The 53,970-nt window shown below is 59.7% G+C and carries 61 protein-coding genes and 1 tRNA gene (1 of these 62 only partly in view); 21 read left to right on the top strand and 41 right to left on the bottom strand.

The window, feature by feature from the left end; genetic code table 11:
- Together ACI77D_RS14440 and ACI77D_RS14435 are read right to left on the bottom strand one after the other, a co-directional pair.
- Window positions 1-882 carry the start of a hydantoinase/oxoprolinase family protein gene (locus tag ACI77D_RS14440; RefSeq protein ID WP_407016842.1) on the bottom strand. It extends 1,197 nt beyond the left edge of the window, so 882 of the gene's 2,079 nt are visible here — the first part of the coding sequence; it begins with the start codon at window positions 880-882; its stop codon lies beyond the left edge, outside the window.
- Between the two features lie 168 nt (window positions 883-1,050).
- Window positions 1,051-3,495 (bottom strand): LuxR C-terminal-related transcriptional regulator, encoded by a 2,445-nt coding sequence (locus tag ACI77D_RS14435; protein WP_407016841.1) that lies wholly within the window; start codon window positions 3,493-3,495, stop codon window positions 1,051-1,053.
- 500 nt (window positions 3,496-3,995) lie between these two features.
- On the opposite strand from ACI77D_RS14435, the gene ACI77D_RS14430 reads away from it, so the two are divergent.
- On the top strand, window positions 3,996-4,910 hold the full coding sequence (locus ACI77D_RS14430) for an ADP-ribosylglycohydrolase family protein (protein ID WP_407016840.1): 915 nt from the start codon (window positions 3,996-3,998) through the stop codon (window positions 4,908-4,910).
- On the opposite strand, the gene ACI77D_RS14425 is transcribed toward ACI77D_RS14430, so the two are convergent.
- Genes ACI77D_RS14425 through ACI77D_RS14405 form a run of 5 tightly spaced genes read right to left on the bottom strand, consistent with a single transcriptional unit; the run spans window position 4,907 to window position 11,371 of the window.
- Window positions 4,907-6,193 (bottom strand): NAD(P)/FAD-dependent oxidoreductase, encoded by a 1,287-nt coding sequence (locus ACI77D_RS14425; RefSeq protein ID WP_407016839.1) that lies wholly within the window; start codon window positions 6,191-6,193, stop codon window positions 4,907-4,909. The two genes, ACI77D_RS14430 and ACI77D_RS14425, sit on opposite strands and share 4 nt — an antisense overlap.
- A gap of 3 nt (window positions 6,194-6,196) precedes the next feature.
- Window positions 6,197-7,768 carry an aldehyde dehydrogenase (NADP(+)) gene (locus tag ACI77D_RS14420; protein ID WP_407016838.1) on the bottom strand — a complete coding sequence of 524 codons (1,572 nt, stop codon included), beginning with the start codon at window positions 7,766-7,768 and terminating at the stop codon, window positions 6,197-6,199.
- Window positions 7,769-7,826: 58 nt separating this feature from the next.
- On the bottom strand, window positions 7,827-8,774 hold the full coding sequence (locus ACI77D_RS14415) for a dihydrodipicolinate synthase family protein (protein WP_407016837.1): 948 nt from the start codon (window positions 8,772-8,774) through the stop codon (window positions 7,827-7,829).
- 32 nt (window positions 8,775-8,806) lie between these two features.
- Window positions 8,807-9,733 (bottom strand): 4-hydroxyproline epimerase, encoded by a 927-nt coding sequence (locus ACI77D_RS14410; protein WP_407016836.1) that lies wholly within the window; start codon window positions 9,731-9,733, stop codon window positions 8,807-8,809.
- Window positions 9,734-9,745: 12 nt separating this feature from the next.
- A complete protein-coding gene (locus ACI77D_RS14405) occupies window positions 9,746-11,371 on the bottom strand; it encodes an APC family permease (protein ID WP_407016835.1) in 1,626 nt (541 codons plus the stop codon).
- A 186-nt stretch (window positions 11,372-11,557) separates the two neighbouring features.
- Between ACI77D_RS14405 and ACI77D_RS14400 the strand changes: the two genes are divergently transcribed.
- Together ACI77D_RS14400 and treS are read left to right on the top strand one after the other, a co-directional pair.
- The gene (locus ACI77D_RS14400; RefSeq protein ID WP_407016834.1) at window positions 11,558-12,316 is read left to right on the top strand and encodes a helix-turn-helix domain-containing protein; all 759 of its coding nucleotides are present in this window, start codon (window positions 11,558-11,560) and stop codon (window positions 12,314-12,316) included.
- Between the two features lie 86 nt (window positions 12,317-12,402).
- Window positions 12,403-14,469, top strand: a complete 2,067-nt coding sequence (gene treS / locus ACI77D_RS14395) for a maltose alpha-D-glucosyltransferase (protein WP_064452565.1) — start codon at window positions 12,403-12,405, stop codon at window positions 14,467-14,469.
- A gap of 90 nt (window positions 14,470-14,559) precedes the next feature.
- Here the strand turns inward: treS and ACI77D_RS14390 are convergent, their stop codons facing one another.
- Window positions 14,560-15,171, bottom strand: coding sequence for a cysteine hydrolase family protein (locus ACI77D_RS14390; RefSeq protein ID WP_407016833.1), 612 nt, complete (start codon window positions 15,169-15,171; stop codon window positions 14,560-14,562).
- A 171-nt stretch (window positions 15,172-15,342) separates the two neighbouring features.
- Between ACI77D_RS14390 and ACI77D_RS14385 the strand changes: the two genes are divergently transcribed.
- Window positions 15,343-16,200: an alpha/beta hydrolase family protein gene (locus tag ACI77D_RS14385; RefSeq protein WP_407016832.1), complete on the top strand. Its 858-nt coding sequence runs from the start codon at window positions 15,343-15,345 to the stop codon at window positions 16,198-16,200.
- 588 nt (window positions 16,201-16,788) lie between these two features.
- Here the strand turns inward: ACI77D_RS14385 and ACI77D_RS14380 are convergent.
- Window positions 16,789-16,974, bottom strand: coding sequence for a hypothetical protein (locus tag ACI77D_RS14380; protein ID WP_221294857.1), 186 nt, complete (start codon window positions 16,972-16,974; stop codon window positions 16,789-16,791).
- 230 nt (window positions 16,975-17,204) lie between these two features.
- Window positions 17,205-18,137 (bottom strand): cation diffusion facilitator family transporter, encoded by a 933-nt coding sequence (locus ACI77D_RS14375; protein WP_407016831.1) that lies wholly within the window; start codon window positions 18,135-18,137, stop codon window positions 17,205-17,207.
- A 607-nt stretch (window positions 18,138-18,744) separates the two neighbouring features.
- On the opposite strand from ACI77D_RS14375, the gene ACI77D_RS14370 reads away from it, so the two are divergent.
- Both ACI77D_RS14370 and ACI77D_RS14365 read left to right on the top strand, forming a co-directional pair.
- A complete protein-coding gene (locus tag ACI77D_RS14370; protein ID WP_407016830.1) occupies window positions 18,745-19,089 on the top strand; it encodes a hypothetical protein in 345 nt (114 codons plus the stop codon).
- An 11-nt stretch (window positions 19,090-19,100) separates the two neighbouring features.
- Window positions 19,101-19,409 carry a hypothetical protein gene (locus ACI77D_RS14365; protein WP_407016829.1) on the top strand — a complete coding sequence of 103 codons (309 nt, stop codon included), beginning with the start codon at window positions 19,101-19,103 and terminating at the stop codon, window positions 19,407-19,409.
- A 39-nt stretch (window positions 19,410-19,448) separates the two neighbouring features.
- Here the strand turns inward: ACI77D_RS14365 and ACI77D_RS14360 are convergent, their stop codons facing one another.
- The 3 genes from ACI77D_RS14360 to ACI77D_RS14350 all read right to left on the bottom strand — a co-directional run bounded on the left by ACI77D_RS14360 (window position 19,449) and on the right by ACI77D_RS14350 (window position 21,160).
- Window positions 19,449-20,135 carry an SOS response-associated peptidase family protein gene (locus ACI77D_RS14360; protein WP_407016828.1) on the bottom strand — a complete coding sequence of 229 codons (687 nt, stop codon included), beginning with the start codon at window positions 20,133-20,135 and terminating at the stop codon, window positions 19,449-19,451.
- A 120-nt stretch (window positions 20,136-20,255) separates the two neighbouring features.
- A complete protein-coding gene (locus tag ACI77D_RS14355; protein WP_064452557.1) occupies window positions 20,256-20,732 on the bottom strand; it encodes a YkgB family protein in 477 nt (158 codons plus the stop codon).
- 341 nt (window positions 20,733-21,073) lie between these two features.
- A tRNA-Leu gene (locus ACI77D_RS14350) sits at window positions 21,074-21,160 on the bottom strand.
- Window positions 21,161-21,342: 182 nt separating this feature from the next.
- Here ACI77D_RS14350 and ACI77D_RS14345 point away from each other — a divergent pair.
- Window positions 21,343-21,555: a VOC family protein gene (locus ACI77D_RS14345; RefSeq protein WP_259746048.1), complete on the top strand. Its 213-nt coding sequence runs from the start codon at window positions 21,343-21,345 to the stop codon at window positions 21,553-21,555.
- A 9-nt stretch (window positions 21,556-21,564) separates the two neighbouring features.
- On the opposite strand, the gene ACI77D_RS14340 is transcribed toward ACI77D_RS14345, so the two are convergent.
- Window positions 21,565-21,846, bottom strand: a complete 282-nt coding sequence (locus tag ACI77D_RS14340; protein WP_064452556.1) for a hypothetical protein — start codon at window positions 21,844-21,846, stop codon at window positions 21,565-21,567.
- A gap of 183 nt (window positions 21,847-22,029) precedes the next feature.
- Between ACI77D_RS14340 and ACI77D_RS14335 the strand changes: the two genes are divergently transcribed.
- Window positions 22,030-22,488 (top strand): GFA family protein, encoded by a 459-nt coding sequence (locus tag ACI77D_RS14335; protein ID WP_221294850.1) that lies wholly within the window; start codon window positions 22,030-22,032, stop codon window positions 22,486-22,488.
- Between the two features lie 2 nt (window positions 22,489-22,490).
- On the opposite strand, the gene ACI77D_RS14330 is transcribed toward ACI77D_RS14335, so the two are convergent.
- Window positions 22,491-23,018, bottom strand: coding sequence for a DinB family protein (locus tag ACI77D_RS14330; protein ID WP_407016826.1), 528 nt, complete (start codon window positions 23,016-23,018; stop codon window positions 22,491-22,493).
- 122 nt (window positions 23,019-23,140) lie between these two features.
- Here ACI77D_RS14330 and ACI77D_RS14325 point away from each other — a divergent pair, with 122 nt between their 5' ends.
- The gene (locus ACI77D_RS14325; RefSeq protein ID WP_221294848.1) at window positions 23,141-23,833 is read left to right on the top strand and encodes a DUF533 domain-containing protein; all 693 of its coding nucleotides are present in this window, start codon (window positions 23,141-23,143) and stop codon (window positions 23,831-23,833) included.
- On the opposite strand, the gene ACI77D_RS14320 is transcribed toward ACI77D_RS14325, so the two are convergent.
- The 10 genes from ACI77D_RS14320 to ACI77D_RS14275 all read right to left on the bottom strand — a co-directional run bounded on the left by ACI77D_RS14320 (window position 23,830) and on the right by ACI77D_RS14275 (window position 33,026).
- Window positions 23,830-24,651 (bottom strand): hypothetical protein, encoded by an 822-nt coding sequence (locus ACI77D_RS14320; protein WP_064452552.1) that lies wholly within the window; start codon window positions 24,649-24,651, stop codon window positions 23,830-23,832. The genes ACI77D_RS14325 and ACI77D_RS14320 overlap by 4 nt on opposite strands.
- Before the next feature lie 18 nt (window positions 24,652-24,669).
- The gene (locus ACI77D_RS14315) at window positions 24,670-25,017 is read right to left on the bottom strand and encodes a DUF2493 domain-containing protein (protein WP_064452551.1); all 348 of its coding nucleotides are present in this window, start codon (window positions 25,015-25,017) and stop codon (window positions 24,670-24,672) included.
- Between the two features lie 65 nt (window positions 25,018-25,082).
- Window positions 25,083-27,797 (bottom strand): magnesium-translocating P-type ATPase, encoded by a 2,715-nt coding sequence (gene mgtA / locus ACI77D_RS14310; protein ID WP_262664795.1) that lies wholly within the window; start codon window positions 27,795-27,797, stop codon window positions 25,083-25,085.
- Window positions 27,798-28,032: 235 nt separating this feature from the next.
- A complete protein-coding gene (locus tag ACI77D_RS14305; RefSeq protein ID WP_259746045.1) occupies window positions 28,033-28,341 on the bottom strand; it encodes a hypothetical protein in 309 nt (102 codons plus the stop codon).
- A 317-nt stretch (window positions 28,342-28,658) separates the two neighbouring features.
- Window positions 28,659-29,270, bottom strand: coding sequence for a LysE family transporter (locus ACI77D_RS14300; protein WP_407016825.1), 612 nt, complete (start codon window positions 29,268-29,270; stop codon window positions 28,659-28,661).
- Window positions 29,271-29,343: 73 nt separating this feature from the next.
- Window positions 29,344-30,135 (bottom strand): helix-turn-helix domain-containing protein, encoded by a 792-nt coding sequence (locus ACI77D_RS14295; RefSeq protein WP_407016824.1) that lies wholly within the window; start codon window positions 30,133-30,135, stop codon window positions 29,344-29,346.
- 48 nt (window positions 30,136-30,183) lie between these two features.
- The gene (gene arsH, locus ACI77D_RS14290) at window positions 30,184-30,873 is read right to left on the bottom strand and encodes an arsenical resistance protein ArsH (RefSeq protein ID WP_407016917.1); all 690 of its coding nucleotides are present in this window, start codon (window positions 30,871-30,873) and stop codon (window positions 30,184-30,186) included.
- 9 nt (window positions 30,874-30,882) lie between these two features.
- Complete coding sequence (locus tag ACI77D_RS14285; protein ID WP_221294842.1) at window positions 30,883-31,353, bottom strand: arsenate reductase ArsC; 471 nt, start codon at window positions 31,351-31,353, stop codon at window positions 30,883-30,885.
- A 13-nt stretch (window positions 31,354-31,366) separates the two neighbouring features.
- Window positions 31,367-32,650, bottom strand: a complete 1,284-nt coding sequence (locus tag ACI77D_RS14280; RefSeq protein WP_407016823.1) for an arsenic transporter — start codon at window positions 32,648-32,650, stop codon at window positions 31,367-31,369.
- A 19-nt stretch (window positions 32,651-32,669) separates the two neighbouring features.
- Window positions 32,670-33,026, bottom strand: coding sequence for a metalloregulator ArsR/SmtB family transcription factor (locus ACI77D_RS14275; RefSeq protein WP_407016822.1), 357 nt, complete (start codon window positions 33,024-33,026; stop codon window positions 32,670-32,672).
- A gap of 177 nt (window positions 33,027-33,203) precedes the next feature.
- Between ACI77D_RS14275 and ACI77D_RS14270 the strand changes: the two genes are divergently transcribed.
- From ACI77D_RS14270 to ACI77D_RS14260, 3 genes are all read left to right on the top strand, one after another.
- Window positions 33,204-33,419: a hypothetical protein gene (locus ACI77D_RS14270; RefSeq protein WP_064452543.1), complete on the top strand. Its 216-nt coding sequence runs from the start codon at window positions 33,204-33,206 to the stop codon at window positions 33,417-33,419.
- Between the two features lie 71 nt (window positions 33,420-33,490).
- Complete coding sequence (locus tag ACI77D_RS14265; RefSeq protein ID WP_064452542.1) at window positions 33,491-34,186, top strand: AzlC family ABC transporter permease; 696 nt, start codon at window positions 33,491-33,493, stop codon at window positions 34,184-34,186.
- Entirely contained in the window at window positions 34,183-34,494 is a 312-nt protein-coding gene (locus tag ACI77D_RS14260; RefSeq protein WP_064452541.1) for an AzlD domain-containing protein, read from the top strand. Before ACI77D_RS14265 ends, ACI77D_RS14260 begins: the two co-directional genes overlap by 4 nt.
- Window positions 34,495-34,601: 107 nt before the next feature.
- Here ACI77D_RS14260 and ACI77D_RS14255 read toward each other — a convergent pair whose 3' ends face one another.
- Window positions 34,602-34,859 (bottom strand): hypothetical protein, encoded by a 258-nt coding sequence (locus ACI77D_RS14255; protein WP_064452540.1) that lies wholly within the window; start codon window positions 34,857-34,859, stop codon window positions 34,602-34,604.
- Between the two features lie 109 nt (window positions 34,860-34,968).
- Between ACI77D_RS14255 and ACI77D_RS14250 the strand changes: the two genes are divergently transcribed.
- Complete coding sequence (locus ACI77D_RS14250; RefSeq protein WP_128589283.1) at window positions 34,969-35,322, top strand: hypothetical protein; 354 nt, start codon at window positions 34,969-34,971, stop codon at window positions 35,320-35,322.
- 144 nt (window positions 35,323-35,466) lie between these two features.
- On the opposite strand, the gene ACI77D_RS14245 is transcribed toward ACI77D_RS14250, so the two are convergent.
- The 8 genes from ACI77D_RS14245 to ACI77D_RS14210 form a co-directional block, all read right to left on the bottom strand.
- Complete coding sequence (locus ACI77D_RS14245) at window positions 35,467-36,171, bottom strand: YoaK family protein (RefSeq protein WP_221294841.1); 705 nt, start codon at window positions 36,169-36,171, stop codon at window positions 35,467-35,469.
- A gap of 69 nt (window positions 36,172-36,240) precedes the next feature.
- A complete protein-coding gene (locus tag ACI77D_RS14240) occupies window positions 36,241-37,875 on the bottom strand; it encodes an ABC-F family ATP-binding cassette domain-containing protein (RefSeq protein WP_407016821.1) in 1,635 nt (544 codons plus the stop codon).
- A 124-nt stretch (window positions 37,876-37,999) separates the two neighbouring features.
- Window positions 38,000-39,049, bottom strand: coding sequence for a DNA topoisomerase IB (locus ACI77D_RS14235; protein ID WP_407016820.1), 1,050 nt, complete (start codon window positions 39,047-39,049; stop codon window positions 38,000-38,002).
- Window positions 39,050-39,123: 74 nt separating this feature from the next.
- Window positions 39,124-40,203: a molybdenum ABC transporter ATP-binding protein gene (gene modC, locus ACI77D_RS14230; RefSeq protein ID WP_221294840.1), complete on the bottom strand. Its 1,080-nt coding sequence runs from the start codon at window positions 40,201-40,203 to the stop codon at window positions 39,124-39,126.
- Window positions 40,204-40,206: 3 nt separating this feature from the next.
- A complete protein-coding gene (modB, locus tag ACI77D_RS14225) occupies window positions 40,207-40,887 on the bottom strand; it encodes a molybdate ABC transporter permease subunit (protein ID WP_259762452.1) in 681 nt (226 codons plus the stop codon).
- Window positions 40,888-41,661, bottom strand: coding sequence for a molybdate ABC transporter substrate-binding protein (gene modA / locus ACI77D_RS14220; RefSeq protein WP_221294839.1), 774 nt, complete (start codon window positions 41,659-41,661; stop codon window positions 40,888-40,890).
- 114 nt (window positions 41,662-41,775) lie between these two features.
- Entirely contained in the window at window positions 41,776-42,840 is a 1,065-nt protein-coding gene (locus tag ACI77D_RS14215) for a nitronate monooxygenase family protein (protein WP_221294838.1), read from the bottom strand.
- Window positions 42,841-42,949: 109 nt separating this feature from the next.
- Entirely contained in the window at window positions 42,950-43,828 is an 879-nt protein-coding gene (locus ACI77D_RS14210; RefSeq protein ID WP_064452532.1) for an alpha/beta fold hydrolase, read from the bottom strand.
- A 175-nt stretch (window positions 43,829-44,003) separates the two neighbouring features.
- Between ACI77D_RS14210 and ACI77D_RS14205 the strand changes: the two genes are divergently transcribed.
- Together ACI77D_RS14205 and ACI77D_RS14200 are read left to right on the top strand one after the other, a co-directional pair.
- Window positions 44,004-44,597 (top strand): CGNR zinc finger domain-containing protein, encoded by a 594-nt coding sequence (locus ACI77D_RS14205; protein WP_407016819.1) that lies wholly within the window; start codon window positions 44,004-44,006, stop codon window positions 44,595-44,597.
- A gap of 12 nt (window positions 44,598-44,609) precedes the next feature.
- A complete protein-coding gene (locus ACI77D_RS14200) occupies window positions 44,610-45,071 on the top strand; it encodes a GyrI-like domain-containing protein (protein ID WP_082895895.1) in 462 nt (153 codons plus the stop codon).
- Between the two features lie 4 nt (window positions 45,072-45,075).
- Here ACI77D_RS14200 and ada read toward each other — a convergent pair whose 3' ends face one another.
- The 4 genes from ada to ACI77D_RS14180 all read right to left on the bottom strand — a co-directional run bounded on the left by ada (window position 45,076) and on the right by ACI77D_RS14180 (window position 47,360).
- A complete protein-coding gene (ada, locus tag ACI77D_RS14195; RefSeq protein ID WP_221294836.1) occupies window positions 45,076-46,119 on the bottom strand; it encodes a bifunctional DNA-binding transcriptional regulator/O6-methylguanine-DNA methyltransferase Ada in 1,044 nt (347 codons plus the stop codon).
- A 75-nt stretch (window positions 46,120-46,194) separates the two neighbouring features.
- A complete protein-coding gene (gene alkB / locus ACI77D_RS14190) occupies window positions 46,195-46,860 on the bottom strand; it encodes a DNA oxidative demethylase AlkB (RefSeq protein WP_064452529.1) in 666 nt (221 codons plus the stop codon).
- Window positions 46,861-46,863: 3 nt separating this feature from the next.
- Window positions 46,864-47,031 (bottom strand): hypothetical protein, encoded by a 168-nt coding sequence (locus ACI77D_RS14185; RefSeq protein ID WP_167353701.1) that lies wholly within the window; start codon window positions 47,029-47,031, stop codon window positions 46,864-46,866.
- A 26-nt stretch (window positions 47,032-47,057) separates the two neighbouring features.
- Window positions 47,058-47,360 carry a DUF1883 domain-containing protein gene (locus ACI77D_RS14180; RefSeq protein ID WP_003173824.1) on the bottom strand — a complete coding sequence of 101 codons (303 nt, stop codon included), beginning with the start codon at window positions 47,358-47,360 and terminating at the stop codon, window positions 47,058-47,060.
- 212 nt (window positions 47,361-47,572) lie between these two features.
- Between ACI77D_RS14180 and ACI77D_RS14175 the strand changes: the two genes are divergently transcribed.
- Together ACI77D_RS14175 and ACI77D_RS14170 are read left to right on the top strand one after the other, a co-directional pair.
- The gene (locus tag ACI77D_RS14175) at window positions 47,573-47,923 is read left to right on the top strand and encodes a hypothetical protein (protein WP_064452527.1); all 351 of its coding nucleotides are present in this window, start codon (window positions 47,573-47,575) and stop codon (window positions 47,921-47,923) included.
- 211 nt (window positions 47,924-48,134) lie between these two features.
- A complete protein-coding gene (locus ACI77D_RS14170; RefSeq protein WP_064452526.1) occupies window positions 48,135-48,365 on the top strand; it encodes a hypothetical protein in 231 nt (76 codons plus the stop codon).
- 9 nt (window positions 48,366-48,374) lie between these two features.
- Here the strand turns inward: ACI77D_RS14170 and ACI77D_RS14165 are convergent, their stop codons facing one another.
- Window positions 48,375-48,659, bottom strand: a complete 285-nt coding sequence (locus tag ACI77D_RS14165; RefSeq protein WP_053255959.1) for a hypothetical protein — start codon at window positions 48,657-48,659, stop codon at window positions 48,375-48,377.
- Between the two features lie 143 nt (window positions 48,660-48,802).
- Window positions 48,803-48,988 (bottom strand): hypothetical protein, encoded by a 186-nt coding sequence (locus ACI77D_RS14160; RefSeq protein ID WP_017734216.1) that lies wholly within the window; start codon window positions 48,986-48,988, stop codon window positions 48,803-48,805.
- Window positions 48,989-49,295: 307 nt separating this feature from the next.
- Between ACI77D_RS14160 and galU the strand changes: the two genes are divergently transcribed.
- Entirely contained in the window at window positions 49,296-50,135 is an 840-nt protein-coding gene (galU, locus tag ACI77D_RS14155; protein WP_003212579.1) for a UTP--glucose-1-phosphate uridylyltransferase GalU, read from the top strand.
- A gap of 106 nt (window positions 50,136-50,241) precedes the next feature.
- On the top strand, window positions 50,242-51,600 hold the full coding sequence (gorA, locus tag ACI77D_RS14150) for a glutathione-disulfide reductase (RefSeq protein ID WP_064452525.1): 1,359 nt from the start codon (window positions 50,242-50,244) through the stop codon (window positions 51,598-51,600).
- Here gorA and ACI77D_RS14145 read toward each other — a convergent pair whose 3' ends face one another.
- Window positions 51,601-52,608, bottom strand: coding sequence for a DNA-binding protein (locus ACI77D_RS14145; protein WP_221294834.1), 1,008 nt, complete (start codon window positions 52,606-52,608; stop codon window positions 51,601-51,603).
- A gap of 170 nt (window positions 52,609-52,778) precedes the next feature.
- On the opposite strand from ACI77D_RS14145, the gene ACI77D_RS14140 reads away from it, so the two are divergent.
- Both ACI77D_RS14140 and ACI77D_RS14135 read left to right on the top strand, forming a co-directional pair.
- Entirely contained in the window at window positions 52,779-53,726 is a 948-nt protein-coding gene (locus ACI77D_RS14140; RefSeq protein ID WP_407016818.1) for a site-specific integrase, read from the top strand.
- Window positions 53,727-53,826: 100 nt separating this feature from the next.
- A partial coding sequence (locus tag ACI77D_RS14135; RefSeq protein ID WP_407016916.1) for a DUF4158 domain-containing protein occupies window positions 53,827-53,970 on the top strand: 144 nt, incomplete at its 3' end.

Here is a 53,970-nt window from a genome sequence, read left to right as displayed (position 1 = left end):
GGTGCCGCCAATGTCGAGGCCCAGCACGTTCGGCTCGTCAATCAGCCGTCCCAATTCGGCAGCTGCCCAAAAACCACTGGCCGGCCCCGATTCGACCATGGTGATCGGTGTTTCCCGTGCGTGCTCGACACTGTCGATGCCACAGTTCGACTGCATGATGTACAACGGAGCCTTGTAGCCACTGTCCCGTAAACCGCTGGCTAACTCATCGAGATAACGTGCGGCGATGGGCTGGACATAGGCGGATAGCACGGTCGTGCTGGAGCGCTCGTACTCACGCCATTCTCGGGTGATCTGATGGGACGCCACCGCAGATACTTCTGGCCAGAGCCTGCGCACTTCATTCAGTACGGCCTGTTCATGGGCCGGGTTGGCATAGGCGTGCAGCAGGCAAATCGCAATGGCCTGTACGTTGTCGGCGCGAAACGCTTCAATGATTGCGGCGACTTGCGCCAGTTCAAGCGGTTGCCTCTCCTGACCATTGGTATGCAAGCGCCCGGTTATTTCGCGGCGCAAATAGCGCGGTACGAAGGGGGTTGGCTTTACCCATTTCAGGTTGAAGTAATCCGGGCGATTGGCACGGGCGATCTCGAGCACATCACGAAAGCCCTGGGTCGTTATTAACCCTGTCTTGACGCCCCGGCGTTCGGTCAGGGCATTAATTACGACGGTGGTGCCGTGCGCCAGGAAGTCTACGGTACTCAGGTCCACGTCCGCCTTACGGATGACATTGAGCACTCCCAGGGCAAAGTTCGGTGGGGTTGTGTCGACTTTGGCCGTACGAATCGTCTGTTCGCCGGTGGCCGGATCGTTTTCGAAATACACGAGGTCGGTAAAAGTACCGCCGACGTCGGTGGCCACGCGCACTGTTTTGCCGTCCATACCCACAGGGCATCTCCTGCTGTACTTACGTTGTGAGGGGAGCCAGGCGAGAGCCTCTCGCTGGTGTTGAGGGATGCTATGGCGCGCTGCTCGACGCAGGCTATGGGCAGGGCGGGTAGGTGACGACGTTTGGGCCGCATCGACTACCCGCATGGGTAGGTTGGTGGATCAATGCGGCGCGTCAAGCAGCCCAAGACGCAAAGCTGCAGCCATGGCGGCTGTGCGACTGTCGACACAGAGCTTGGTAAACACATGCTTGAGATGAAATTTCACGGTGTTTTCAGAAATATCCATCGCCAGGGCTATGGCTTTGTTCGATTGGCCTTGGGCGAGTAAGGTGAGAATTTGCGTCTCCTTGGCGCTGAAGGACAGGCGCGAGCGCACCGGGTGGGCGCGCCATCCGCGCAGGCGTGTGATGATCGCGTGCTGGCTGTGGGCGGTATGGGCGCAGGCTTCCAGCGCAGTCAGTATGCAAGGCCCGGCTTCCAGTAGCAGGCCGGGCAGTGCCGGGGCTGGTATCGAGGCCAGTATCGCGTTTTGCTCGGGTGGGTGGCCTTTGCCTTGGGCGGCCAGCGCCAGGAGTTGCAGGCGCCAAGCGGGCAACTGCAAGCCGCGTTCTTGCAAGAGTTTCGCGCCGCGCTGCAGGTGATTGAGTGCGTCAGCCGATGCTCCGGTCGCGAACTGTAACCTGGCCAGTGCCAACGTTGCGGCCTCATGGTTGCGCCAGTCATCAGGGGCCTTTGCAGCGCATTCCAGGTTATTGGCCAGCGCCTCCTGACGCGCTTGCGTCAAGGCGCCCCCTTGCACCAGTAGGTCGACTCGCCAAGCGATGACCAACCGTGCCAACCGGTGCCAGTTGCGCGCAGTGGCGAGTTCGGCCACCTGCGCAAGTTCGAGTAACGCTGGTTGTAGTCCAAGATTGCGCAGCGAAGTGCGCCATGCAACCTCAGCGGTAACGGCTGTGATATCCAGCCAAGCGTCGGTGTATTTGAGTGAGGCCCAACCGTCGCGTACCCAGGGTGTTGCTTCGGCCCAGGCACCTTGCCAATACAGGTGCTGCGCCTTGAGGCAGCCCGCCAACGCTCTGACGGAGCTCTCGCTGCCGAATTGGCTGTCGGCGATAGTCACCGCAATGTCGACTATCTGTGCGGAAGCGGCGATATCGCCTGTTAAGGCCAGGACTTGTGCCTCATGGATGCGACAGTAACTCTCACCTCGTGAGCTGCCGACCACACGCATCTTGACGTGCGCCGAGCGAATCACTTGCAGGGACAGGGACAGTTGAGCCTGTTTCAGTGCCTGCAAGGCACGAGCGCATTCCAGCGTTCCGGCGGTGAGCATATTGTCGCCTGGCGCACTTTCGCCATTCGGCAGATCGAATTGATCGATATAGCCATCGGCAAGCGTGCGTACCACATGAAAATCTCGCGCAAGCCGTCGATCTGCCTGGACCCGGTCGCGGATTAAATCGAGCAATTGGTTGGCGAGGGCATGTTCGCCGAGCTTGGCGTGCAAGTACGCCTGAAGCAGCAACAGGTCCGGTTCGGTACTGAGCGCTTTTTCATCGAATTGCTGGCGCAGGCTTTCTGCGTAACGGATACCGTTATGCAGCACCACCTCCCATCCGCCGGCCTGTACGAGCAGGTCGACCGCGAGTCGGGTGTCACGGGCGCGCAATGCATAGCGTATGGCCTGTACCCAGTCCTTTTCCTCCGCCAGCCATTGGGCTGCGGCGTTATAGATGTTACGTGCTGCGCCAGCATCGATACTCTGATTGAGGAAGTCCTGGAGTAATCGGTGGTGACGAAACCACTGGCGACCGGCATCCAAGGGGACGAGCAGAGCGTCCAGATGTGCCAACTGCGCCAGCAACTGCGCACTGTCGCTACGGCCACGTACCGCGTCGGCCAGCTCGGCGTTGAAGCGTTCGAGCAACGCCATATCACGCAGAAAAGTCTGGCACTCATATGACAGGCGCTGTACCACCTGCCCCGTCAAATACTCGGCCATATCGGTGACACGCCCCGAAAAGGCATTCAGGCCATACAACGATGCATCGCCACTGCTGCGCCACAACCTGGCCAGTTGCACAGCCATAGCCCAACCCTCGGTTCTCTCGTGCAAGTCATGCAGTTCGGCAGCCGGTATATCGGTGCCCAGGATGGCAGCGGTTTCGGAGGGCGTGAGCGTCAACGCCTGGGCAGATACTTCGTGTACCCAGCCATTGGCTTTCCACTTCGCCAGCGGCCAGCCAGGCCGCCGGCGTGCGGATACAACCCATTCGAGCCACGGCGAAGCCTGTTCCAGCAAGACCTGAACGATGGCGTCGAGTTGAGGGTTTGCTGCAGTGTGATAGTCGTCCAGGAACAGAGTGACCTTTCGGTCTGAACGCGCCAGTGCGTGGAGCAGCGCAGTAATCGTGCGTTGCGGTTGGACTTCCAGCGCTTGTGCATGTGCCAGCCGTGTAAGGTGCCCCAAATCGAGGCCTGCGTGGTCCAGCGCCAGGATTAGATAGGCGAGGAAACGATTAGGGTCGCGGTCCGCCTCATCCAATGACAGCCAAGCGACGGTCGAAGGTGTCGTGGCCGACAGCAGGTCTTGTCGCCACTGCATCAATAGCGTCGTCTTGCCAAAACCTGCGGGAGCGATCACCAAGACCAGAGGGCCGATTATTCGCTCGCGAAAACAGGCGATCAAGACCTGGCGAGGTAAGGACGTCAGCAATGTAAAAGGCGGCGTCAGCTTGCCAACCCAGCACCAGTGGGATGAAGCGGGTGAAGACTTATTTTTCAAGACAGCGGTCTCGTACGCAAAGGTTGCGTAGGTTTTATCAGCTACTTTTTTGGTTGGGACTGTCTGAATCGTCACCTGATGTTTAATTAGAGGCCTGGGTGGGGGTACATGCCACCTCAGCCGAGCGCGTTTGGCACAGCGCTTTCGCGCGGAGCCTTTGTTCTGGCGGTATGTCTGCAACAGGCATGCATCTTTGGATAACGTTCCTACACGCCGCGCAGGACTTATCTGATTTTGGGGTGTCCAGTGCTCAACACCCTGAGGAAACGCTTGGTCGAGTGGTATAACCTTCCGCCTGGATCTGCTCAAAAGGACGACGGATGTCACTCACACTGATTGATCGCTACCGCGGTAGTTTGCTCGGTTTGGCCTGCGGTGACGCCGTCGGTACTACGGTTGAGTTCATGCCGCGCGGCACCTTCGCGCCCGTCACCGATATGGTGGGCGGCGGGCCGTTTAACCTCAAGCCCGGACAGTGGACGGACGACACCTCTATGGCGCTTTGCCTCGCCGAAAGCTTGCTGCGCAAGGGCGGCTTTGATGCGAAGGATCAGATGGGCCGGTACCTGAATTGGTGGAAGTGGGGGTATTTGAGTGCGACAGGAGACTGTTTTGATATCGGCATGACGGTGCGCGAGGCGTTGGCGGCTTATCAGTCACACGGCGACCCCTTTGCGGGTTCTACCCACCCGCATTCCGCCGGCAACGGTTCAATGATGCGCCTGGCTCCCGTGGTGTTGTTCTTCTTCCCCGACCCACAAAGCGTACGCACCTTTACGGTCGAAAGTTCACGTACGACTCATGCGGCGCAAGAGGCAATCGAGTGCTGCCTGGTACTGGCGCACGCGCTGTGCAATGCCTTGAGCGGTCGCGCAAAAGATGACGTATTGAGTGTCCCGGACAGCGGGTTGAGCGCGCCTAAAGTCATGGCCATCGCAGACGGCAAGTACCGCAACAAATCGCGTCACGAAATCGTGGGCTCCGGCTATTCGGTCGCCTCTCTGGAAGCCGCGTTCTGGTGTTTTCAGCACACCGAGAGCTTTGCTGATGCCGTGCTCGCCGCCGCGAATCTGGGGGATGATGCGGATACCACGGCGGCCATCGTCGGCCAGTTGGCGGGTGCTTACTATGGCGTTCAAGGTATCCCGGCAGGCTGGCTGGAAACGCTGTGGATGCGCGATGAAATTCAAGCGACGGCCGATGCTTTATTGGCCGCATCCCCAGCCGGTCACTAAAAAACTTCACGCAGCAGGTTTGCCTGGAAGCGATTCAACCGAAAGCACTCAAGCGCTGGCAGGCCCGATAGCGACGGCGTTGAGGCTGCCAGCTGCACCACGATTTCCGCGGTCACTGCGGCCTGCGTCAAGCCCAAATGCTGGTGCCCGAACGCAAGCAACACCTTGCCATTGCACACCCGATCAATGATCGGCAGCGAGTCAGGCAGCGACGGTCGAAACCCCATCCACGGTGTGGCGCCTTGCACGTTGAGGTCGTGGCGAAACAAGCCCTTGCTCAGCCGGTGCAACTGCCACGCGCGTTGCATATTTGCCGGGCGATCGAGCCCGGCGAATTCGACGGTGCCTGCCAGGCGTAAGCCTGTGGCCATGGGCGTCATGATGAACTTGCGTTCGAACGAGGTGACGGCAAAGGGCAGGCGGTGTTGTTCAAACGGCAGCATCAGGTGATAGCCGCGCTCGGTGTCCAGCGGGACTTTTTTGCCGGTCAGTGCCGCGGTGAGTTTGGCCGAGTGTGCGCCGCAGGCGATCAGTACCTGGCGCGCAGTGAGCGTGCCTTGTTCGGTCAGCAGCGACACACCCTCTGACGCCAGCCGCCCATCCAGGACGTGCTGCTTGATAAATTGCACACCGTTGGCCCGGGCGGCGTTCACCAGTTCGCACACCACCGTGTACGGGTCAACAAAGTGCCCGGTACCGGGGAAGAACAATCCGCCTTGTATCTCATCGCTCAACTGTGGCGCCGCGTTGCGCACCGCTGTACCCGACCAGTCATCCACCGGGACATTTTGTTGCTGCATGCGCTGGCGCAGCGCATCGATCGCGGCACGTGACGCTGCGCGCTCAAACACCAATAACGAGCCGTCTTCGCGCAACAGGTGTGCCCGGTCGATGCTGTGCAGCAAGCGTTGCCACGCGCCCAGGCTGGCCTCATTCAGTGCGCGAATGCCTGCGACCGTGCGCCGATAGTTCGCCGGACGCAGGTTCAGCAGCAGGCGCACAAACCAGGGCAGGGCGCGGGGCAGGTATTTCCAGTCCAGGCGCAATGGGCCCATAGGGTCCATCAGCATGGCGGGCAGGCGTTTGAGGATTGACACGTCGGCAATCGGAAAAACCTGCTCGGTCGCCAGGTGCCCGGCGTTGCCGTAGGAGGCGCCCATGCCGGGGTCCTGTGGGTCGATGACCACCACCCGCCGACCTTGACGCGCCAATTGCAGGGCGCAAGCGACGCCAATGATGCCGGCGCCGATGACCGCGATATCTGCTGAGTTGGAGTCAGGCATTGCCTAAGCCTCTCTCTGGCCATTGAGCAACCGCCGCAACAGCAGCGGGTTGCCGTGTTGCAGGGCGCTCGGCAGCAAACTGTCCGGGACATCCTGGTAGCACACCGGGCGCAGGAATCGCAGGATCGCCGCCGTGCCAACCGAAGTGCTGCGTGAATCGGACGTCGCGGGGAAGGGTCCGCCATGAACCATGGCGTCGCAGACTTCCACGCCCGTCGGCCAGCCGTTGACCAGCAGGCGACCGGCCTTGCGCTCCAGAACAGGGAGCAAAGCTTTGGCCCGTGCCAGGTCATCTTCATCCAGATGCAACGTGGCGGTCAGTTGGCCTTCCAGGTGCTCGGAAACCTGGTGTACTTCCTCATCGTTGGCGCACACCACCACCAGGGAGGTCGCGCCGAACACTTCCGCTTGCAGCTGTTCCTGGGTTAAAAACGCGTCGGCCCGGGTGATGAACACCTGTGCCTGGCCTTGGTTGGGACCTTCGGCCGCCAAGCCTTTTGCGGCGATCTGTGCGTGTTCTGCCAGTGCGCTCACGCCGGCGGAGTAGGCACTGAAAATGCCGGGCGTCAGCATGGTCTGCGCCGCACAGCCTGGGAGCCGTTCGCTCACGGTGGTCACGAAGCGCTCCAGTGCCGCGCCGGCGATTGCTATCACCAGACCAGGATTCGTACAGAACTGCCCGGCGCTTTGGGTCAACGACGCCACAAAACCCTCAGCCAGGCTTTGCGCGCGCGCCTCCAGGGCGGCAGGAAACAGGTACACCGGGTTGATCGAGCTCATTTCCGCATACACCGGAATCGGCTCCGGCCGGGCCTGTGCGGCCCGGGTCAGCGCGATACCGCCGCTGCGCGAACCGGTAAAGCCGACGGCCTTGATACGCGGGTCGGTGACCAACGCAATGCCCACTTCGCGGCCTGAACCGTACAGCAGCGAAAACACACCTTCCGGCAAACCACAGTCTTTGACCGCCTTGGCCACTGCGCGCCCGACCAGCTCACTGGTGCCGGGATGAGCCCCGTGGGCCTTGACGATCACCGGGCAACCGGCCGCGAATGCGGAGGCGGTATCACCGCCCGCTACCGAGAACGCCAGCGGGAAATTACTCGCGCCAAACACGGCCACGGGCCCCAGCGGTATATGCCGTTGACGAAGGTCCGCACGCGGCAGTGGCTGCCGTTCAGGCTGCGCCGTGTCCACGCGTACATCCAGCCATTCGCCGGCGCGCACCGTACGGGCAAAGGTTCGCAACTGCCCGCACGTACGGCCGCGTTCGCCTTGAATGCGTGGGCGTGGCAGGCCGGTTTCGGCCACGGCGCGTTCGATCAACGTATCGCCGAGGGCTTCAATATTGTCCGCAACGGCTTCAAGAAACGCGGCGCGATCCGCCAGTGAGGTTTCTCGGTAAGTGTCGAAAGCTGCCCACGCCAGCGCGCACGCCTGCTCAACGTGCTCGCCATGGCCGCCGGCGTAGGCAGGTTCCAATGGCGTGCCGGTCGCGGGGTTGATGGCCCGGATCGCTTCGCGATTGCCGGAAGTTGCGCGCTGACCGATCAGCATCTTGCCCGTCAAAGTCATGGGGTCGTCCTGGTAAAAAAGGGTTGGCCGCTATGGTCGCCACAGCGGCGCGAAGCGATCAGTCGATGTTCTGTTCAGCCGACCAGTTGCTGTACCACTGGCGGAACAGCGCGTACTGGTTCTTGGCGTAGTGCCGCTGGGCATCGCTGAGCGTGTCGGTTTGGTTGAAGTGCAGGGCGTAGCCCTGGTCACCGTTGAGCACCATCAAGTGCTTGTAATACAGCACCAGATCGCAGCCTTCATCGAAGGACGACAGCACGGCCAGCGCGGCTTCCAGTTCACGGGCCAGGCGTCGGGCCTTGGCGTCGCCTTTGGCAGCCTGCTTGCTCAGGGCAACCAGTTGCAGCACTTCCCGTGGCAAGGCGTTGCCGATGCCAGTGATAGCGCCGGTGGCGTTGCAGTTGACGAAACCGTGCACCACTTGGGTGTCGACGCCGACCATCAGGGTCACGTTATCGTCCTGGGAGGTGATGTTTTCCGCCGCGTAGCGCAGGTCGGCAGCGCCGCCGAATTCCTTGAAGCCGATCAGGTTCGGGTGTTCGCGGCGCAGTTCGAAGAACAGCTCGGCGCGGGTAGCGAAGCCGTAGTACGGGCTGTTGTAGATCACCGCCGGCAGGTTGGGCGCGGCCTTGAGGATGGCCGAGAAGTGCGCTTTTTGCGCCGTTGCAGACGCACCACGGGACAGCACACGCGGGATCACCATCAAGCCATGGGCACCGACGTTGGCCGCATGGGCTGCGTGTGCCACCGCCTCACGGCTGTTCACCGCGCCGGTGCCGACGATGGTCGGCACACCGGCGGCGACCAGGCGGGCCACACCTTCCTGGCGCTCGGCCTCGGTCAGTAGCGGCCAATCACCCATGGAACCGCAATACACCACGGCGCTCATGCCGATATCAACCAGCTCGCGGCCCTTGGCAACCAGAGCGTCGAAGTCCGGCTTGCGCTCGGTGGTGCACGGGGTCATCAGCGCGGGGATGCAACCGGTGAAGATGTTGTCGCTCATTGTTCTAACTCCTTGGACTATAGATCGGGGGCTCAGATGCCCCAGGCGAAAGGGTCTTGCTCGTCGATCAGCAGGGTGCTGTCGGCGGTCATGTACGCGCGGCCGGTGATGAAAGGACGAATGCGCTCGCCATCCCATTCATAACGGGCTTCGAATTGGCTGCCGGTGATGCTGGCTTGTACCCACGGCGCGCCGGGGGCGAGTTTTCCATCGGCGGCCAGGCACGCGAGTTTGGCGCTGGTGCCGGTGCCGCATGGCGAGCGGTCGTAGGCCTTGCCGGGGCACATTACAAAGTTGCGGCTGTCGGCATGGGCGTCGTCGGCGAACAGCTCGATATGGTCGATCAGCGCGCCCTCTGCCCCGTGAATGCCTTGAGTCTCCAGGGCCTTGAGCATCGCCCAGGTGTAGTCGGTGAGGGCGTCGACATTGTCCATTTGCAGCGTTTGGCCATGCTCCGACACCAGGAAAAACCAGTTGCCGCCCCAGGCGATATCGCCATAGATCGTCCCATGGCCAGGCACGTCTACCGGCACCTGCTGGCGATAGCGGTAGGCGGGCACATTGCGCAGGGTCACGGCGCCGTCTTCGTGTAAGGTGGCTGCAACGGGGCCGACCGGCGTGTCGATGGTGTGCACCCCAGGCTCGATGCGCCCCAGGTGGTGCAAGGAGGCGACCAGGCCGAGGGTGCCGTGGCCGCACATGCCGAGGTAGCCGGCGTTATTGAAAAAGATCACCCCGCACGTAGCCCCCGGCGTGACCGGCTCGCAGTACAGCGCGCCGACCAGTACGTCATTGCCGCGCGGTTCCAGCAGGCAGGCGCGCCGCCATTGATCGTGCTCGGTGCGCAGGTTGTCGAGCTTGGCGGCGATGGTGCTGCCCGTGAGCTCAGGAAAACCGGTCATGACCAAGCGCGTGGGTTCGCCGCCGGTGTGGGAGTCGATAACGTGCAGCCGTTTCATAAGACGCTCCATTCAGTGAGTGGCCGGGGACAAGGAGGCGTTGTGGTGAGGCTCGCTGACGCTTTCGCTTTCGTCGTCTTCATGTTCCAGGCGCACGAGGTGCGCAGGCACGCCGGTGGCGGCGCCCCAGTAATAAATACCCAAGGCGCAGGCCGCGACCACCAGCGTGTCAAACGGGTGGCTGATCACCCCTATACCGCCGAAACTGCCGAGCTTGGACAGCAGGAGGGTCACCGCGTAGAAGCCGATCAGCCAAGCCGACGAGCGCACTTGTTGCTTGAGGTTCAGGTGCGCAGTCGGCACCCAGCGCGCGCACAGCAGGTACACCCCAAACATGAGGATTTGCAGGCCAAGCAGCCATGACACAGTGCTCCAGCCCGACCAGTAGACGATCAGTGCCGCGATGATGAACGACAGCGGACCCAGCACCGCCATGCCCTTGACCCGGAACGGCCGCGCCATGCCCGGTGCATTGCGGCGCAACGCAGCCACGGTGACGGGGGCGACGGCGTAACTGAGGATCAGCGCTGCGGACACCACATTAATCAGTGCTTCCCAGGACGGGAACGGCAGGGTCCAGAACACCGATAGGCCAAAGGTCAGCCACAACGCCGGGCGCGGGATGCCGGATTTTTCATCGATACGCGTGAAGAGCTTGAAGAACGTACCGGTCTGCGCCCAGCCGTACACCACACGCGGGGTGGCGTTCATGTAGATATTGCCGCAGCCGCTGGGGGAGATCACCGCATCGGCCACCACCAGATAGGCCAGCCAACCCACGCCCAAGGCCAGGGCGATATCGCGATACGGCAGCGCGAGTTCCTTGCTGATGCCAGCCCAGCCGTCGGCGAGCATCTCGGTGGGCACGCCCCCAAGGAACGCGGTTTGCAGCAGCACATAAATGGCCGTCGACAGCAGCACCGACAGAATCAGCGCGATCGGAATGGTGCGTTGCGGGTTCTTCACTTCACTGGCCACCGAGATGATCGGCGTCAGGCCCAGGTAAGCAAAAATCACCCCACCGGCCGACACCGCCATTTCAATGCCCGACAAGCCGAACGGCGCAAAACCCTGTACCTGAAAGTTCGCCGGTTTGAAGAAGGTGAACAGCACGCCGATCACCAGCAGCGGCACGATGAACTTGAACACGCTCACCAGGTTATTGGCGATGGCGAAGGTCTTCACGCTGCGGTAGTTGAGGATAAAGAACAGGCACAGCAGGGCGAACTGCAGCAGCCAGCCCAGGGTGGTCGGGTCGCTGGAGCCGATCTTGGTCAGCTCGGGAAACCAGGCCGCGGCGTATTGGCGCGAGGCGACCACTTCAATCGCCACCAGGCTTGAGAACGCGATCAGCGTGATAAAACCCATCAGGTAGCCCAGCAGCGGGCCATGGGAGTACACCGGGTAACGCACTACGCCACCGGCACGGGGCAGGGCGGCGCCGAGTTCGCAATACACGATGCCCAGCAGCAGCACGGCGAAACCGCCGATCAACCAGGAAATAATCCCGGCAGGCCCGGCGATCGCGGACACGTGGCTGGCCGCGAACAACCAGCCCGAACCAAAGATGGCGCCCAGCCCGATAAAGGTGAGGTCCATCAGTGAAAGTTGTTTCTTGAACTTGCCTTGAGCAGACATGGCGGCGCCTTCTTGTGAGTTATTGGATAGGCATGCAGTGGCGCTATCGTGAACCCATGAATGTGGCGGCGATTGATGTTTTGCACGGTGATGGATGACGAATTCAGCACAATTTACCGTGCTCGACAGTGCCTCGCAGATGGCGCAATCTGCCTGGCGTCGACGAATAAATGAGCAATCAAAGCCATGGTGCAGAGCGCGTTTGCGGCCCTTTTCCAGGGGGATCGCCCCCACAGCATCGAACAGCTATTGGCCGGAGCGGTGCAGCTATTGCCCCTGCTGGACGTGATCCCCAATGCCGCGATTTTCATCAAGGACATCGACGCCCGCTACCTGCTCGCCAACCGTACCCTGGTGCAACGCTGTGGCCTCAAACAGCTGCAACCGTTGCTCGGCAAGACCAGCGCCGAGGTGTTCCCCGCACAGCTGGGGCCGGGTTACACCGAGCAGGACCGGCGCGTGCTGGAGCAGGGGTTCGTGCTTGAAGATCAGCTTGAACTGCATCTCTACGGCAGCCGTGAACCGGGCTGGTGCCTGACCCATAAATGGCCGCTGTATAACCATGTCGGGCAGATCATCGGCTTGGCCGGTATCTCGGTTGACCTCCAGTCCGCCAGTGAAACGCACCCGGCGTACCAGCGTCTGGCCGCTGTGGATGAGCACATCCGCCAGCATTTCAACCGGCGCGTCACCCTTGGCGAACTGACGCGAATCGCCGGGATTTCCGTGGCGCAGCTGGAACGCTATTGCAAACGCGTGTTCCACCTGACGCCACGGCAGATGATCCAAAAAGTGCGCCTGGAGCATGCGCATCGGTTACTGCACACCGACCTGCCCATCACCGAAGTGGCGTTGCAGTGCGGGTACACCGACCACAGTGCATTCACCCGCCAGTTCAAGGCGTTGACCGGGTTTACGCCACGGCAATATCGCCAGCTGGAGTAGTTGCGCGCATTGCGATGCAACGAATCGCCCCCGTCGCCCCTCCTATGCTTACGAGTAACCTTTTCACGAACACAGGTATTGGGCTTATGACGGCGGCTGACAACGATCATGTGAACTGGCTGGTGCAACAATCGATGCTCAACGCGGCGCGCCAACGAGCCAAGCTCTATTCGGGCCAGGGGCGGTTGTGGCAGCAGCCGTATGCGCATACCCGGCCCCGTGATGCCACCGCCTTGTCGTCGGTGTGGTTTACCGCGTACCCGGCGTCGATTGTGACCCGTGAGCATGGCACGGTGCTTGAGGCGCTCGGGGATGAAAGCCTGTGGCATGCGTTGTCGAAGATCGGCATCCAGGGCATTCACAATGGCCCGCTGAAAAAATCCGGCGGGCTTTCCGGCACACGGCATACCCCGACCATCGACGGTAATTTCGACCGCATCAGTTTTGACATCGACCCGCAACTGGGCACCGAGGCACAGTTGCAGGCGCTGACGCGCATGGCCGCCGCGCACAATGCGGTGATCATTGACGACGTGATTCCTTCCCATACCGGCAAGGGCGCCGATTTTCGCCTGGCCGAGATGGCGTATGAGGACTATCCCGGCCTGTACCACATGGTAGAAATCCGCGAAGAGGACTGGCCGCTGCTACCCGAAGTAGCCGAGGGCCGTGATGCGCAGAACCTCAGCCCGCTGCAGGTGGATGCGCTGCGCGACAAGCATTACATCGTTGGCCAGTTGCAGCGGGTGATCTTCTTCGAGCCCGGCGTAAAGGAAACCGACTGGAGCGCAACACCAGTGGTTATGGGCGTGGATGGCAAGCCGCGCCGCTGGGTTTACCTGCATTACTTCAAGGAAGGCCAACCGTCGCTGAACTGGCTGGACCCGTCGTTTGCGGCGCAGCAGATGATCATCGGCGACGCCCTGCATGCGATTGATGTGATGGGCGCCAAGATCCTGCGCCTCGACGCCAACGGTTTCCTCGGCGTGGAGCGCAAGTTGGATGGCACCGCCTGGTCGGAGAGCCATCCGCTGTCTATCACCGGCAACCAGCTATTGGGCGGGGCGATCCGGAAGGCGGGCGGGTTCAGCTTTCAAGAGCTGAACCTCACCGTGGACGATATTGCGGCCATGTCCCATGGCGGCGCCGATCTTTCCTATGACTTCATCACCCGGCCGGCTTATCAGCATGCTTTGCTGATGGGCGACACCGAGTTCCTGCGCCTGATGTTGCGTGAGATGCACAGCCAGGGGATCGACCCCGGTTCGCTCATCCATGCCTTGCAGAATCATGATGAGTTGACCCTGGAACTGGTGCACTTCTGGACCTTGCACGCCCACGACAGCTACCTCTATCAAGGCCAGACCTTCCCCGGCAACATCCTGCGCGAGCATATTCGCGAGCAAATGTATGAGCGCCTCGCCGGCGACCATGCGCCGTATAACCTCAAGTTCGTGACCAACGGTGTGTCTTGCACCACCGCGAGCATTATCACCGCCGCCCTTGGCATTCGTGACCTGGAGGCGATTACACCGGCCGATGTCCAGCAGATCCGGCAGATCCATTTGTTGTTGGTGCTGTACAACGCCATGCAGCCCGGGGTGTTCGCCTTGTCCGGCTGGGATTTGGTGGGGGCGTTGCCGTTGGCGGCCGATGAGGTTGCGCACTTGATGGGCGATGGGGACACCCGCTGGATCCATCGAGGTGCCTATGACCTGGTGGACTTGAACCCGGATGCCGAGCTGTCCGCAGGGCAAATGCCGCGCTCTAAAACCTTGTATGGCAGCCTCAACAGCCAATTGCAGGACCCGGAGTCATTTGCCTCACAGTTGCAGAAGATCCTCGCGGTGCGCAATGCCTACGGTATCGCCGCCAGCCGCCAGATTCTGGTGCCGGATGTCGAGCATCCTGGGTTGCTGATCATGGTTCACGAGCTGCCGGCAGGGAAGGGCACGCAAATCACTGCGCTTAACTTCGGCGCCACACCGATCACTGAAACCCTGCATTTGCCCGACATCGCGCCGGGGCCCGTGGTGGACATCATCAATGAGCGGGTTGAAGGCGATCTCACCGCCGAGGGGGATTTCACCATCACGCTGGATGCCTACGAAGGCCTGGCGCTGCGGGTGGTCAGCCATTCACCGATGCTTTAGGGGCCGAAGGCGCTTATTGACTCGTCGATGAACGCCCCAACGCCCGATGCGCTGCATCGGGCGTTGGGGCGCAACAGGTGTAAACCTATTTCAGGACTGCGCAGCGTTCAACGCTTGCAGAAACTGGGTGTGTTTTAGCGTCTGCGAAAACATCGGTAGAGTGAAGTTCTCGGCGGCGTGTTGTTGCTCCTGACTGAAGGTCGCGGTGCAGTCGGTCAACGTGACAACGTCGTAACCCTTTTCATAACCTGATCGAACCGTGCCTTCGACACAGCAGTTAGTCAGAAAGCCCGCGACAACCAGGTTCTGGATGCTATTGTTACGCAATACCAGGTCCAGGCCGGTGGTGGCAAAAGCGTCCAGCCCGCGTTTGCCCTCTACCACGATATCGGCAGGTTCACGCTTCAGCGCGTCGCTGATCTCGGCGCCCCAGCTGCCCGCGCGAAAGGCGCTGCCGTCTGCCACGCCTTTGAGAATCCCGTAGGAGCGGTTCGTCAGCTCGGGGTAGCCCTCGGCAAATTGGATCGGCATGTGAATGATCTTCACGCCCAGCTTGCGTGCCTGTTGGAGGGTGGTCGCGGTGTTCGCCAGCATGTCGGTTTGGTGCATGACGTCTTTGACGGCGTCGTGAAAGACTCCGCCTGGGGTGGTGAAATCGTTCTGGAACTCAATTAAAACCAGCGCGGTCTTGGTCGGGTTCATCGTGATTCTCCGATAGGTGGGTGTTTGCACGGCTGTGCGATGGCACAACAGTTATAGGCTTTTAATCCTGGAGAAGGGGCGTTTACGAACAGCTTCCGTCACGAGATCGCAATTGGGTGATGGCAAAGTGGCGGCAACGCTACTCGGCTGTACCCTTTCCAGGATTGAATCATGCTTCGATACATGGGTGTTTTGTTGGGACTGTGTGTGCTGTTGCCCCGTTTGACGCTGGCTGAGCCCGCAGGTTTTGCAACACAGGACATTACCTTCACCAGTGCGGGTATTTCACTGGCCGGCACAGCCTTCTTGCCCGAGCATCCTAAGGCTGGCGTCGTGCTGGTGCACGGTTCTGGCCAGGAAAAACGCATGACAAACTTCGCGACGCTGTTGGCCGGGCGGGGGATCGCAGTGTTGACCTATGACAAGCGCGGTGTCGGGCAATCTGGTGGCATTTATGCAGGCCCGGAGGTCGGCACCAACAACCTTGATGCGTCCAACCTGACGGTGTTGGCGGGTGATGCGAACGCCGCCGTTGCGGCCTTATCCAACACGCTGGCGGCCAGTCGGTTACCGATTGGGCTGGTCGGCTTCAGCCAGGCTGGCTGGATCATTCCCATCGCAGCAGAACACAACCCCGGCGTGCGTTTCATGGTGTTGTTCAGCGGGCCCCTGCTCACGACACGTGAGCAACTGCGGTTTCAGTTCCTGACGCAGGGCAAGGCGGACTTCTGGAATAACCACAGCGAAACCGACGTACGCAAACATATCGCTGAAGACCCTGACCGCTACCCGTTTGCCGACACCGACCCCCGCGACTCGCTTGCCAGGGTTTCGATTCCGGGGCTCTGGTTATTGGGGGGCAGGGACCTGCAAACCCCGGCGTTCCTGGCGATGGAACGGCTGGACGCAATGAGCGCCAAGGGCCAGGTATTTGCATACCGGCTCTATCCCGAGCTGGGGCACAACGTCACGCCCGGTGGCGTCGGTCAATCGGTTGAGGACGCGCTTCAATGGATCATCTTGCGCTAGTGCATCTGGACCGTATGTTGAACGTCACGCGACGTCGGTCTTCATCAGACCCATGCAGCGCGCTTTGTTTGACAGGCGTGGCCCGGTAGCGGTTTGCCGAGCCAACTCAAGCAGAATTCATCGACTTCCACCCATGATTTGCCAGGCGATTGTTGGCATCGAATGAGCCCTGAGCAGACGCCGTTTTGATCAATTCTGACAAAGGAGCGGAATTTCGGGCTAGTGAAGAAAAGTAACCTAAGGCACAGCATGATGTTCCCCTGATTGAGTGCAATTTAGGTATAGCTTTATTTCAGGTTAAGGCCAGTAAGCTCAGGGTTTTATGCTGGGTATTTCGCTTCGGTTGTCTTACGTTCGCGGGTTCTGCCGGGCGCCGCTTGGATGGCGTTAGCCAGCTAGCATACGGGACGAAGACGGTCATTCACGGTCCTGAAAATGACAGGCTTTCTCAGCGTGAGCAGGCGAGAGCTGGTTTCAGTGCACCGGCTGCGGCGCTGCGTGGCGATACGTTCTCTATTGCGGCAGGCCCTGATGCAAATTCTTCAAAGGCACAGGGGGATTAGTCCCCGCGCCCATTTCTGCTGACAGTCAGGCCGTCGTGTTGACGAGCGTACCTATTGATCCCGAGGTTGCTTTGGGTTGTTCGACTTCACCTGGGGTGCTGCCGTCATGATCGCCGTCGCTGTCTGCTTGCACGGCGGGGCGAACTTGGGGCTTGATGGCTGCCGGTTGAGGTTGTGTGATGTGGGTTGAACCCGTGATGGCCGATGTCATGTTGATCCCCTTAAGAAGTTGCAGTGTGAGTGAATACTATCGGCGGGTTTTTTTAATGTTTAGGTCTTTTGGTCGACGAGCGCATGAATAAAAATAATTGAGATCGTTTCCCAGACTTAAGTTTGATTTGGCAACTTAGCGCTTATTAATGATGTGTGAAAACGTTGTGATAAATGTGTGAAGGCTTACGCGCCGCTACTGTCGATTTATGCGGCAATCGCGTTGCCCGGTTAATGATCAAGATCTGGACGGCGCCAGGGGTCCACGTGCGTCATCAGGTTCAAAACACGCGGTATGCGCATCACATTTTCCCTGGCGCGCACTGCAATCGCATGGCCTTCTTCAACGCTAATCGAGGCGTCCACTTCGATATGGGCGTCGACAATGATCATGTCACCCATTTTTCGAGTGCGTAGATCATGGACACCTTTAATGCCTGGTGTGTTGTGGAGCGTCTCGCGAATAGTTGCGACTTCCTGCTCATCGGCAGACCGGTCCATCAGGTCGTGCAATGAGTCCCAGGTAAAGTGCCCACCCATCTTGGCGATCATGCCTCCGACAACAAGCGCAGCAATGGGATCAAGAATCGGGTAACCCGCCAGGTTACCCACGATGCCTACGCCGACAACCAAGGAGGACGCAGCGTCGGACCTGGCATGCCAGGCATTGGCAACCAGCAAACTGGATTTCACTTTTTTGGCGACCCTCAGCATGAAGCGAAACAACAGCTCCTTGGCCATCAGGGCAGCGATAGCCACCCATAGGGCCGCAATGTGCACCGTAGGAATCGACTCAGGGGTTTGCAGCTTGAACACTGCGGATACGATCATGCCGATGCCCACGATCAACAATAATAGGCCCAACACCATGGACGCGGCGTTCTCGAAACGCAGGTGCCCATACGGGTGGCCGTCGTCGGCATCCTCTTTGCCTTTATGGCTGGCGAACAGCACCACAAAATCAGCGATCAAGTCGGAGAGTGAATGAATCCCATCAGCTACAAGCCCCTGGGATTTTGACAGTACGCCTACTGCAATCTGGGTGAGCGAGAGCACGGTATTGACGATGACGCTGACCCAGGTGCACCGGGAGGCGGCCGCTGCACGCTCGAGCTGACTATAAACTTCGTCTTCAGGTTCGTCAGAGAACTGTTCATGGATCATGTGTTGTTTCTCTAGTTGAAATGGAGACTCGTCTCGCCGTGCGAAAACACCGCTTGCACGGTAGTAGTTAGACTTTATTGGGGGGGGCGAGGGTAAGGTTTATAGCGCTATTAAAGCAAGCCGCTGGAAGCGTTAAATAGAGCTATCTAAGCTCGATATAGTACGGCTGCGGTTACAGATGTTAATGCTAATGTTTCGCGTAATTAAGACGCCGGCCCAGCTGCAGGTCGAAAACTGCCCAACTGTTGTAGAGCGCGCATGAGCGAGCGCCGCTTTATGGGACTTTATAATGTAGGTGCGGTGAGTTTTATATCGAACTTGAATCGTGTGCTGCCCGCCATAACCGATCCCGGTGATTGCTCGCCGGTGGCACGCCGATAACGGTGCTTGCCGCGACAGCGGCTGCCGTTGACGTGCGGATTTACAGTTCAATAACAGTTCAATAAGTGCAGAGCTGAACCGTTTCGCTCAGAATCGGCTACCCGCCCGGCCATGACGCACGAACGATCACCCGGCGTCAGGCCGTCGGGCGGGCAGTGTTTGCTTGTTCGGGTGCAGCGAAGGCTGAGCTCGGGCTACTCAGTCAGTTCGCTCAAAGGGTCAGGTGTTGAAAGTGTTTAAGGGATACAGCACGGCGTTGTTGACGTTGCTCATGTCGACCACGGTTGCCGCCGATGAATTGCCGGAGGGCCCGTTACTCCAGCGATTTGGTGCGGCCATCAATGAGCTGCCTAAACCGGCAGCGCCTCCCGAGGCGAAGCCTGTATCCCGTGAATTACCTAGCGAGGGGCTGGAGGCGCTCAACCACCCTGGTACGCCCGTCAGGCGCGAGTTCGAAAAAACCGGAAACCCCACTATCGACAACATGCGGGCTCGCGATCAGGATGCGTGCCGCAGGGTTCGAGGCGCGGCCATTTGGCTGGGCAACGCGCAGGCTCTTGGGTGTGAATAGGAGGCTTAACGATGGAGCAGCAATTTACTGAAAGTGAGTCTATTTATCTGTCGGATAAGTTGGCGTCCTATGTCGACGAGTTGGTTGAGCAGACGATGGACTTGATTGCCGGTGTAGAGGCGAGCGCAAACAGTGAATTTGCTTCCCAAGGACTGGTTTTTGTTGAGCATTCGCCCGCCAATGCGGACTTTCTGACGGTTGCCCTGATGGAAGCGTTATTCCATAAACTGCATCAGGGAGACCCGGCGGCGGCGGAATTGATGTTGACCATGATGGCCAAACAGACGGGCATTGGCTTGCACGTAGACGCCTGCGGTTAATGGTCTAAGACCGATCAGACCTGCCAGGCGTCCTTCACGCTATCGCCGGCTGATTGGCCGGATCAGTTCCGGCCCTTGTTTGCGCACGTTGCCCACGGCTGGGTCAACCTTGAACCATTCGAAGGCCTCTGAGGGTTCGCCCTGGTGCAGCACCATCTGCTCGGCGCGCGCCTTTGGCGTGGCCGGGTCCAGCCATTCGCGCGCGAGTTCCGGCGTCAGCACCACCGGCCGGCGGTCGTGAATGTCGACCATACCGCCAGCACTGTCGGCGGTGATAATCACGAAGCCGTCATGTTCGCTCGGACCTTCATCGGCATCCGGCAGTTGGCCAATGGACGCACACAGGACCGGGCAGCCATCCCGTCTACGGATCAGGTAAGGCTGTTTCTTCGGCCCACCTTCATCTACCCACTCAAACCAATTGTCGATAGGCGTAATTGCCCGGTGTGGCCAGATCGCCCGGAAGAACGGGCTGAGTGCGACCTTCTCGACGCGCGCATTGATTGGCGTGGCGCGGTCCTTGGCCCAATGCGGCCTCCATCCCCATCGCACCGGATCGGCCAGCAGCAACTCGCCCTGGACGTGCAGCAGGGCTACCTGGGTTGTCGGCGCCACGTTGTAGTGCTCGATCGGCTGGTCACCCACGCTGCTCGCTAAAGCATTGGGCATGCCAAGCGCGGCAACGAAGTCGTGAATGCCCCGGTACTGTGAAAGTCTTCCGCACATGGCCCAGCCCTCAGTCGCTTTGAGCTTAGACAATCGTGGTCGGACGGGGCCTCATTTCATTTACGACTGCCGCTATTTCTTAGCGTGGTACTTACTCACGATGGCCAGTGTGGCATCAGGCTATTTGGCGCATGTGGTCAGTTGTTGCGCCGCGTTCTTGAGCAGCACCAACGAACCGGCCATCAACACCAGGTCCTTGATCAGAAAAGAGCTGGCGCCGCCCATGGCCGGGAAGCCACCCGCCGAAGCCTCCCAGCCGCCCGGAGTAGTCAGGAGCAGACTGGCGGTTGTCAGATAGGTCACAGAGGAGGCGGCGGCGGCAATCAGCGCGATCCTTGGCGACCATGCACCGATGGCCAGGCCAAGGCCGATAGTCCATTCAGCGGTGCCTAGCGCATAACTTGCGCCCTGAGTGCCAAATACACCGTACATCCAGGAAAGAAGGGGGCTGTGACTGATCAGCGGAATCAATGCCTGGGCTTCGTAATCAAACCATTTTGTGTAGCCAAACATAAGGAATATCAAGACCAGCACCCAGCGCATGAACTCGACTTCAAACGGCTGGCGGAGAAAACGGGAATACATTGATGAAGGCATGGGATTTCCTTTAGGTCAGTGAGCGTTGTAGACCTAGAGTTCGCTAAAAGCGCTGCGTTACAGATTTTGTAAGCGTTTTGAAAAGAAATTATGAAAGGGGGATTTTCGGCCGGCCAGCATGCCCACCAAACCTTAATGGGCATGCGCCGCGAAGTGATTGGCCAGAGCTGGACCAGTAAGCTGGACCGTGGCCCGTCATTTGAGATATTCCAGCACCATGAGGATTTGGTGTTCGTTCGGCAGGACGCCGTGAAGAAACCGCTGCGAAGCGGGCTGTGGAATTTCGGAGCGGAAAAGATAAGGGCCTGCATGAAGTTCATCATGCAAGCCCTTGATATCTATGGTGCCCGAACCCGGAATCGAACCGGGACGCCCTTACGAGCGGGGGATTTTAAGTCCCATGCGTCTACCAGTTTCGCCATTCGGGCGGCAGCGCGGTGCAGCAGGGTTGGGAATATATAGACCCAAGCGTTTGGATGCAAGGTTGAAAGCTCGTTTCTTGCACTCATGCAAAGCTGAAAAAGCTTGTCAGATCAGTGATCTACACGGGTAGCCCGGCTTTATGGCGAGGTGTTTCGCACCTCACGTCTTGGCGATAAGTGACGAGCGCTTGATCCGCCGGCATCACAACGGGCTGGCCGTCGTAGCCAGCAACCGTTCAGCGATCCTGGCGTTTCAAGTGGATGATGTGGAGGCGCTTCTGCTTCAGGTCAGCAACGCGGAAGTGATGATGCCCGTGATGAAAATGCCATGGGGCAATACTTCCGCGCTGCTTCAGGATCCTGATGGGAACCTGATGATTATCTTTTCAGCACCTGAGTGAGTCGAGCAATCAAACAAATGGCTGCCCGCTGAACCCGCGTGGCAAACGCTGCAATCCGGGCAGGTCGGTCAGGCGTTGTGTCCATGCACTGCGCCAGTCACTGGCGGTATGGGGTTTGGCTTTGCGCGCGGTGCGGCGGGCGGCGTTGCGCTGGGTACGACGCGCTTCTTTGTAGGCGTCGGTATTACGGCAGGTACGGCATTTGACTCGGTTCAGCTCGGTGCTGGAAGGGAGGTCGGTGCCGTGGTGGCCGCAGGCCAAATGCCCGGCGACCTTGAAGTGAGTGACCATGTAAGCGTCTCCTTCTTATGGGGGAGCGCGCATCCCAAAAGCAGCGGTTGCGCGCAAGCGGGGCGGGGCAGTAACCCCGGCGCCTTATAGTTACGACCCCATGTGCGGCGCAGCGTTCGGTTTTGCCCTTACGCGGGTTTACGTTAGCCTGTCAGGGCAAAAAACATAAAAAAGGAATGAATGATGAGCGTCGAAAACCTGCCGCTGGAAGGCAGTTGCCGCTGTAACCGGGTGCGTTTCAGCATCAGCCTGCCACCCGTTATCACCATGGCGTGCCACTGCAGCGGTTGCCAGAAAATGACCTCCAGCGCGTTCTCCCTCAGCGCCCTGATTCCCGCGGCCGGCTTCACCGTCACCCAGGGCTGCCCGGTTATCGGCGGCTTGCACGGTGTGGACCGTCACTATTGCTGCCCGCATTGCATGAGTTGGCTGTTTACACGCCCCCATGGCATCGACGAGTTCGTCAACGTGCGTGCGACCTTACTGGATAACGCCCGCGACTACGTGCCGTTCATGGAAACCTGGACCTGTGAAAAACTGCCTTGGGCCGCCACGCCTGCCGTCGAAAGCTTTGCGCAATTGCCCGAGCCGCAAGACTTTCCACGCTTGATGCAGGCCTACGCCGCGTTCAGCGCCGGCTGAAATCAGTCAATCAGTGCCAGCAGGTCCGTATCGCCGACATCCACACCCGCCTGGGTCAGCAGCGTCGTTGCCTGGCCCCGGTGGTGGGTCTGGTGATTGAAAAAATGCACGAGCAAGCTGAAGAACGGTTTGTCCGCCGCCATACCGCGCATGTTGTGGTAGTGCAGGCGATGATCCAGGTCGGGCTCGCGAAGGCTGTGTGCCCAATCAATGATGAGGTGATCCAGCCAGGCGCGACGGTCCGACAGTTCGCGAAGCGTGCCGAAGGCCACCTGCTTCAAATCCACAGGCATGGCCAGGCTACTTAGCGGCGCCAGGGCCGCAAAGCCTGCCGGGTGCTGTGCAAACCGCTTGAGCCAGACCGTATCGCCTAATGTCAGGTGGTTCAGCGTGCCAAGGATCGAGCCGAAAAATGCGTGTCGGTCCGCCGCCAGCTGCGTTTCTGTCAGCGTGCTCGCGGCGTCATACACCTTACGGTTCATCCACTGGTTGTAGTTGGCCATCAACGCAATGTGCTCGATGCGGTTCACAGGTGTGCTCTCTTGGCGGGATGACCCCATCATAAAGCGTGCCCGCCCGGCGGTCATGGTGTTCCCGCCGGAGCGGTCTATGGTTGATGAACGCCACTACTACGCTCCGGGAGAGCAACACGATGAACACCAGCGATCTACTCGAACAACTGCTACGCGCCGGGCAGTCAGGCGGCACCTCCTCAGGCGGCGGCCTGGGTGGGCTGTTGGGTGGCTTATTGAAAGGTAACAACACCGGCAATGCCCCGGCGGGCGGTGGTCTAGGTGGGTTGCTCGGCGGGCTTGGCGGTTTGTTGGGCGGTGCGCCCGCCAGCGGTACGACGCAAGCACGTGCCGGTGGGATGAACTACGCAGCGCTGGCATCCCTGGGGATGGCGGCTTTTCAGGCATACCAGGCTTGGCAGCGCCAACAGGCAACCGCCCCGCAGCAAGCCTTCCAGACGGTCGACCAACTTCAAGGCCCGGAAGCCGAGGCCCACAGCCATGCGCTATTACGAGCCCTGATCGCCGCAGCCAAGGCGGATGGCAAGATCGACGATCAGGAACAACAGATGATTTCTGCCGAGATCGGCCGCCATACCGATGACCCGCAGTTGCAACAGTGGCTCGACGCCGAAGTCGCCAAGCCACTGAGTGCAGCCGATTTTGCCGAGTATGCCCATGACCCCGCGCTGGCGTCGGAGATCTACCTGGCCAGCGTAATGCTGGTCAATGATCAGCAGGGCGCGGAGCGCACCTACCTGGACGAACTGGCGGGGCAGTTGCAACTTGACCCACAGTTGCAACTGCACCTGGAGCAGCAGGCCAAACCTTAGAAGCGCACGGTCGCGCCGGTGGTCAACCACTGGTTACGGTCCCCGGTCAGGCTTTGCCCGACGACCACGTCCACGTCGACCAGCTTGCCAACATGGAACCGCGGCCCGGCCTGCCAGGCCTGGTCGCCGCCTTCCTGGCCATAGCGCTCACCGATCAGCGTCAGTGCATCCGCCACCTGATATTCGAAGCCGGTGCCCCAGGTCAGGCGATGGTTTTGCTCGCCGCCGTTATAGGCATGTGTCCAGCCACCGTTGAGGTTCAGGCGCAGTGCTTGAATGGGTTGCCAGGTCAACGGCACATTCAAGTCCGCACCGTCGAACGCATGTTGGCGGTCCAGCGCAAAATGGCTGGTGGCAGACACTGCTATCTGCAGCCCCAAGTCTTCTTGTGACCAGACCTGCGCCTTTACTTGCGGGCTGACCTGGGTTTCGGCATCGCCTGCATTGCTGGCGCGCGACAGTGCAGCGCTCCATTGCACATAGGGCAGTGCGCTGAACGTGCAGGCCGGGTTCAGGGTTTGGCTATGGATGTTGCCCTGGTGGCGATCGGCTGTGTACCAGGCGTCAACATTGCATTCGCCCGGCTCGTTAACCGCACCGTCGTCGACTACATAGGCGCCGCCGGCCGCCTGGGCTTTCGAGAACAGGGCGGTCAGCAAAATAAGGCCCAGGGTTGTGCCAATAAAGATCAGGTTACGTTGCAGCGCGCGGCGCTTGGCCGGTGGCAACAGCAACAGGGTCTGGCGGGCTCCGCGGTAATGACGCGCGCGATATTTGGCAAACCCGTCCGCGTGTTGAGGGGTGTGTTTTTTGTGCATGGTGCACCTCGCTTGAATTCAGCTTTCTACGGTCAGCACCGAAATGCCGCTGGTTTTGGCTTGGCAGACCAACTCCGATGTGTCGTCACCACCTGGCAGGGCGATGATCACGTCGGGCCGGCTGTCGGTCAGCATGAAATGGTTGCGCTGGCGTTCCGCCTGCTTGCCATGGCGTTGCCAATTGGGCGGGTAGCGCACCACATCGATGCCGATTTCCCGCGCCCATTCTTCGATGTCACTGCCCAGGAATTGGTTGCCGCCGTGAATCAATACCTGCACGGGGCGCAGGCGGTGGTAAGCGTCCAGCACTTGGCGGGACTTTTTGGTGTCGGCGTAATGACGACCTGCACAGATCAAGACGCGCATAGGGAGTGTCCTTGTGTTGCACGGTGGCGGCCGGGCGACCGCCACCGTTTAAACGGCGGGGGTGATCAGTACCACTGCTTGAAGCGGCGGATGTAGATCGTCTTCATCAGTTGGGCGACGCAGCAGTAGGCGAGCAGGGTGCCGACCAACCATGGGAAGTACGCCAGCGGCAACGGCTCCAGGCCCACCAGGGTGCCCAGCGGCGAGAACGGCACGTAGATCCCCAGCCCGATGACGATGGCGGTCATCATCAACACCGGCCAGGCGGCCGTGCTCTGGAAGAACGGGATCTTGCGTGTACGTAACATGTGCACGACCAGGGTTTGCGAGAGCAGCCCCTCGATAAACCAGCCGGACTGGAACAGGGTCTGCATTTCCACGCTGTTGGCGGAGAACACGTACCACATCAATGCAAAGGTGGTGATGTCGAAGATCGACGAGGTCGGCCCGATCCAGATCATGAAGCGGCCGATGTTTTTCGCATCCCACTTGCGCGGTTTGGCCAGGTATTCCTTGTCCATCTTGTCCCATGGCAAGGCCAGCTGGGAGATGTCGTACATCAGGTTTTGCAGCAGCAGATGGATCGCCAGCATCGGCATGAACGGGATAAACGCACTGGCGACCAACACCGAGAACACATTGCCGAAGTTCGAGCTGGCCGTCATGTTCAGGTACTTCATGATGTTGCCGAAGGTTTCGCGGCCCTTGAGCACGCCTTCTTCCAGCACCATCAGGCTCTTTTCCAACAGGATGATGTCGGCGGATTCCTTGGCGATATCAGTGCCGCTGTCCACCGAAATGCCCACATCGGCATCACGCAGCGCCGGTGCATCGTTGATGCCGTCGCCGAGGAAGCCCACGGTGTGGCCGTTGGCTTGCAACGCTTTGAGTACCCGGGATTTCTGCAGCGGCGTGAGCTTGGCAAACACTGTGCGCTCTTCCACGCGGCGCAGCAGGGTTGCGTCATCCATCGCTTCGATTTCCACACCCAGCAGCGGCTGGCCAGGCTCGAGGCCGACCTGACGGCAGATCTTGCTGGTGACCACCGCGTTGTCGCCGGTCAGCACTTTTACCGCTACGCCGATTTGTTGCAGTGCGGCAATCGCCGGGCCTGCGGTTTCCTTCGGTGGATCAAGGAATGTCAGGAAGCCCTGGATCACCAGATTGCGTTCATCGGTCGTGGTGTACTGCTGACGTGCCAGTGCTTTCGGGATGTTGCGGGTGGCGACGACCAGTACACGGAAACCATCTTCGTTGTAGTCGTTCGCCAGCGTCAGCAACTCTTCACGGCGGCGCTCATCCAGCGGCACGGCATCACCACCTTCCATGACGTGCGTGGAAATGCTCAGCATCTCTTCCACCGCGCCCTTGCACACCAGCAACTGGTCGCCGGCGGCATCCTTGACCACGATCGACAGGCGACGGCGTACAAAGTCGAACGGTAGTTCATCGACTTTGCTGTAGGCAAACGGCACCTGGAACTTCGGGTTCTGTTCCGAGAACTGCACCACGGCCTGGTCCATCAGGTTTTTCATGCCGCTCTGGTGAAAGCTGTTGAGCCAGGCCAGGGACAGCACTGCATCATCACGTTGGCCAAAGGCGTTGACGTGATGCTCGAGGATGATCTTGTCCTGGGTCAGGGTGCCGGTCTTGTCGGTGCACAGCACGTCCATTGAGCCGAAGTTCTGAATCGCGTTGAGGCGCTTGACCACGACTTTGCGCTTGGCCATGGCGTTGGCGCCTTTGGCCAGGTTGGCGCTGACGATCATCGGCAGCATTTCAGGGGTCAGGCCAACGGCGACTGCCAGTGCAAACAGGAACGCATCGCCCCAGTCACCTTTGGAGAAGCCATTGAGGAAGAACACGATCGGCACCATCACCAGCATGAAACGGATCAGCAGCCAGCTGACGCTGTTCACCCCACGATCGAAAGCGGTTTGCACCCGCGAGCCGACAATCGCTTTGGCCAGGGAGCCAAAGTAGGTGCGTGGGCCGGTGGCGACCACTACGGCTTTGGCGCGACCACTGACGACGTTGGTGCCCATGAAGCAGATGTTCGGCAGGTCCAGCAGGTTGCCTTGGTCGGCCGCTGCCGGTATCGCGGACTTTTGCGTGACGTCGCCGAGGGTGTCGTACTTCTCGACCGGCAACGCTTCGCCGGTCAGCACGGCCTGGCTGATAAACAGGTCGCGGGACTCGATCAGGCGGATGTCGGCCGGGATCATGTCGCCGGCGGAAAGCTGCACGATGTCGCCCGCCACCAGGTCGCGCATCGGTACTTCACGCAGGGTCGGCTGGGCGCCGACTTGCTCACGACGCAGCACCGTGGCCGTGGTGCGCACCATGGCTTTCAGGGCTTCGGCGGATTTGGCCGAGCGGTGCTCCTGCCAGAAACGCAGCAGGCTGCTGAGCAAGACCATGAGCATGATGATGATGACTTTGGTCAGGTCGACTTCTTCACCGGCCTGCAGCGGCAACCAGTAGTCAGTGACAAAGCTGATGCCGGCCAATGTCAGCAGTACGTAGATGAACGGGTTGTTCAGTGCCTGCAGGAACTGGACGATGGCGTGAGGCGGCTTGTCATGGGCCACTTCGTTGTAGCCTTCGCGTTGCAGACGCGCCGAGGCGTCCAGTTCGGTTAAACCATCCTGGGTGGCTCGCACATTGGCAAGGGTGGCCGATAGGCCGTTCTGGGCTTCACGGGCGGCACGCATCGACAGTTTGGTGTCGGTAGCGGTGCCATTTTTCTTGTGCAGAGGCGTGTTTTTTACGGCGCTCATTGTCTGTACTCCTGTCGCCAATTCTCGACAAAACATACCCGGTACTTACCTGAATACAGGCGAGCGAAAGCATGCCGAGCCGCGGACTTCGCGATCGGTTTAAATAAGGTGTCTACATAACTTCTAGTGTGCCCGCCAAGCGCGCGTTAATTAACTAACGCGCAGCGGGCTACTACTGGACGTGTTCATAAAGAACTCCAGAACATCAATTAGAAAGTTGCTGTTTCCAGCCGGGTTAAGCGGCGCGAGTGCTCACGTAAAGTCCGAGCATCAGGCCAGCGTGTGCCAGTCTGGAAACCTTCGGTCTCTGCGGGTCTTGAGGGTCGGCGTGATCCCATTGCTGCAGCAATTGGCCGCTGGCAGGGCAGACACGCCAATGCGCCAGCGGGGGAGCCGGGCGCGCTTGGTCTTTACTTGCTGGGGGGAAGGGTGCAGCAAAGGCTGCGCGAGTAGGCGAAAAGCCCACGGGCTCGCGGCACAGCTTGGCGCGCAAGGCTGCGGCCAGCGTACGAACATCAGGTAAAGCAATGAGTTGGAAGGTCATAACACACCTCGGGACCGGACGAGCGACCGGTGAGGCAGTTACGGTGGAGCATCAAGCTCTAGCGCAGCTTACCGGACCTGGAAGGCGAGTCCTGTCATATTCTGGGTTTGGCGCCCGATGCCCGCAATAGCGGTGCTCGGACAGCGACTAGATACTGTGTCCATTGGCTTCTTTTGTGAGGTTTAAAAAAGGCCCCAGTTGTGGGCAGGGGCAATCTACTCAGACGGTTACAAAATGTCAACGCATGATTAATTAAAATACCCTGTGTTCAGAGTTCATTCAGATTAGCCGCGGCGCAAGTTACGCACTATATAACTTCATATGCCATGTACCGCCAGAACGGCCAGATAGATCAATACCCCACCACACGTGCCATAACTGATGCGCTGCCACAACGCTGATGCGTTCTTGCGCAGCAGGTTTACCAGCGCGGCAATCAGAAAGCATGACAGCACCGACGCGAGCATGAACCCTGCAAAAAACATCAGGGTTTGCCCGTGGCTGGGCGTGGCGCCGACGATGCCGGACAAAGCGCTGCCCAGGGCACCCCAGTAAATAATGTTCTTCGGGTTAGCCAGGGAAATGGCCGCCCCCACCGCCAGCGCATTGCGCCCGGAACTGGCCGGTGCGTGACTGGGTTCGGGCAAATGCCAGGCATCGATCAGGCTGCGCACGCCCAGCCAGGCCAGGTACAGCGCGCACACGATGGTCAGCGGCACGCGCACTGCATCATGTTGAATCAGCAGGGCGATGCCGGTGAGGCCGATCACCGCCCACACCGCATCGCCCACCAGTGAGCCGATCTGCACCAGCAGGGCTGGCGTAAAGCCGTGGAGCAAGCCACGGCGCAATGTCTCTGCCAGCACCGCGCCGGGAGAAAGGCAAAACACAAACCCGAATACCAGCGCGTAAAAAAAGATCGTCAACATGCCCGCTTTCCTTCAAAAGAGGCGGGCAGTGTGGTGTCTGTCGAGGCAGGCGTCTTGAACCAGATTGCGCTGTTCAGCGTTTCAACACGCTTTGATAGCGGCCAGGAGTGATGCCATAGGCGGCGCGGAAGTGTCGATTGAGGTGGCTTTGGTCGGCAAAGCCCAGGCCATGGGCGACGTCACTGGCCGAGATGCCGTTGCGCAACAGTCCTTTGGCGCGGCAGGTACGCAGTTGCATGGCCCACTGCCTGGGGCTCATACCGGTTTCTTTTTGAAAGACACGCAACAGATGGAATTTGGACAGTCCCAATTCATTGCCCAGCTCGTCCAGGGGCAGTGACTGATGCAGGTGCGAGGCGAGCAATTCCTGGGCGCGACCGATCATGCGTTTGCCGGTGTTGGTGCTGCCAGGCAAGCGTACACCGCTGACGCCGACCACTTCTCCCAACCGTAACACCAGGGCTTCCTCATTGAATTCGCGGACCCACGTATCGTTGCTCAAGGCGCCTTTCACGGCCGCGGCCACCCGTTGCGCGAGGTCAGGTTGAAAGCAGAGCGAGCGATCAAACTCCAGGTGCGACAGCCCCAGGTCAGCCGCCAGTTGATCCGCGGTGACGTACAGGCTGACAAAGTGCCAAGGCGCTCCCTCAGCCGCGCCGCCGCCCTGGATCTGACCCGGGTTGTACAAGGTGATGGTGCCCGGCCCGGCCTCGAACTCCCGGCGATCGAGCCAGACTTTTTCCTCACCGACAAGGTTGACGCCGATCACGCACTCATCATGGCTGTGACGGGCAAAGGTCAGGCCGGTGCAGGTGGTGCTGCTGACTTCGTAGTTGCCCAGCCAGGCGTGTTGAATGGCGCTCATCATTCAGCTCGGGAAGCGGTTTGCTTGAGCATACGCTGGCAGGGTCGATCAAATCGACCGTTGGTTGACCCGCTGCGACAGCTCATCAGCGCTTTCCTTGCGCTCCGAGTAACGGTCTACCAGGTCCGGGCGGTCGCGCAGTAACAAGGTGAACTTCACCAGCTCCTCCATCACATCGACGACGCGGTCGTAAAGCGCCGACGGTTTCATGCGGTCCTGGTCGTCGAACTCCATGAATGCTTTGGGCACCGAGGATTGATTGGGGATGGTGAACATGCGCATCCAACGTCCGAGCACGCGCAGTTGATTGACGGTGTTGAAAGATTGCGAGCCGCCCGACACTTGCATCACTGCCAAGGTCTTGCCCTGGGTGGGCCGCAAGGCACCCAACGCCAACGGCACCCAGTCAAGTTGCGCCTTGAACACTGCCGACATCGAGCCGTGACGTTCGGGGGAGCACCAGACCTGGCCTTCGGACCATTGCATCAGGTCCAACAGCTCCTGGACTTTGGGGTGATCGTTAGGTGCATCATCAGGCAGAGGCAGCCCGGACGGGTTGAAAATCCGAGTGTCGGCACCGAAGTGGCATAACAGGCGCGCGGCTTCCTCCACCAGCAAACGGCTGAACGACCGCGGCCGGGTGGAGCCGTAAAGCAACAGGATGCGCGGCGGGTGAGTCGGCCCGGTATGCAAGGGTGTTGACAGGGTTGTGTCGAGGTTAGGCAGCATAGTCATCAGGTTCTCCGGCTACAACCGTGCGATGCGGTCGAGCTCAGCCTTCAGTTCAACAGGGCCCAGGCGGGCAAAGGGCAGGGCGAAAAACGCCTGGCAGCGGGTGGCGATGATGCCCATCGTTGCGTTGAACGCGGCGTTGAGATGTTCATCGTCGCCCTGAACATCGGACGGATCTTCCAACCCCCAGTGCGCCTTCAGCGCCGGCCCGAAATACACCGGGCATGCCTCTCCGGCAGCCTTGTCGCACACGGTAATGACCAGGTCCGGCGGGCTGCCTTCAAAGGCATCATTGCCCTTGCTGTACAAACCTTCGGTGCTGATGCCCGCCGCCTGCAACGCGCTCAGGCTGCGCGGCAGGACCTGGCCCTTGGGGAAACTGCCGGAGCTGATCGCCTCGAAGCCTTGCGGCGCCAAGTGATTGAATACCGCTTCGGACAGGATGCTGCGACAACTGTTCGCAGTGCACATGAACAGGACTTTCATTTCGGCATCTCCTTCAGATACTCAGGCGCAAAGCGAGGGCGGCGAGGGTGATCAACAGCACCGGCAAGGTCAGCACGATCCCGACCTTGAAGTAGTAACCCCAGGTGATGGTGATGCCTTTGCGCGCCAGGATATGCAGCCACAGCAACGTCGCCAGGCTGCCGATGGGGGTAATTTTAGGGCCCAGGTCACTGCCTATTACGTTGGCGTAGATCATCGCGTCCTTGACCACACCTACCGCATGGCTGGACTCGATGGACAGCGCACCAATCAATACCGTCGGCAGGTTGTTCATCGCCGATGACAACAGGGCCGTCAGCATACCGGTGCCCATGGCCGCGCCCCACACGCCGTAAGTGGCGAAGGTATCGAGCCAGGTCGCCAGGTAGGTGGTCAAGCCGGCGTTGCGCAGGCCGTAGACCACCAGGTACATGCCCAGAGAAAAGATCACGATCTGCCACGGCGCGCCTTTCAACACTTTGCGCGTGGAAATCTTGTGGCCTTTGGCGGCGATGACCAGCAGCAATACGGCGCACACGGCAGAAATCGCACTGATGGGAATGCCCAGCGGCTCCAGGGCGAAACAGCCGACCAGCAAAATGCCCAGTACCCACCAGCCGGCGCGAAAGGTCGCGCGGTCATGGATGGCACTGGCCGGGTCTTCCAGGTCGGCCGGGTCGTAGGCCTGGGGAATGTCGCGGCGGAAAAACCACAGCAGCACCGCCAGGGTGGCGGCAACACTGACGAGGTTCACTGGCACCATGACTGCGGCGTATTCGTTGAAACCGATCTTGAAGTAATCCGCCGAAACGATGTTCACCAGGTTCGATACCACCAACGGCAAGCTCGCCGTGTCCGCGATAAATCCTGCGCCCATGACGAATGCCAGGGTCGCCGCCGGGGAAAAGCGCAGCGCCAGCAGCATCGACATCACGATAGGTGTCAGGATCAGCGCCGCGCCGTCGTTGGCAAAGAGTGCCGAGACCAGTGCGCCGAGCAGCACCATGTAGGCGAACAGCCGTCGACCACGCCCCCGGCCCCAACGCGCCACATGCAGCGCGGTCCAGGCAAAGAACCCGGCTTCATCGAGTAACAGGCTGATGATGATCAGCGCGACAAAAGTGCCGGTGGCGTTCCAGATGATGTGCCACACCACCGGAATGTCAGACAGGCTGATGACCCCGCACGCCAGGGCCAGGATCGCCCCCATTGTTGCACTCCAACCCACCCCAAGGCCCTTGGGCTGCCAGATGACCAGGACAATGGTGAAGATAAAAATCGCAATTGCGACAAGCATGAGTAAACGCTCCGATGGCTCAGCAGCAATTGCTGGCGCGTTGTGGTCTGTCGCCCATTGCATCCAGACGCAGCGCGTCGTTTTGCAACCATGGCTGGTTGGCTTGCAAAGTGGTGTCGAGCACCTGTGTCACCCAGGCGGGCAATGCCGGATTGATGCGGTAATAGACCCATTGGCCCTGGCGACGGTCCTGCAACAACCCACAACTGCGCAGTTGCGCCAGGTGGCGGGAGATTTTTGGTTGACTGTCGTCCAGAGCATGGATCAGTTCGCACACGCAAAGTTCGCCCTCGCGCAGGATCAATAACGTCAAGCGTGCGCGGGTGGCATCGGCCAGGCATTTGAACAGGGTGGGTGGGGAGAGGAAGTCAGACATGATCAAGGTCTTTATACATATGATTATTCGAATATACGTATAGGCATATATATAGGTCAAATCCTGAATTCGTTTGATGTGGATCAACCGCCGGCAAAACAGCCACAACTGACTGAAATTAAACTGAAACACGCATGTCCTAAAGTGCCTGCCATTACTGATGAAGGAAGAACCCGCGTGACCCGTGCCACTCGTAACCTGCGCAAGACCCTCGATTCCGTCGCGGATAACAACGAAACCGCGGCGTTTGACCTGATGCGCGCCGTCGAAAAACTCAGTGATGAAGTGCTGCGCCAACGGCTGCTCAATACTATTCACCGGCTAAACCAGGATGCCTACGAGCTGCGCGAAGCGCGCGACTCGGTTGAACAGGTCTCGGTAAGGCTCGCCTGAGCACGATCGTTCAAGACAAGCTCCGTATGACGCTGGCATGCTTGTCGACTGTCTGTCGATGAGCCGTCTCCATGCCTACAGCCTTACCTCATTACGCCTTCGGACGCGGCGCAATTGCCGTTATTCCGCTGTCCCTGGCCTGTGCCCCTTGGGGGCTGCTGGCCGGCTCCATGGCCATTGATGCGCAATTTACCCCGCTGCAAGCCCAGGGTTTGTCCGCCATTGTCTTCGCCGGTGCAGCCCAGTTGGTGGCTATCGGTATGGTCAAGGGTGGCGCCAGCCTGATTTCGATTGTGCTGACCACCTTGCTGCTGACTTCCCAGCACTTGCTCTATGGCATGCACATGCGCCCGACACTCTCTTCGCTTAACACTCGCTGGCGCATGAGCCTGGGGTTTCTGCTGACCGATGAGTTCTTCGCCCTGGTCAACCACTATGACCGTGAGACCTTCAACCGCTGGTATGCCCTGGGCGTCGGCCTGACGTTCTATATCATCTGGAACCTGTTTACCCTGGCCGGCATCGTGCTTGGCAAAAGCATTCCCGGCCTTGATCAATTGGGGCTGGAGTTTTCAATCGCCGCGACGTTTATCGCGTTGATCACCCCCGTAGTGCGCGACTTGCCCACCGTGGTGTGCGTCGCAGTTTCCCTGCTGTGCTCGGTATGGCTGAGTTACCTGCACTGGGAGTCGGCGGTGGTGGTGTCCGGCGTGCTGGGGATGAGCGCAGGGTTTGCCTGCAAACGACTGGGAGTAGGGCTGAAATGATCTACATCATGATCGTGGCCATGGGCCTGGTGGTGTTTCTCAACCGTTACCTGTTTATCGAGCCACGCCTGCCGGTACGCCTCAACCGCGGCGCGCGCGAGTTTCTCGGGTTTGCGGTGCCGGGCATGCTCACGGCGATTTGCGGTCCGATTATTTTCCTCGCGGATCACACGCTCAACCTGAGCCCGGCCAACCCCTACTTGCTGGCCGGCATCTGCGCCGTGGCATTGATGTTCTGGACGCGCAGCGTATTGATCACCGTGCTGCTGAGCATGGCGTTGTTCTATCTGTTTCGCTGGTGGCTCTGAATCAGGGGCGAAAAAAAGCCCGCGGGAGAGCGGGCAGAAGGGAGACTTCTTAAAAATGAGCCTGTTGACTATAGGCGTCGTGGTGTCCCTTCACAGTGAAACTAAATTCATTCGGCGGCCGGTAACGGCTTCTTCTTGGCCTTCGCTTCAGCCGCCAGGCATTCCAGGGCGAACTGCTCGGTGTAGGTCATCTGGATCGGCGTGCTTTCGCCCTTGACGGTGCGCTCGCCATCGAGAATGTAGCGGATGCGCTTGTCCGTGACGCCGATACGCTTGGCGATCCACGCGGGTGTCTGGCCAATGCGGCTGACCAGCTTGTCGGCGTAGTCGGTGGAAGGGTTGTAGCGCTCGGCGTTGGGGGTCATCGGGTTTCCAGGTAGAAGCGAGGTTGCAAGTAGGCGACAGGGTGACTGAATAATCCTTGGGTGTCGCTGGCTAATGGTAGAGTCGCATTTTTTACAAGGAGGCGATGGCATGCACAAGGTGGTAATTGGCGCATTGGTAGTGGCTGCACTGTCCGGTTGCGCGGGCTCGAAGATGAAAGACGCGCGCGCAGGTCAGCCTTACAAGACCCTGGCGTCGGACAAGGCCACGCTGGTGGTTGCCCAATGCATTCAGTTCGGCTGGCAGGACGAAGCGGTATTTGGCGTAGACGCCGGGGGCTTCAAGGAACCTCTTGAGGCGGGTGGTTTTACCGTCTACACCACCGGCGGCGATTATTTTGTCGACGTGCGCGCCGCAGGCGCGGGTTCCAGCGTGAACTACTACGCGGCCCAGGACACGATGCCGGCTAAACGCCGTTTGGCTGCACTCGCAACCTGTCTGTAATCCTTTGCCTTAGTGATATTCGGAAATGCCCGGCGGGACAGCTGGCAGGCATTGGCTTATCATTCTTTCCGCTCGCTCGACGTGATAGCTCTTTGCCAGTACACGGATGTCGAGGCCGAAACGTCGGGCGGGCCTCCTTTCTTCTTAGCGTGGCATGTAGCCCAGGTGCCAGCGCCGAGGAATCTTCAGCGACACCAACCCCAGCAAGGCGGCCAATGCGCCACTGACCAGCAGCGCCTTGAGGCCAAGCTGATGCTCCAGCACCGCGCCGATCACCGCGCCCACAAACATCCCGGCCCACGGCACCAGTTGCACCCGCCAACCGTTGCGTCGCTCCCCGAGCATCCAGCGCCCGAGCCCGCGCCCAAAACGTGACAGCGCACCGGTCACATACGTCAGGCCTACCGGCAGGCCGTTGACCTCTTCCACCGCGGCATTGAGCATGCCCATGGCCGTAATCGCTGCCAGCAGCGCAGGCAAGGCATCGTCATAGGGCCACACGGCTGCGCCACACAACAAGGTGGCGATGCACATCAGCAACGGCAGTGCATGCCGCCGACTGAGCCGGCTGACCACCACGCCCAAGGCGTTGCCGACCACAAACACCAGCACCAGCAACAGCAAGCGCCCGGTCAGGCCGAGGTCACCTGCGCTGATCGCCACCGCCAGGCGCGTGGTGTTACCGCTCATGAACGAGACAAAATCACCGCTGGCCATAAAGCCAATCGCATCGGTCATGCCTGCCAGCACGGAAAGGCTGGCCACCAGCATCAAACCGACCCGCCCGCGCCAGCGTTGGCGATGGGCGAGCGCCGCATTGGCGTAAGGTCTGTGGGATGAAGGCAGCATGGGGCCGGGCTCCTCGGTGAGATTATTCGGCCACCACCGTAGTGCGCTTTGGTTGCGCATGCAATGACCTCAGACACACACCAGTCGCCATCCCGCTGGCTGCCAGATCAAGTGATGGGTTGGCCGAATCGCCTGCACAAACGCTTCGTCGTGTGACACCGCGACCACTGCGCCAGTAAAACCTTGCAGTGCCTGTTCAAAAGCCAGCACCGATTCCAGGTCCAGATGGTTAGTCGGCTCGTCCAGTAGCAGCAGTTGCGCCGGTACTTCACGCCACAAGGCAATCGCCATCGCAGCCTTCAAACGCTCACCGCCACTCAGTCGGCCGACGGGTTGAGTGACGCGCACGGCATCCAGTTGCAGCAAGGCCAGGCGCGTGCGCAGTTGCGCTTCGGCCAGCGGAGTGTCGAGTAGATTGAGCTGCTCCACGATGCAACGCTGATCGTCCAACAGCGCGAGCTGTTGATCGATATACGCACAGGGTACGTGCACCGCACAGTCGCCGCTGACCGCCTGCCATTGGCCCGCAAGCAGTTTGAGCAACGTGGATTTGCCGCACCCATTTGGGCCGCGCACGGCCACGCGTACCGGGCCCATCAGGTCGAGCGTGACGTACGCCGAAGGTTGCCGTGGGTCGAGCCATGGCAGTTGGGCGTTTTCCAGCGTCAATACGTGTCGTCCGTTGGGCAGGGCCGAACCGGGCAGTGCAAGCAGGGTGGGGCTTTCATCGACAACACGCGCATAGGCTTCGCGAACGTGCCCATCAAGCTCGTTTTTATACGCGTGATGAGCGCTGCGGACCGTGCTGACGATTTCTTTGGCAGCGCCTTTCCAGCGGGCCTTGGTAAACCGCGAGACATTGGCGGTCTCCGCGTGTTTGCGCGCGTGGGCGGCACTGCGTTGCAGGCTGTCGTGATCCTTTTGCAGGCGCTTGCGTTCGCGACTGCGATCCAGGCGAGCGTGCTCAAGTGCGGCAACCGCAGCCTGTTGTTCGGTGTCGCGTTGCCGGCGATAGGCATCATAATTGCCGCCGTACACCCGTGCGCCGAGGGGCGAAAGCTCGATGATGCGCGCCAGGGTATTGAGCAACTGCCGATCATGGCTGACCACCACCAGGCCACCACGCCAATCGCCCAGGATGTTCAGCAGCCATTCGCGGCCGGCGCTGTCGAGGTGATTGGTGGGCTCATCCAGCACCAGCAAATCCGGCGCCGCCAGCAGCGCACCTATCACGGCGACCCTGGCCTGTTGGCCGCCACTCAACTGATCGGCCGGGGCGTCAAAACCGAGTGCTTGCAAACCTGCGCTATCAAGTGCTGCGCGCAGACGTTCGGCAAGGTCCCAACGATCGTCGATCACTTCAAGGTCATCGGCTTGGGGCTCGCCCACGGCCATGCGCTCAAGCGCGGCCAGGGCCTCGGCGGTGCGGGTGAAACAGGCGACGCTTGCTCCCGCTTCAACCACCGGGTTCTGTGCGACGTACGCCACGCGGGCCTTACGGTCGAGCGTGCCGGAGGAGGGCGTCAGCGCCCCGGCGATCAACTTCGCCAGGATACTTTTGCCGCGACCATTACGGCCGACAATCCCGGTGGGCGTGTGATCAATCGACAGGTTCAAATCTTCCAGCAGGGTCTCGCCATTGGCGAACTGGAAGGCCACGTGTTGCAGGGATACGAGTACGGGCAGCCGTTTGACGTCAGTCATCAGCACCTCCAAAAAAATGTCGAACAGGCCAACAAGCGCGCCGGGTGGCTCGTTGCAGATACATTTTGGAAGGCTTAGTTGTTCACGTCGGCGGTCATCCCGTGAGTCAGAAGGGACGCGAAGGCTAACGCACCTTGGCGTTCTTCGGCAAGTCAGCGGCCAATTGTTCGAGGAACATCGCCAGGGCGACTTCCTCGGCTTTCAAGCCCGTGCGCTTGCGCGGTTTTGGCAAACTGGACAGTTCACCCAGGCTGAAATGCTCCAGCACCGCCGGGTGGATATAGCACTTGCGGCACACTGCCGGGGTGTTGCCCAGTTGCTTGGCGACATCCTTGACCATGGCCACTACATGCCGCTTGGCGTCGGATTCCGGTTGCCACGCCAATTCTCGCAGCACCGCCAGTGCCATCGCGGTACCGGCCCAGGTGCGGTAGTCCTTGGCGGTGAAGTCGGCGCCGGTCAGGCTGTGCAAATACGCATTCACGTCGTGGGAGCTGACCGTGTGGCGCTCGCCGGCTTCGTCCAGGTACTGAAACAGGTTCTGCCCCGGCAATTCCAGGCAGCGCTTGACCACCGTGGCCAGGCGTCGGTCCTTGACGCTGATCTGATGCTCGACGCCGCTCTTGCCGCGAAACTGGAACTGGATCTCGCTGCCCTTGACGTCCACATGCCGGTTGCGCAGGGTGGTCAACCCGTAGGATTTGTTGTCGCGGGCGTATTGGGTGTTGCCGACACGGATCAGCGTGGCATCCAGCAGCATCACCACCGTGGCCAGGACTTTCTCGCGCGTGAAGCCTGGGGCGGCGATTTGCGCCTCCAGTTGCTTGCGCAGTTTGGGCAAGGCATTGCCGAATTCCTGCAGCCGCGAATACTTGTCGGTGTCGCGCACCTCACGCCAGCGCGTGTGGTAGCGGTACTGTTTACGACCGCGCGCATCGCGGCCGGTCGCTTGCAGATGGCCGCGCGGGTCGGCGCAGATCCACACGTCGGTGTAGGCCGGCGGCACGGCCAGGGCATTCAGGCGTTTGATTTCCTCGGCATCGGTGATGCGCAGGCCTTTGGCGTCGACATACTGAAATTTGCCGCGCAGCTTTTTACGGCGAATGCCGGGCTGGGTGTCGTCAACGTAATGCAGGTCGCGGGGCAGGTCGGCAGTCAGGGCAGAGTCGGGCATCGTGCAAATTCCTTGGCAACGGATCAGGCCGGTATGTCTGATTGACCGCAGGGTTTTGCGCGCGTGCCAAAAAGTTAAGCGAGTACCGCCACTGCCTTGATTTGCGCCCACAGCGTCTGGCCGGGATGCAGTTGCAACTGGTCGCGGGAGAAGCGGGTGATGCGCGCCAACAGCGGCGTACCCCCGGCGTCCAGGCGCACCAGCACATGGGCGCTGTTATCCGCCGAAATGTCCTGAGTGACCGTCACCGGCAGGCGGTTGAGGATGCTGGTGTGTTCCTCAGCCTGCAGGCTGAGGCTGACGTCTCGGGCCTGCACCTTGATGCGTAGCTGTTTGCCCAACGCCAGCGGTGTATGGGCGACGCGCATGCTCAACGCACTGTCGGGCAACTGCAGGGTGAGCAACTGATAATGCTCGTCATATGCGCTGACGCTGCCATTGATGACCACGCCGGCGTCATCGCCCAAGGCCAGGGGTAAATCCAGGCGCGCCAGGGTCTCGCCGATGGGGCCGCTGGCCAGGGCCTTGCCGTCGCTGAGCAATACGATGTGATCGGCCAGCCGCGCCACTTCGTCCTGGGCATGGCTGACGTACAGCACCGGGATTTCCAGTTCGTCGTGCAGGCGCTCGAGGTACGGCAGGATCTCGCTTTTGCGTTGGCTGTCCAGGGCCGCCAGCGGTTCATCCATCAACAACAGCCGGGGGCTGGTGAGCAATGCGCGGGCGATGCCGATGCGCTGGCGCTCGCCGCCGGACAAATGCTGCGGGTGGCGCTCGAGCAGGTGGCCGATGCCGAGCAATTCGGTCGCGTGGGCCATGTCCACATGACGCAGCCTGCGTGGGATGCGCTTGAGGCCGAACTCCAGATTGGCGCGTACCGACAGATGAGGAAACAGGCTGGCTTCCTGGAACACATAGCCCAAGGCACGTTTGTGCGGCGGCACAAACAGCCCCTTGCGACTGTCTTGCCAGACCTCATCATTGACCTGGATAAACCCGTCTTCGGCGCGCTCCAGCCCGGCGATACAGCGCAGGCAAGTGGTTTTGCCGGAACCGGAATGGCCGTACAGCGCGGTGACACCGCGGCCGGGCAAATGCAGGTCGACGTCCAGCGCAAAGGCGGAATAGTGAAGGTTCAGGCGTACCTCAATCATCGATCAGTTCCAGCCCATCTTGGTTTTACGGCTGGAGTAGAGCGCCAGCAACACGAGGAAAGCGAAGACCACCATGGAACCCGCCAGCCAATGGGCCTGGGCATACTCCATGGCTTCGACGTGGTCGTAGATCTGCACCGAGACCACGCGGGTTTTGTCGGGAATGTTGCCGCCGATCATCAGCACCACGCCGAACTCACCCACGGTGTGGGCGAAGCCGAGAATCGATGCAGTGATAAACCCTGGGCGCGCCAGAGGCAGGATCACCGTGAAAAAAGTATCCCAAGGATTGGCGCGCAAGGTTGCGGCCACTTCCAATGGGCGAGTGCCGATGGCGGAGAAGGCGTTTTGCAACGGCTGCACCACAAACGGCATGGAGTAGATCACCGAGCCAATCACCAGCCCGGCAAAACTGAAGGTCAGGGTGCCCAGGCCCAGCCATTGGGTGAACTGGCCGAAGTAACCATGGGGGCCCATGGTCAACAGCAGGTAGAAACCGATCACCGTCGGTGGCAACACCAACGGTAACGCGACAATCGCCCCGATGGGGCCGCGCCACGCGGAACGGGTGCGCGACAGCCACAGCGCAATCGGAGTGCCGATGACCAGCAGGATCACGGTGGTCAGTGACGCCAGCTTGATGGTCAGCCAGATCGCGGAAAAATCGGCACTCGACAGCGGCATTTAGTTGGCCAGCTCGTAACCGTAGGACTTGATCACCGCGGCGGCTTTCGGACCTTTGAGGTACTCGACCAGGGCTTTGGCAGCGGCGCTGTCTTTACCTTTGGCGAGGATCACGGCGTCCTGTTTGATCGGGTCATGCATGGCCGCCGGGACGATCCAGGCCGAGCCGCTGGTGACTTTACCGTCTTTGTAGATCTGCGACAGGGCAACAAAGCCCAGTTCGGCATTGCCGGTGGACACGAATTGATAGGCCTGGGTGATGTTCTGGCCTTCGACGATCTTGTCCTTGACCTTGTCGGTCAGGCCTTCTTTAGCCAGCACTTGAGTGGCGGCCAGGCCATACGGGGCGGCTTTCGGGTTGGCGATGGACAGGTGCTTGAATGCATTCTTTTTCAGCACGTCACCTTTGGCATCCACATAGCCTTCTTTCGCCGACCACAGTGCGAGGGTACCGACTGCGTAGGTGAAGCGCGATCCTTTGACGGTGTCGCCTTCGGTTTCGAGTTTTTGCGGGGTGGTGTCATCAGCGCTGAGGAACACTTCGAACGGTGCGCCGTTCTTGATCTGCGTATAGAACTGACCCGTGGCGCCGTAGGCCGCGACCAGTTTGTGGCCGGTGTCTTTTTCGAAGTCAGCCGCGATCGCCTGGATCGGGGCGGTGAAGTTGGCGGCGACGGCGACCTGCACTTCATCGGCTTGGGCCGAGCCAAAGGCAAAGGCGGCAATAACGGTTACCAGGGCAGTGGGGGCCAAGCGTGAGGCGCGGATCATCATGAAGCAACTCCTTTGGACGTTGTACGGCTTGTTATAGGCAGAAGGCGTTACCGCTATGTATGGGAATATATAGCGGTTGGCCATAGCCGGTACAGTGCAAAGTTGTTCCCAGTGTCAGTCGCGCTTGAGCTTGGCCAGCGCCTGCTCGGCCAACTGGCGCGTCAGGTCATAAGTGGAAAGCTCTTTACCCAGGCGCAGCGCCTGGCCTGACCACAGGTTGCTGAAACCCGCTTCATCCTTGGCCTTGAGCGGCATCAAGGCGCCGCCGGAGGTGGGGAAGGCAGGGGCCGCCGGGTTGATCGCGCCGAGTTCACGCATTACGCGGTTGACGATACCGCGTGCCGGGCGGCCGGTGAACAGGTTGGTCAGGGCCGTCTCGCTGGCCTGGGCGTGACGCAGTGCAAAGTGGTGGGAGGCGGTTACGTTGGCTTCGGGGGTGAACAGGTACGCGGTACCGATTTGGACGGCCGACGCCCCCAGCGCAAATGCCGCGACAATCCCGCGCGCATCACCGATACCGCCGGCAGCAATCACCGGCACGCTCACGGCGTCGACAATTTGCGGCACCAACGCCATCAGGCCGATCTGGGTATTAAGGTCGTCGCTGAGAAACAAACCACGATGCCCGCCAGCCTCTATGCCCATCGCAATGATTGCGTCGCAACCATGCTGTTCCAGCCAGATGGCCTCTTCTACGGTGGTGGCCGATGACAGCACCTTGGCCCCGGTGGCTTTTACCCGGTCGAGCAAGGCTTTTTCCGGCAGGCCAAAATGAAAACTCACCACTTCGGGACGAAACTCCTCGACCACTTTGCAGGCGGCTTCGTTGAATGGCTCGCGGTTGGAAACGGGGGTTGGCGCATCAAAATCGGCGCCGAGTTCGCGGTAGTAGGGCTCCAGCAAATCCTTCCAGTGGCGATCACGCACTGCATCAGCAGCAGGCGGTTGATGGCAGAAGAAATTGACGTTAATGGGGCGCGAGCTTGCCTGGCGGATGGTGGTCAAGGCGTCGCGCAGTTGCTCGAGACTCAGCGCGGCAGCCGGCAGAGAACCCAGCCCGCCTGCGTTATTGGCGGCGATGACCATGGCGGTGGTGGTCCCGACAGCCATGGGCGCCTGGATAATAGGCACTTCAATGCCCAGCAGGTCGAGAATTCGGGTGTCTGGCCAGGTGCTCATGGGATGCGTCTCCAGCAGTAGTAGGTCTTTTCGCTGTTTTAACAGGGCCCTTGGCACCCGGCCAGTCTGTTTTATTCACTGGACGAAGTCGAGATTTCGTGTAGCGCCGTCAGTCGATGGCCTCGCCCAGCACCGCATGAATGCGCTCAGCGATATGCGCCGCATGGGTTTCCAGGGCGAAGTGGCCGGTGTCCAGTAACTCGACCACGGCATTCGCGTTGTCCCCTTTGTAAGCGTGGGCGCCAGGCGGGATGAAGAACGGATCGTTCTGGCCCCAAATCACCAGCGTGGGCACCTGTGTGGCTTTGAAGAACGCCTGGAACGCCGGGTACTGCGTGAGGTTGTTACGGTAATCGAGGAACAGGTCCAGTTGGATCTCGTCATTGCCGGGACGCTGCATCAACAGCACATCAAGCATGTAGGACTCGGGCGCAACCCGCTCCGGCTGACTCACACCGTGCAGGTACTGGTAGCGCGTGCCCTCCAGGCTGATCACCGCCGTGCGGATCACCTCGCGATTGGCCTGGCTCGGCTCGGCCCAATAGGCCCGAATCGGTGCCCAGGCATCGCCCAAGCCTTCCAGGTAAGCGTTGCCGTTTTGCGAGACCAGCGCGCTGACCCGCTCCGGATGTGCCACTGCCAGCCGCAGGCCCACGGGTGCACCGTAATCGAACACGTATAGCGCGTAGCGGGACAGCTTCAGCGCATCGACGAAATGCCCGACAGTGACCGCCAGGTTATCGAAGCTGTAGTGATAAGCACGCTCGGCAGGGATTTCGGTGAAGCCGAAGCCCGGCAAGTCTGGCGCGATAACCCTGAAACGTGTGGCGAGCAGCGGGATCAGGTCGCGGTACATATGGGAGGAGCTGGGAAAACCATGCAGCAGCAATATCACGGGTGCGGCCGGGTCGCCGGCTTCACGGTAGAACATGCGAACGCCATCGGCATCGACGTGGTGGTAGCGAACGACAGGGGCTTGGATAGACATGACTGGATCACCTTTTGTAACTTGATTAAGTATTATTACGGGTTACCTTTTTAAAAAAGCTGCGCCCAATTATGTAACCTGTCAAATAAATAATTCAGGTTAGCTATTCGTCTGGTGTAACTACCCTTGCATGAAAATAGCGGTTACGATTGCGCGGTGATCAAGAGGACGAATCATGGCCATCCCTACGCCCCCAGCCACACCCTTGGAACCCTATGTGCTTGCCGATGACCCGGTGTTGGACATGCTCAATACCCTGGCGAATATCGACGGCATGCCGTGGGATTTCTGGCAGGCCGATGCTGACGTCCAGCGCTGGTTAGTGCGTTTGGCGTGGGTTCAGGAAGGGCGTCTTCCCACGTTTGAGGAGGGCGCCTTACTCGCTGCCGCACGTGAGTTGCGCGAGGTGATTCGTGACCTCGTCGCGACACGCAAGCACGGTCAAGTGGGCGATCCTGCGGCGCTCAACAGTTTTTTGCGCAAGGCGGTCAGCCATCCACAGCTGGTCTGGCCGGCGTCCGGAGCGCCTCTGTTGGAGCGCCAACGCAAATTGCAGACGGCGGAGCAATTTTTGTCGCCGATTGCCGAAGCCGCAGCTAACTTATTGGTGGCCGGCGATTTCAGTTTGATTCGCCGGTGCGAGCATCCGGAATGCGTCCTGTGGTTTTATGATCGGACCAAGGCCCACAAGCGTCGTTGGTGCAGCATGGCCTTGTGCGGTAACCGGCATAAAGTCGCCGAATTCCGTAAACGTCAATTGAAGCGTTGAAAGGAGAGGGCTTTGCAAGCAATCAAGGAACAGGTCGTGGCGGCAATCAGGGTGTCGGGCTTGCAAGTGCGGACCCGAAATGCCGATGAAATGCAGCCCGCGAGCGCGAAAATCGGCCCAATGTGGCAACGGTTTTTTGAGGAGGGGCTGTACCAGGCAATCCCGGGCAAGCACCCCGACTCGCCGGTGTACGGGGTGTACAGCGGCTATGAGTCGGATGCGAGTGGTTTTTTTGATGTGACGGCGGGTGTTGCCTCCGTTGCACCGGCGCAAGGCTTTGAAAGCCTGGTGATCGAGCCGGGCCGTTATTTGGTGTTTGAGGCGCGCGGGCCAATGCCGGATGCAATCATTGCTACCTGGCAACAAGTCTGGGCTTATTTCGCAAAGCCGGGTGTCGAGTCGCGGGCGTTTGTCACCGACTTCGAGGTCTATCAGGCAGACGAAGAGGCACGGATTTATATCGGTATCCGCTAGCGCATTACTGGCGTTCGCGCTCCAGCAGCTGCCGCTTGCGTTCTACGCCCCAGCGGTAGCCCGACAACTCACCGTTGCTGCGCACCACGCGATGGCAGGGAATCGCCACCGCCAGGCTGTTGGCTCCACAGGCCTGGGCCACGGCGCGAAAGGATTTGGGTGCGCCGATACGCTCGGCAATCTGCGCATAGCTGGCGGTGCTGCCCAGCGGAATTTCGCGCAGCGCCCGCCATACTCGCTCCTGAAAGGCCGTACCGCGTAAGTCCAGGGGCAAATCCAACCCCAGCGCAGGCGCTTCGATAAAGCCCACGACGTGGGCAATCAGCTGTTCGAAGTTGCGGTCCGCGCCCACCAATTGTGCCTGGGGAAATTGATCCTGCAGGTCACGCACCAGTTTGTCCGGGTCATCCCCCAGCAAAATCGCACACACACCGCGTTGACTTTGCGCCACCAGAATCGCCCCCAATGAGCATTGGCCCACGGCAAAGCGAATCTCGCTGTTAGTGCCGCCGGCCCGGTAATCAGTCGGCGTCATGCCCAGTAACTGATCGGCGGACTCATAAAAGCGGCTGTTGGAGTTGAAGCCGGCGTCATACAGCGCTGCTGTGACGGAATGCTCGCCCATGAGGCCGTCGCGCATTTTGCGCGCGCGCAGGGCGCTGACATAACCTTTGGGGGTCAGGCCGGTGATGGCTTTGAATACGCGGTGGAAATGGAACGCGCTCAACCCGACCAGGCAGGCGATTTCATCCAGGCTGGGTGGTGTTTCGGCCTGTTCTATGTACCGGCAAGCCGCTGCCACCAACTGCGCATGGTGCGCGGCCAGTTGGGTCTGGTCACCGGAGGCGCGTTTGCTCGGGCGATAACCGGCAGCCTCGGCCTGCTCGGGGGTGTCGAAGAATTCGATGTTTTGCGGGCGTGGCAAACGCGAGGCACTGCTGGGGCGGCAATACACGCCTGTGGTTTTTACGCCGTAGACAAACAGCGTGTCTGCCTTGGCATCGCGGGCGATGATGGCGGCCCAGCGGGGGTCGTGTTCGTTGTTCATGGCCTGCACTCTTGACGGATCAGGGGCAGATTAGCCGCACCGGTCATACTCGGCACTCCGAAGCTTGCGGTCAAATCAGCCGGCGGTACGAAAGGTCAGGTTGATGCGTTGTGGGCCCATGACCGGATGCACGCCTTCCTTAATCGGCATCACCCCATGAAAACGCAGGCGATCGACGCCGCCCCAGACCACGATATCACCGTGGAACAAGGAAATTTTCTGGGTCTTGCTGCTGCGCTCAGGGCCGCCGAACAGGAAAATCGCCGGCAGCCCCAACGACACGGAAACCACCGGGGCGTTGTAGCTGCGCTCGTTTTTATCCTGATGCAGGGACATCTTGGCCCCTGGCACATAGCGGTTGATCAGGCAGGCATCCGGGGAAAACTCGCTGAAACCGGCCTCGGCTGCCGCAAGCGTGGCGAGCTCGCGCAGGGCGCTGGGCATGGCTGGCCAGGGTTGCTGGCTGCGCGGGTCGAGAGGGCTGTAGCGATAGCCGGCGGTGTCGGTGGTCCAGCCCAGTTCGCCGCAACTGCTCAGCGCTGCTGACATGGTAAAACCGCCGGGCGTGACCATTTGCCGAAACGGCGCTTGGGCCAGCACCTGCCGAAGCTCCGGTAGCAGGCGTTCAATCCAGGGCAGGGCATAGCCCCTCAGTACGTAAGACTCTTCGCCAATCTGTTCGCGCCTTGCAGGCTGCTGCAACGCATCCTCGGCGAACAGGTCGGCAGTCGGCCCTGGCATGACTTACAGCGCCTTACTCACATTGATGTCAGTGATTTCGTCGCTGGCACCGTGGATTTTCGCCAGGGCCTGTTTGGCCTCTTCGACGCTGTTGGTGAGCAATTGTGCGAACTCAAAGCGACGTTCGCCGTTGAGCTTGTACTTGATGACGTATTTAGTCGTGGTGGTCACAGCTATTTTCCTGTCGAGGGTTCGGATCAGCTCAGTTTGGTGCTGGTGCGACGAACGATGCGGATCTTGTGGGACAACGCGGGTTTGCGGGTAACGCTGATGGCGCGACGCGTGACTACGTCCAGGGTGATGTTCCAGAAACCGGTGCTGGGTGCAGTGATTTTTGCCGGGAATTTGTCGAAGGCGCCGCCGTGGTAGGTGTGGCGGCCGCCGTTCTTGAAGCTGCGAAAATTGGCATCGCTCATCAGGCGAATATTGCAGGTCTGCGAGCATTCGATGACAACGATGTCGCCCTCGTTGAGGTGCTCGCGCTGGTGGATGAATTTCATGGGGTGTCTCCAGAAGGGCTTTTTCTGAAAAATCAGAATGATACGTAGGTTAAGATAGAGTTTATCAGCCCCAGCGCGTTTATTATCGGGTCGTCGTCGACGACTTCGACAATTTAAAACAGTTATTTACCGAGTTTTCAGAGATAAATCCTACATTGGCGGGAGAAATTTACTCTCTAAGCTGTCGTAGGGTCTTTATCGGAGGTTTTAGTATGAAGTGGAGTGTGTTGGTTCTGGCCTTGGCGATAGGTGGATGTGCTTCGGTTGCAGATATCAAGCAGACCCCGCCAACGTTGGTGGTCATTTCCGGGAAAAAACCGCCGGAATATGCTGCGTGTGTGGTGCGCAAGCTGGCTGCGACCCGTCGCCCGCCGCAGATCGAGCCACATAAGGAGGGTGTACAGGTGATTGTGCCGCAGAAATTCTCGGCCGACCCTTCGGCAATTTTCGAGATTGAAGAGCGCTCCAGCGGCAGCAGCATCAAGCTCTATGAGAGCATGTCCAATGTCCCGATCCGCCCAGGTGATATCAAGAAAGCCGCGGAGGATTGCATTTCCGGCTGAGCCTGAGGCTCACCCACGCCGTTGAATCCGATAGAAAAGCCTGACGCTACGATAGCGGCGTCAGGCTTTTTTTTGCGTTGATGTCAGGTGTTGTCGACAAAGGATCATTACCCTGCGATTTGTAGATCCGTTAAACTGTCGGTCATCCAATCCAAAAAAATGCCGCGCAAGCCTTGAGAATGCGCGGCATTTGTCTTTTCTGGAAACCGTCATGAAACGTGAACACGTCACCGCCCGCCATGCCGAGGGCCAAATCTCGGCCACCCATGTCATCCAGAATCCTGCCCACCTGGGCGAGTGGATCGTATTTTTCAAGAAAAGCGGCGGTCGCAGTTTTTTCCTGGTGGATGAGCACGATGAAGTCGAATCATTTGCGCGCCTGGATGACCTGATCGAAATCCTGCGCGGCCTTGGCATCAAGTTCGCTGAAATTCATCTGTAGCCATCGGGTTTACTTGCAGACGACAACCACGCTGCGGCTCTTGAAGTTACCCACATCTTTGCCCAGGGTCTTGTCGCTTTCCTTCAGTGCCGGCGTGCCTTCAGTGCCGACGATGCGGTAGCCGGTGCCTGCGCAGGAAGCATCGGCTTTTTCGTAGCAGCTGGCCCACGAGTTCGCCTCGCCCGAGCAGTCGATGGTCAGGCCTTGCTCGCCATTTTTCAGGTAAGTGTCGGAAGTGGTGGTGCAGCCGGCCATCAGCGCCAGTAGTGCAGGCAGTGCCAGAATCTTGTTCATAGTGGAATCGTCGTCGAGGGTGTTGGAGGGGCGCTGACACTGTCGTGGGGCGTTTGCGCAAGATTATAGCGAACTGCCACCTAGGTACAGCCGATCACAAAAAAGCCCCGATCACCGGGGCTTTGTGCAAAGGGCTTTGATGCTTACTTACCCTTAGGTCTTTTGCTCGACGCGTGGCCGGCTTCGTCCACAAACACTTCGGCTACTGCAGCAGCCTGGCTTTCGGTCGCAAATGCCCCGGCGACGCTGTCTCCGTGGAAGTTGATCAAGTGCCAGCCGTCCGCTCGCTTTGTGATCAGGTAGCCGTTTACGCCTTTGGGTTCTGACATCTATCAATCTCGTGGTGTGGTTCAAGCGCGTAATGATAGCGCCAAACGCCCTGCAAGCGCGCAAGTTGTTGCAGGTCAGTGCCTTGCGTCGAAAAGCGTGCTAAAACGGTTACAGCCCTTTTAAACAAAGGGGTCAAGGCGTGTTTTGTCGTGCCGTTGGTAATGCCCCTTGTAGGATCAGCGGAACTTACGCGTACATTTTTTCTCTATGTTGACATCGCAACGCCAGCAGGACCCATTGTAAGGTGACTGCGGCCTCATTAGACTGCGCCGAATTCCGTACGCACAGCCCTTTGTAAGGACTCATATGATCAAGAAATGCTTGTTCCCAGCAGCCGGTTACGGCACTCGCTTCTTGCCAGCGACCAAAGCCATGCCTAAAGAGATGCTGCCGGTGGTGAACAAGCCACTGATTCAGTACGGCGTCGAAGAGGCGCTGGATGCCGGTCTGAACGAAATTTCCATCGTTACCGGCCGCGGTAAGCGCGCGCTGGAAGACCACTTCGACATCAGCTACGAGCTGGAAAACCAGATCAAGGGCACCGACAAGGAAAAATACCTGGTCGGTATCCGTAAATTGCTCGACGAGTGCTCGTTCTCCTACACCCGTCAGACCCAGATGAAAGGCTTGGGCCACGCGATCCTGACCGGCCGCCCACTGATCGGTGACGAACCGTTCGCCGTGGTACTGGCGGATGACCTGTGCGTTAACCTGGAAGGCGACGGCGTACTGACCCAGATGGTCAAGCTGTACCAGAAATACCGCTGCACCATCGTTGCGGTTCAAGAGGTCGATCCTCAGGAAACCAACAAGTACGGCGTGATCGCCGGTGATGACATTGGTGATGGCCTGATTCGCGTGCGTGACATGGTTGAAAAGCCAGCGCCGGAAGATGCACCTTCGAACCTGGCCATCATTGGCCGTTACATCCTGACCCCGGACATCTTCAAATTGATCGAAGAAACCGAGCCAGGCAAGGGTGGCGAGATTCAGATCACTGACGCCCTGTTGAAGCAAGCCAAAGACGGCTGCGTGATTGCCTACAAATTCAAAGGCCGTCGTTTCGACTGCGGTGGCGCTGAAGGCTACATCGAGGCGACCAACTTCTGCTACGAGCACTTCTACAAAACTGGCAAGGCTTACTGATTCACGGTTGCCTGACCTGTTTTAAGAGAAAGCCACCTTCGGGTGGCTTTTTCGTTTTTCAGCCCCATCTAAATCGGTATGCTGATGTCCTGCCGAGGAGAGTGAAATGGCCTACGATTTTGATCTGTATGTAATTGGTGCCGGTTCTGGCGGTGTTCGCGCGGCGCGCTTTGCCGCAGGCTTTGGTGCCAAGGTGGCCGTGGCGGAAAGCCGCTACCTGGGCGGCACGTGCGTTAACGTTGGCTGCGTGCCGAAGAAGCTGTTGGTGTACGGCGCGCATTTTGCCGAAGACTTTGAGCAGGCCAGCGGTTTTGGTTGGTCGCTGGGCGCAGCGAACTTTGATTGGGCGACCTTGATCGCCAACAAGGACCGCGAAATCAATCGCCTCAATGGCATCTACCGGAATCTGCTGGTTAACAGTGGCGTGACCTTGCATGAAGGGCACGCACGCCTGGTTGATCCGCACCAGGTGGAAATCAATGGCGAGCGTTACACCGCCAAGCACATTTTGATCGCTACGGGTGGCTGGCCGCAGATCCCGGAGATCCCGGGGCGTGAACACGCCATTGGCTCCAATGAGGCGTTCTTTCTGAAAGAATTGCCTAAGCGCGTGCTGGTCGTTGGCGGTGGTTACATTGCAGTTGAATTCGCGGGTATTTTCCATGGCTTGGGCGCACAGACGACGCTGCTGTATCGCGGCGATCTGTTCCTGCGCGGCTTTGATGGCTCGGTGCGTACGCACCTGAAGGAAGAGTTGACCAAGCGCGGCCTGGACCTGCAATTCAATGCCGATATCGAGCGTATCGACAAGCAAGCAGACGGCAGCCTCAAGGCGACCCTGAAAGATGGGCGTGTGCTGGAGGCCGATTGCGTGTTCTACGCCACCGGTCGCCGTCCGATGCTGGACAACCTGGGGCTGGAGAATACCGGTGTCACCCTGGACGAGCGCGGTTTTGTTGAAGTGGATGACCTTTACCAAACCGCTGAGTCGTCGATCCTGGCCATCGGTGATGTGATTGGTCGTGTGCAATTGACGCCGGTGGCCCTGGCTGAAGGCATGGCGGTGGCCCGTCGTCTGTTCAAGCCAGAACAGTACCGCCCGGTGGATTACGCGATGATTCCGACGGCGGTGTTCAGCCTGCCGAACATCGGCACCGTCGGCTTGAGCGAAGAAGAAGCGAAGAAGAACGGCCACAAGGTGCAGGTCTTTGAAAGCCGCTTCCGACCTATGAAGCTGACGCTGACCGATTGCCAGGAAAAAACCCTGATGAAACTGGTGGTCGATGCCGACACCGACAAAGTCCTGGGTTGCCACATGGTCGGGCCGGATGCCGGCGAGATCGTTCAGGGGCTGGCGATCGCGCTCAAGGCGGGCGCGACCAAGCAACATTTCGACGAAACCATCGGCGTGCATCCTACGGCGGCGGAAGAATTCGTCACCATGCGCACGCCTGTGGTGGACTGATCAGGTCTCGGGCGTTGCCTCTGGCGTCGTTGCAACGACGGCCGCCAGGCGCAATGCCTCGATACTGGCCTGGGCCTTGATAAGGTCCAGTTCCAGGGTTTTGTTGGCCTGCTGGTGTTCGCTCAGCGCTTGCTGGCGTGACTGGCTCTCCAGTACGGCAACCCGCAGGCGCTCCTGAAGCAGGGTGCGCTCGCTCTCTATCAGGCTTGCCTGTTCGTTCAACTTAAGCTGCAAGGCCTGGTCTTTGCGGGTTTGCTCCTGCAGGGCGGCCAACTCCTTCGCCGTCACACGGTGTTCAATCAATAGCCGCTCATTGTCGCGGTGCAGTTGGGTGATTTCATCCTGGCGCACCATTGCGCTTTGCTGGGCTTGGCGCAGTTCCGCCTGGACCTGCTGCAACTGGCCTTCATGACGTCGCTGTTCCTGCTCGCGCTGCTCCTTGATTGCATTGCGGTAATGCTCGAGGGCTTCCCGGGCGTGCAGGTGCTTTTCTTCCAGCGAACGAATTTGTTCGTCCTTGTCGTTGATGCGTAATTCGTAATCGCTGCACGCCTGGCTGAGCCCGGCGTTACGGGTTTGCTCGGTTTGCAGGCTGGTGCTCGCGGTTTGCAGGGCAGCACTTTCTTCTGCGAGGGCAGCGGCCTGGATCGCAAATTGCTGATTGAGTTGGCTGTGAGCCTCTTCAAGCGCTTCCACCTGGGCGAGTAGGGCGGCTTTCTGTTGTTCGAACTGCGCCAACGCCAGGTCAATCGGCTCCTGGGCTTTTTCTTTAAGGCGCTGGGCCAGGCGTGCGACCAGCTCACCCAGTTCGTCGTCGATGGGCGCTTCGGTGATCGTCAGCCGGGTTTCGCTCTCGTCCAGCTCCTTCAAGTAACGGTGAATTGTGGTCTTTGAACCGGTATTGCCCATTTCGATGCGGACTGCGTCGATGCTCGGGTTCTCGCCGCGGGCAAGGATCGCCAGGCGTGCCGTTTGAACTACTGCTTTGTTTATGCCGCCGCGAGCCATGGAGTCTCCGTCGATTTAGTACTGTGTTATGTAGTATGTATGTACATACTGTAACACGAATAAAAATTCGTTTAAATTCATGATTTAACAGATGGGATATTGGCGTATTATCCCGTGTCATTGCGGTTTTGAGCGCCAATACACCCGTCTGCAGTACGAATAGGCCTTTCATGAGCGATCTGGATCGTTATCTCAATGCCGCCACCCGCGACAACACGCGGCGCAGCTATCGCGCGGCCATTGAGCACTTTGAGGTAAGTTGGGGTGGGTTCCTGCCCGCGACCAGCGATAGCGTGGCGCGTTATCTGGTGGCACACGCCGGGGTGCTTGCAGTCAACACCTTGAAGCTACGGCTCTCGGCATTGGCGCAGTGGCACACGAGTCAGGGCTTCCCTGATCCGACCAAGGCGCCGGTGGTGCGCAAGGTGCTCAAGGGCATTCGTGCGGTGCACCCGGCGCAGGAGAAACAGGCCGAACCGCTGCAGCTCAAGCACCTTGAGCAGGTGGTTGCGTCTTTGGCGGCGGAAGCGATTCAGGCACGTATTGATCAGGATCAGCCGCGATTGCTGCGCGCCAAGCGCGACACAGCGTTGATCCTGCTGGGCTTCTGGCGCGGTTTTCGCAGCGATGAGTTGTGCCGCCTGACGATCGAGCACGTGCAGGCGGTACCGGGCGCCGGCATCAGCCTGTATCTGCCGCGCAGTAAAAGTGACCGCGACAACCTCGGCAAGACCTACCAGACCCCGGCGTTGCTGCGGCTGTGCCCGGTGCAGGCCTACAGCGAATGGCTCAACGCGTCGGCGCTGGTGCGTGGCCCAGTGTTTCGCGGGGTAGATCGCTGGGGCAACCTGGGCGAGGAGGGGCTGCACCCCAACAGCGTCATCCCGCTGTTGCGCCAAGCGCTGGAGCGCGCAGGCATTCCTGCCGACCTATACACCAGTCACTCGTTGCGCCGAGGCTTTGCCACCTGGGCCCATCGCAGCGGCTGGGATTTGAAGTCGTTGATGAGCTACGTCGGCTGGAGCGACATGAAATCCGCCATGCGCTATGTTGAAGCGACTCCCTTTCCGGGTCGTGCCGAGATAAAGGAAAATCAGGACATACGCCACGTAAAATAATGATATAGCTGAGATTTTCGTTTTTTCTGTATTGCCTCCACTCGTCCTGTGTTTAGCCGTCTATGCTGAAGCTTTTGCTTTTTCTTGAGGGACGAACTCTATGGCCTCCCTGGAGCGGACAGCCTATCCGAAGCTGCCGGCACATCTGTCGTCGAAAGAGCTTCATCAGAACTATTCGCTCTCAGAATCTGAGCTCGAATGGCTTTCTAGAACGGCTAAAAGCCCTGCGCTTACCATTGGGTTT

The organism is Pseudomonas sp. O39 (genome assembly GCF_045447295.1).
GTDB classification, from domain to species: domain Bacteria; phylum Pseudomonadota; class Gammaproteobacteria; order Pseudomonadales; family Pseudomonadaceae; genus Aquipseudomonas; species Aquipseudomonas antarctica_A.
The sequence above is the reverse complement of the archived record's forward strand: the minus strand, read 5'-3'. Positions and strand labels throughout refer to the sequence as shown.

What these genes read in the sequence shown, in the direction of transcription:
- ACI77D_RS14435 (WP_407016841.1), bottom strand. Translation starts at nt 3,495, where the DNA reads ATGCAGTGGCGACAAGACCTGCTGTCGGCCACGACACCTTCGACCGTC.
- ACI77D_RS14430 (WP_407016840.1), top strand. Translation starts at nt 3,996, where the DNA reads ATGTCACTCACACTGATTGATCGCTACCGCGGTAGTTTGCTCGGTTTG.
- ACI77D_RS14425 (WP_407016839.1), bottom strand. Translation starts at nt 6,193, where the DNA reads ATGCCTGACTCCAACTCAGCAGATATCGCGGTCATCGGCGCCGGCATC.
- ACI77D_RS14420 (WP_407016838.1), bottom strand. Translation starts at nt 7,768, where the DNA reads ATGACTTTGACGGGCAAGATGCTGATCGGTCAGCGCGCAACTTCCGGC.
- ACI77D_RS14415 (WP_407016837.1), bottom strand. Translation starts at nt 8,774, where the DNA reads ATGAGCGACAACATCTTCACCGGTTGCATCCCCGCGCTGATGACCCCG.
- ACI77D_RS14410 (WP_407016836.1), bottom strand. Translation starts at nt 9,733, where the DNA reads ATGAAACGGCTGCACGTTATCGACTCCCACACCGGCGGCGAACCCACG.
- ACI77D_RS14405 (WP_407016835.1), bottom strand. Translation starts at nt 11,371, where the DNA reads ATGTCTGCTCAAGGCAAGTTCAAGAAACAACTTTCACTGATGGACCTC.
- ACI77D_RS14400 (WP_407016834.1), top strand. Translation starts at nt 11,558, where the DNA reads ATGGTGCAGAGCGCGTTTGCGGCCCTTTTCCAGGGGGATCGCCCCCAC.
- treS (WP_064452565.1), top strand. Translation starts at nt 12,403, where the DNA reads ATGACGGCGGCTGACAACGATCATGTGAACTGGCTGGTGCAACAATCG.
- ACI77D_RS14390 (WP_407016833.1), bottom strand. Translation starts at nt 15,171, where the DNA reads ATGAACCCGACCAAGACCGCGCTGGTTTTAATTGAGTTCCAGAACGAT.
- ACI77D_RS14385 (WP_407016832.1), top strand. Translation starts at nt 15,343, where the DNA reads ATGCTTCGATACATGGGTGTTTTGTTGGGACTGTGTGTGCTGTTGCCC.
- ACI77D_RS14380 (WP_221294857.1), bottom strand. Translation starts at nt 16,974, where the DNA reads ATGACATCGGCCATCACGGGTTCAACCCACATCACACAACCTCAACCG.
- ACI77D_RS14375 (WP_407016831.1), bottom strand. Translation starts at nt 18,137, where the DNA reads ATGATCCATGAACAGTTCTCTGACGAACCTGAAGACGAAGTTTATAGT.
- ACI77D_RS14365 (WP_407016829.1), top strand. Translation starts at nt 19,101, where the DNA reads ATGGAGCAGCAATTTACTGAAAGTGAGTCTATTTATCTGTCGGATAAG.
- ACI77D_RS14360 (WP_407016828.1), bottom strand. Translation starts at nt 20,135, where the DNA reads ATGTGCGGAAGACTTTCACAGTACCGGGGCATTCACGACTTCGTTGCC.
- ACI77D_RS14355 (WP_064452557.1), bottom strand. Translation starts at nt 20,732, where the DNA reads ATGCCTTCATCAATGTATTCCCGTTTTCTCCGCCAGCCGTTTGAAGTC.
- ACI77D_RS14340 (WP_064452556.1), bottom strand. Translation starts at nt 21,846, where the DNA reads ATGGTCACTCACTTCAAGGTCGCCGGGCATTTGGCCTGCGGCCACCAC.
- ACI77D_RS14335 (WP_221294850.1), top strand. Translation starts at nt 22,030, where the DNA reads ATGAGCGTCGAAAACCTGCCGCTGGAAGGCAGTTGCCGCTGTAACCGG.
- ACI77D_RS14325 (WP_221294848.1), top strand. Translation starts at nt 23,141, where the DNA reads ATGAACACCAGCGATCTACTCGAACAACTGCTACGCGCCGGGCAGTCA.
- ACI77D_RS14320 (WP_064452552.1), bottom strand. Translation starts at nt 24,651, where the DNA reads ATGCACAAAAAACACACCCCTCAACACGCGGACGGGTTTGCCAAATAT.
- ACI77D_RS14315 (WP_064452551.1), bottom strand. Translation starts at nt 25,017, where the DNA reads ATGCGCGTCTTGATCTGTGCAGGTCGTCATTACGCCGACACCAAAAAG.
- mgtA (WP_262664795.1), bottom strand. Translation starts at nt 27,797, where the DNA reads ATGAGCGCCGTAAAAAACACGCCTCTGCACAAGAAAAATGGCACCGCT.
- ACI77D_RS14305 (WP_259746045.1), bottom strand. Translation starts at nt 28,341, where the DNA reads ATGACCTTCCAACTCATTGCTTTACCTGATGTTCGTACGCTGGCCGCA.
- ACI77D_RS14300 (WP_407016825.1), bottom strand. Translation starts at nt 29,270, where the DNA reads ATGTTGACGATCTTTTTTTACGCGCTGGTATTCGGGTTTGTGTTTTGC.
- ACI77D_RS14295 (WP_407016824.1), bottom strand. Translation starts at nt 30,135, where the DNA reads ATGAGCGCCATTCAACACGCCTGGCTGGGCAACTACGAAGTCAGCAGC.
- ACI77D_RS14285 (WP_221294842.1), bottom strand. Translation starts at nt 31,353, where the DNA reads ATGAAAGTCCTGTTCATGTGCACTGCGAACAGTTGTCGCAGCATCCTG.
- ACI77D_RS14280 (WP_407016823.1), bottom strand. Translation starts at nt 32,650, where the DNA reads ATGCTTGTCGCAATTGCGATTTTTATCTTCACCATTGTCCTGGTCATC.
- ACI77D_RS14275 (WP_407016822.1), bottom strand. Translation starts at nt 33,026, where the DNA reads ATGTCTGACTTCCTCTCCCCACCCACCCTGTTCAAATGCCTGGCCGAT.
- ACI77D_RS14265 (WP_064452542.1), top strand. Translation starts at nt 33,491, where the DNA reads ATGCCTACAGCCTTACCTCATTACGCCTTCGGACGCGGCGCAATTGCC.
- ACI77D_RS14260 (WP_064452541.1), top strand. Translation starts at nt 34,183, where the DNA reads ATGATCTACATCATGATCGTGGCCATGGGCCTGGTGGTGTTTCTCAAC.
- ACI77D_RS14255 (WP_064452540.1), bottom strand. Translation starts at nt 34,859, where the DNA reads ATGACCCCCAACGCCGAGCGCTACAACCCTTCCACCGACTACGCCGAC.
- ACI77D_RS14250 (WP_128589283.1), top strand. Translation starts at nt 34,969, where the DNA reads ATGCACAAGGTGGTAATTGGCGCATTGGTAGTGGCTGCACTGTCCGGT.
- ACI77D_RS14245 (WP_221294841.1), bottom strand. Translation starts at nt 36,171, where the DNA reads ATGCTGCCTTCATCCCACAGACCTTACGCCAATGCGGCGCTCGCCCAT.
- ACI77D_RS14240 (WP_407016821.1), bottom strand. Translation starts at nt 37,875, where the DNA reads ATGACTGACGTCAAACGGCTGCCCGTACTCGTATCCCTGCAACACGTG.
- ACI77D_RS14235 (WP_407016820.1), bottom strand. Translation starts at nt 39,049, where the DNA reads ATGCCCGACTCTGCCCTGACTGCCGACCTGCCCCGCGACCTGCATTAC.
- modC (WP_221294840.1), bottom strand. Translation starts at nt 40,203, where the DNA reads ATGATTGAGGTACGCCTGAACCTTCACTATTCCGCCTTTGCGCTGGAC.
- modB (WP_259762452.1), bottom strand. Translation starts at nt 40,887, where the DNA reads ATGCCGCTGTCGAGTGCCGATTTTTCCGCGATCTGGCTGACCATCAAG.
- modA (WP_221294839.1), bottom strand. Translation starts at nt 41,661, where the DNA reads ATGATGATCCGCGCCTCACGCTTGGCCCCCACTGCCCTGGTAACCGTT.
- ACI77D_RS14215 (WP_221294838.1), bottom strand. Translation starts at nt 42,840, where the DNA reads ATGAGCACCTGGCCAGACACCCGAATTCTCGACCTGCTGGGCATTGAA.
- ACI77D_RS14210 (WP_064452532.1), bottom strand. Translation starts at nt 43,828, where the DNA reads ATGTCTATCCAAGCCCCTGTCGTTCGCTACCACCACGTCGATGCCGAT.
- ACI77D_RS14205 (WP_407016819.1), top strand. Translation starts at nt 44,004, where the DNA reads ATGGCCATCCCTACGCCCCCAGCCACACCCTTGGAACCCTATGTGCTT.
- ada (WP_221294836.1), bottom strand. Translation starts at nt 46,119, where the DNA reads ATGAACAACGAACACGACCCCCGCTGGGCCGCCATCATCGCCCGCGAT.
- alkB (WP_064452529.1), bottom strand. Translation starts at nt 46,860, where the DNA reads ATGCCAGGGCCGACTGCCGACCTGTTCGCCGAGGATGCGTTGCAGCAG.
- ACI77D_RS14180 (WP_003173824.1), bottom strand. Translation starts at nt 47,360, where the DNA reads ATGAAATTCATCCACCAGCGCGAGCACCTCAACGAGGGCGACATCGTT.
- ACI77D_RS14175 (WP_064452527.1), top strand. Translation starts at nt 47,573, where the DNA reads ATGAAGTGGAGTGTGTTGGTTCTGGCCTTGGCGATAGGTGGATGTGCT.
- ACI77D_RS14170 (WP_064452526.1), top strand. Translation starts at nt 48,135, where the DNA reads ATGAAACGTGAACACGTCACCGCCCGCCATGCCGAGGGCCAAATCTCG.
- ACI77D_RS14165 (WP_053255959.1), bottom strand. Translation starts at nt 48,659, where the DNA reads ATGAACAAGATTCTGGCACTGCCTGCACTACTGGCGCTGATGGCCGGC.
- ACI77D_RS14160 (WP_017734216.1), bottom strand. Translation starts at nt 48,988, where the DNA reads ATGTCAGAACCCAAAGGCGTAAACGGCTACCTGATCACAAAGCGAGCG.
- galU (WP_003212579.1), top strand. Translation starts at nt 49,296, where the DNA reads ATGATCAAGAAATGCTTGTTCCCAGCAGCCGGTTACGGCACTCGCTTC.
- gorA (WP_064452525.1), top strand. Translation starts at nt 50,242, where the DNA reads ATGGCCTACGATTTTGATCTGTATGTAATTGGTGCCGGTTCTGGCGGT.
- ACI77D_RS14145 (WP_221294834.1), bottom strand. Translation starts at nt 52,608, where the DNA reads ATGGCTCGCGGCGGCATAAACAAAGCAGTAGTTCAAACGGCACGCCTG.
- ACI77D_RS14140 (WP_407016818.1), top strand. Translation starts at nt 52,779, where the DNA reads ATGAGCGATCTGGATCGTTATCTCAATGCCGCCACCCGCGACAACACG.